At 64.5% G+C, this 57,067-nt stretch carries 51 protein-coding genes (2 of these 51 only partly in view); 35 read left to right on the top strand and 16 right to left on the bottom strand.

Annotated elements, in window-relative coordinates; translation table 11 throughout:
- The 5 genes in view from CDI09_RS01380 to folB are tightly spaced (at most 25 nt apart) and all read left to right on the top strand, a layout consistent with a single transcriptional unit that may run on beyond the window.
- Positions 1-305, top strand: the end of a protein-coding gene (locus CDI09_RS01380; RefSeq protein WP_078524601.1) for a DNA polymerase III subunit gamma/tau. 1,690 nt of this gene lie to the left of the window's left edge; 305 of the gene's 1,995 nt are visible here — the last part of the coding sequence; its start codon lies beyond the left edge, outside the window; the stop codon is at positions 303-305.
- 15 nt (positions 306-320) lie between these two features.
- Positions 321-644, top strand: coding sequence for a YbaB/EbfC family nucleoid-associated protein (locus tag CDI09_RS01375; protein ID WP_078524600.1), 324 nt, complete (start codon positions 321-323; stop codon positions 642-644).
- Positions 645-666: 22 nt separating this feature from the next.
- Entirely contained in the window at positions 667-1,263 is a 597-nt protein-coding gene (gene recR, locus CDI09_RS01370; RefSeq protein WP_078524599.1) for a recombination mediator RecR, read from the top strand.
- The gene (locus tag CDI09_RS01365) at positions 1,260-2,039 is read left to right on the top strand and encodes an SDR family oxidoreductase (protein ID WP_078524598.1); all 780 of its coding nucleotides are present in this window, start codon (positions 1,260-1,262) and stop codon (positions 2,037-2,039) included. The genes recR and CDI09_RS01365 overlap by 4 nt, the downstream gene beginning before the upstream one ends.
- 25 nt (positions 2,040-2,064) lie before the next feature.
- A complete protein-coding gene (folB, locus tag CDI09_RS01360; RefSeq protein ID WP_078524597.1) occupies positions 2,065-2,463 on the top strand; it encodes a dihydroneopterin aldolase in 399 nt (132 codons plus the stop codon).
- Between the two features lie 41 nt (positions 2,464-2,504).
- On the opposite strand, the gene CDI09_RS01355 is transcribed toward folB, so the two are convergent.
- On the bottom strand, positions 2,505-2,840 hold the full coding sequence (locus CDI09_RS01355; protein ID WP_078527714.1) for a TIGR02300 family protein: 336 nt from the start codon (positions 2,838-2,840) through the stop codon (positions 2,505-2,507).
- 180 nt (positions 2,841-3,020) lie between these two features.
- On the opposite strand from CDI09_RS01355, the gene aroA reads away from it, so the two are divergent.
- From aroA to rpsA, 3 genes are all read left to right on the top strand, one after another.
- Positions 3,021-4,373 (top strand): 3-phosphoshikimate 1-carboxyvinyltransferase, encoded by a 1,353-nt coding sequence (gene aroA, locus CDI09_RS01350; protein ID WP_078524596.1) that lies wholly within the window; start codon positions 3,021-3,023, stop codon positions 4,371-4,373.
- The gene (cmk, locus tag CDI09_RS01345; protein ID WP_078524595.1) at positions 4,370-5,011 is read left to right on the top strand and encodes a (d)CMP kinase; all 642 of its coding nucleotides are present in this window, start codon (positions 4,370-4,372) and stop codon (positions 5,009-5,011) included. Before aroA ends, cmk begins: the two co-directional genes overlap by 4 nt.
- 276 nt (positions 5,012-5,287) lie before the next feature.
- Positions 5,288-6,985: a 30S ribosomal protein S1 gene (gene rpsA, locus CDI09_RS01340; RefSeq protein ID WP_078524594.1), complete on the top strand. Its 1,698-nt coding sequence runs from the start codon at positions 5,288-5,290 to the stop codon at positions 6,983-6,985.
- Positions 6,986-7,082: 97 nt separating this feature from the next.
- Here the strand turns inward: rpsA and CDI09_RS01335 are convergent, their stop codons facing one another.
- The gene (locus CDI09_RS01335; RefSeq protein WP_205836669.1) at positions 7,083-9,773 is read right to left on the bottom strand and encodes a M16 family metallopeptidase; all 2,691 of its coding nucleotides are present in this window, start codon (positions 9,771-9,773) and stop codon (positions 7,083-7,085) included.
- 74 nt (positions 9,774-9,847) lie between these two features.
- Between CDI09_RS01335 and CDI09_RS01330 the strand changes: the two genes are divergently transcribed.
- On the top strand, positions 9,848-11,017 hold the full coding sequence (locus CDI09_RS01330; RefSeq protein WP_078524593.1) for a serine hydrolase domain-containing protein: 1,170 nt from the start codon (positions 9,848-9,850) through the stop codon (positions 11,015-11,017).
- A gap of 24 nt (positions 11,018-11,041) precedes the next feature.
- A complete protein-coding gene (locus CDI09_RS01325) occupies positions 11,042-11,560 on the top strand; it encodes a hypothetical protein (protein ID WP_078524592.1) in 519 nt (172 codons plus the stop codon).
- A gap of 111 nt (positions 11,561-11,671) precedes the next feature.
- Here the strand turns inward: CDI09_RS01325 and CDI09_RS01320 are convergent, their stop codons facing one another.
- The 8 genes from CDI09_RS01320 to CDI09_RS01285 form a co-directional block, all read right to left on the bottom strand.
- On the bottom strand, positions 11,672-11,851 hold the full coding sequence (locus CDI09_RS01320; protein ID WP_078524591.1) for a DUF1674 domain-containing protein: 180 nt from the start codon (positions 11,849-11,851) through the stop codon (positions 11,672-11,674).
- A gap of 85 nt (positions 11,852-11,936) precedes the next feature.
- Entirely contained in the window at positions 11,937-12,659 is a 723-nt protein-coding gene (gene ccmI / locus CDI09_RS01315) for a c-type cytochrome biogenesis protein CcmI (protein WP_078524590.1), read from the bottom strand.
- Between the two features lie 7 nt (positions 12,660-12,666).
- Positions 12,667-13,146, bottom strand: coding sequence for a cytochrome c-type biogenesis protein (locus CDI09_RS01310; RefSeq protein WP_078524589.1), 480 nt, complete (start codon positions 13,144-13,146; stop codon positions 12,667-12,669).
- On the bottom strand, positions 13,143-13,715 hold the full coding sequence (locus tag CDI09_RS01305) for a DsbE family thiol:disulfide interchange protein (protein WP_078524588.1): 573 nt from the start codon (positions 13,713-13,715) through the stop codon (positions 13,143-13,145). The genes CDI09_RS01310 and CDI09_RS01305 overlap by 4 nt, the downstream gene beginning before the upstream one ends.
- Positions 13,712-15,691, bottom strand: coding sequence for a heme lyase CcmF/NrfE family subunit (locus tag CDI09_RS01300; RefSeq protein WP_078524587.1), 1,980 nt, complete (start codon positions 15,689-15,691; stop codon positions 13,712-13,714). Before CDI09_RS01300 ends, CDI09_RS01305 begins: the two co-directional genes overlap by 4 nt.
- 19 nt (positions 15,692-15,710) lie before the next feature.
- Positions 15,711-16,235: a cytochrome c maturation protein CcmE gene (gene ccmE / locus CDI09_RS01295; protein ID WP_078524586.1), complete on the bottom strand. Its 525-nt coding sequence runs from the start codon at positions 16,233-16,235 to the stop codon at positions 15,711-15,713.
- Positions 16,232-16,378, bottom strand: a complete 147-nt coding sequence (gene ccmD, locus CDI09_RS01290) for a heme exporter protein CcmD (RefSeq protein WP_078524585.1) — start codon at positions 16,376-16,378, stop codon at positions 16,232-16,234. The genes ccmE and ccmD overlap by 4 nt, the downstream gene beginning before the upstream one ends.
- Positions 16,375-17,178, bottom strand: a complete 804-nt coding sequence (locus CDI09_RS01285; RefSeq protein WP_078527710.1) for a heme ABC transporter permease — start codon at positions 17,176-17,178, stop codon at positions 16,375-16,377. Before CDI09_RS01285 ends, ccmD begins: the two co-directional genes overlap by 4 nt.
- Before the next feature lie 177 nt (positions 17,179-17,355).
- Here CDI09_RS01285 and CDI09_RS01280 point away from each other — a divergent pair, with 177 nt between their 5' ends.
- From CDI09_RS01280 to CDI09_RS01270, 3 genes are all read left to right on the top strand, one after another.
- Positions 17,356-17,649, top strand: coding sequence for a YciI family protein (locus CDI09_RS01280; protein ID WP_078524584.1), 294 nt, complete (start codon positions 17,356-17,358; stop codon positions 17,647-17,649).
- Between the two features lie 9 nt (positions 17,650-17,658).
- A complete protein-coding gene (locus CDI09_RS01275) occupies positions 17,659-18,072 on the top strand; it encodes an EVE domain-containing protein (RefSeq protein ID WP_078524583.1) in 414 nt (137 codons plus the stop codon).
- A gap of 178 nt (positions 18,073-18,250) precedes the next feature.
- The gene (locus CDI09_RS01270; protein WP_078527708.1) at positions 18,251-19,096 is read left to right on the top strand and encodes an EcsC family protein; all 846 of its coding nucleotides are present in this window, start codon (positions 18,251-18,253) and stop codon (positions 19,094-19,096) included.
- 101 nt (positions 19,097-19,197) lie between these two features.
- On the opposite strand, the gene CDI09_RS01265 is transcribed toward CDI09_RS01270, so the two are convergent.
- Positions 19,198-19,398 (bottom strand): hypothetical protein, encoded by a 201-nt coding sequence (locus tag CDI09_RS01265; protein WP_078524582.1) that lies wholly within the window; start codon positions 19,396-19,398, stop codon positions 19,198-19,200.
- Between the two features lie 25 nt (positions 19,399-19,423).
- Positions 19,424-20,398 (bottom strand): 2-hydroxyacid dehydrogenase, encoded by a 975-nt coding sequence (locus tag CDI09_RS01260; RefSeq protein WP_078524581.1) that lies wholly within the window; start codon positions 20,396-20,398, stop codon positions 19,424-19,426.
- Between the two features lie 83 nt (positions 20,399-20,481).
- Here CDI09_RS01260 and aat point away from each other — a divergent pair, with 83 nt between their 5' ends.
- The 4 genes from aat to CDI09_RS01240 all read left to right on the top strand — a co-directional run bounded on the left by aat (position 20,482) and on the right by CDI09_RS01240 (position 22,960).
- Entirely contained in the window at positions 20,482-21,165 is a 684-nt protein-coding gene (gene aat / locus CDI09_RS01255; protein WP_078524580.1) for a leucyl/phenylalanyl-tRNA--protein transferase, read from the top strand.
- A gap of 98 nt (positions 21,166-21,263) precedes the next feature.
- Positions 21,264-21,896, top strand: coding sequence for a DUF4412 domain-containing protein (locus tag CDI09_RS01250; RefSeq protein ID WP_236944662.1), 633 nt, complete (start codon positions 21,264-21,266; stop codon positions 21,894-21,896).
- 34 nt (positions 21,897-21,930) lie between these two features.
- Positions 21,931-22,527 carry a hypothetical protein gene (locus tag CDI09_RS01245; RefSeq protein ID WP_078524579.1) on the top strand — a complete coding sequence of 199 codons (597 nt, stop codon included), beginning with the start codon at positions 21,931-21,933 and terminating at the stop codon, positions 22,525-22,527.
- Positions 22,528-22,654: 127 nt separating this feature from the next.
- On the top strand, positions 22,655-22,960 hold the full coding sequence (locus CDI09_RS01240; RefSeq protein ID WP_078524578.1) for a hypothetical protein: 306 nt from the start codon (positions 22,655-22,657) through the stop codon (positions 22,958-22,960).
- Here the strand turns inward: CDI09_RS01240 and CDI09_RS01235 are convergent.
- Together CDI09_RS01235 and CDI09_RS01230 are read right to left on the bottom strand one after the other, a co-directional pair.
- Positions 22,954-23,463 carry a peroxiredoxin gene (locus tag CDI09_RS01235; RefSeq protein WP_078524577.1) on the bottom strand — a complete coding sequence of 170 codons (510 nt, stop codon included), beginning with the start codon at positions 23,461-23,463 and terminating at the stop codon, positions 22,954-22,956. The genes CDI09_RS01240 and CDI09_RS01235 overlap by 7 nt on opposite strands.
- Before the next feature lie 83 nt (positions 23,464-23,546).
- Positions 23,547-26,594, bottom strand: coding sequence for a bifunctional [glutamine synthetase] adenylyltransferase/[glutamine synthetase]-adenylyl-L-tyrosine phosphorylase (locus tag CDI09_RS01230; RefSeq protein ID WP_078524576.1), 3,048 nt, complete (start codon positions 26,592-26,594; stop codon positions 23,547-23,549).
- Positions 26,595-26,659: 65 nt separating this feature from the next.
- Between CDI09_RS01230 and CDI09_RS01225 the strand changes: the two genes are divergently transcribed.
- Entirely contained in the window at positions 26,660-29,995 is a 3,336-nt protein-coding gene (locus tag CDI09_RS01225; protein ID WP_078524575.1) for an AsmA-like C-terminal region-containing protein, read from the top strand.
- Positions 29,996-30,012: 17 nt separating this feature from the next.
- Here CDI09_RS01225 and CDI09_RS01220 read toward each other — a convergent pair whose 3' ends face one another.
- Positions 30,013-31,314 (bottom strand): MFS transporter, encoded by a 1,302-nt coding sequence (locus CDI09_RS01220; RefSeq protein WP_078524574.1) that lies wholly within the window; start codon positions 31,312-31,314, stop codon positions 30,013-30,015.
- 51 nt (positions 31,315-31,365) lie between these two features.
- Complete coding sequence (gene dctA, locus CDI09_RS01215; RefSeq protein WP_078524573.1) at positions 31,366-32,727, bottom strand: C4-dicarboxylate transporter DctA; 1,362 nt, start codon at positions 32,725-32,727, stop codon at positions 31,366-31,368.
- Between the two features lie 244 nt (positions 32,728-32,971).
- Here dctA and rmuC point away from each other — a divergent pair, with 244 nt between their 5' ends.
- The 17 genes from rmuC to rplC form a co-directional block, all read left to right on the top strand.
- Positions 32,972-34,297: a DNA recombination protein RmuC gene (gene rmuC, locus CDI09_RS01210; RefSeq protein WP_078524572.1), complete on the top strand. Its 1,326-nt coding sequence runs from the start codon at positions 32,972-32,974 to the stop codon at positions 34,295-34,297.
- Between the two features lie 51 nt (positions 34,298-34,348).
- Complete coding sequence (locus tag CDI09_RS01205; RefSeq protein WP_078524571.1) at positions 34,349-35,086, top strand: response regulator transcription factor; 738 nt, start codon at positions 34,349-34,351, stop codon at positions 35,084-35,086.
- A complete protein-coding gene (locus CDI09_RS01200; RefSeq protein ID WP_078524570.1) occupies positions 35,076-36,473 on the top strand; it encodes a sensor histidine kinase in 1,398 nt (465 codons plus the stop codon). The genes CDI09_RS01205 and CDI09_RS01200 overlap by 11 nt, the downstream gene beginning before the upstream one ends.
- Before the next feature lie 159 nt (positions 36,474-36,632).
- Positions 36,633-39,824 (top strand): efflux RND transporter permease subunit, encoded by a 3,192-nt coding sequence (locus CDI09_RS01195; protein ID WP_078524569.1) that lies wholly within the window; start codon positions 36,633-36,635, stop codon positions 39,822-39,824.
- The gene (locus tag CDI09_RS01190) at positions 39,821-41,110 is read left to right on the top strand and encodes an efflux RND transporter periplasmic adaptor subunit (RefSeq protein ID WP_110571151.1); all 1,290 of its coding nucleotides are present in this window, start codon (positions 39,821-39,823) and stop codon (positions 41,108-41,110) included. The genes CDI09_RS01195 and CDI09_RS01190 overlap by 4 nt, the downstream gene beginning before the upstream one ends.
- The gene (locus CDI09_RS01185) at positions 41,107-42,750 is read left to right on the top strand and encodes an efflux transporter outer membrane subunit (protein WP_078524567.1); all 1,644 of its coding nucleotides are present in this window, start codon (positions 41,107-41,109) and stop codon (positions 42,748-42,750) included. Before CDI09_RS01190 ends, CDI09_RS01185 begins: the two co-directional genes overlap by 4 nt.
- Positions 42,751-42,856: 106 nt before the next feature.
- On the top strand, positions 42,857-43,291 hold the full coding sequence (gene rplK / locus CDI09_RS01180) for a 50S ribosomal protein L11 (protein WP_078524566.1): 435 nt from the start codon (positions 42,857-42,859) through the stop codon (positions 43,289-43,291).
- A 5-nt stretch (positions 43,292-43,296) separates the two neighbouring features.
- Positions 43,297-43,992 carry a 50S ribosomal protein L1 gene (gene rplA / locus CDI09_RS01175; protein ID WP_078524565.1) on the top strand — a complete coding sequence of 232 codons (696 nt, stop codon included), beginning with the start codon at positions 43,297-43,299 and terminating at the stop codon, positions 43,990-43,992.
- A gap of 281 nt (positions 43,993-44,273) precedes the next feature.
- Entirely contained in the window at positions 44,274-44,792 is a 519-nt protein-coding gene (gene rplJ / locus CDI09_RS01170) for a 50S ribosomal protein L10 (RefSeq protein ID WP_078524564.1), read from the top strand.
- A gap of 102 nt (positions 44,793-44,894) precedes the next feature.
- Positions 44,895-45,269 (top strand): 50S ribosomal protein L7/L12, encoded by a 375-nt coding sequence (gene rplL / locus CDI09_RS01165; RefSeq protein ID WP_078524563.1) that lies wholly within the window; start codon positions 44,895-44,897, stop codon positions 45,267-45,269.
- A 256-nt stretch (positions 45,270-45,525) separates the two neighbouring features.
- Positions 45,526-49,698 carry a DNA-directed RNA polymerase subunit beta gene (gene rpoB, locus CDI09_RS01160; RefSeq protein ID WP_110571149.1) on the top strand — a complete coding sequence of 1,391 codons (4,173 nt, stop codon included), beginning with the start codon at positions 45,526-45,528 and terminating at the stop codon, positions 49,696-49,698.
- 102 nt (positions 49,699-49,800) lie between these two features.
- Positions 49,801-53,994 (top strand): DNA-directed RNA polymerase subunit beta', encoded by a 4,194-nt coding sequence (rpoC, locus tag CDI09_RS01155; protein WP_110571148.1) that lies wholly within the window; start codon positions 49,801-49,803, stop codon positions 53,992-53,994.
- 415 nt (positions 53,995-54,409) lie between these two features.
- The gene (gene rpsL, locus CDI09_RS01150) at positions 54,410-54,781 is read left to right on the top strand and encodes a 30S ribosomal protein S12 (RefSeq protein WP_003621118.1); all 372 of its coding nucleotides are present in this window, start codon (positions 54,410-54,412) and stop codon (positions 54,779-54,781) included.
- A gap of 15 nt (positions 54,782-54,796) precedes the next feature.
- Positions 54,797-55,273, top strand: a complete 477-nt coding sequence (rpsG, locus tag CDI09_RS01145) for a 30S ribosomal protein S7 (protein WP_007399617.1) — start codon at positions 54,797-54,799, stop codon at positions 55,271-55,273.
- 93 nt (positions 55,274-55,366) lie between these two features.
- Positions 55,367-56,557, top strand: coding sequence for an elongation factor Tu (gene tuf / locus CDI09_RS01140; protein WP_078524560.1), 1,191 nt, complete (start codon positions 55,367-55,369; stop codon positions 56,555-56,557).
- Between the two features lie 105 nt (positions 56,558-56,662).
- A complete protein-coding gene (rpsJ, locus tag CDI09_RS01135; protein ID WP_007282720.1) occupies positions 56,663-56,971 on the top strand; it encodes a 30S ribosomal protein S10 in 309 nt (102 codons plus the stop codon).
- A gap of 10 nt (positions 56,972-56,981) precedes the next feature.
- Positions 56,982-57,067, top strand: partial view of a 50S ribosomal protein L3 gene (gene rplC, locus CDI09_RS01130; protein ID WP_061271393.1) — the beginning only. It continues 598 nt past the right edge of the window; 86 of the gene's 684 nt are visible here — the first part of the coding sequence; it begins with the start codon at positions 56,982-56,984; its stop codon lies off the right edge, out of view.

The raw sequence follows: 57,067 nt of genomic DNA, 5'->3' as shown, positions 1-57,067 counted from the left end.
TGACGGACGACGCCAGTTGGCAGGTCCGCCAGTCCGAGGAGGAAGGCGAGGCCACGATTGCCGAGCAGGGAGCCGAGATCATTCAGCTCCATCGCGCGCAGGCACAGGCCCACCCGCTGGTGCAGGCGGTGCTGGCGGTCTTCCCTACCGCCCGGCTGGGTGCCGTGACCGATCACGCGCTCGATGATTACGGCCTGCCGCCAGAAGAGCTTGCGCTGGAAAGTCTGGCGCCAGACCTCGAATTCGCCCCTCTTGATGCCGATCTGGTAGAAGAGGATGATCTGGATGCAGATGATTTTGCCTGAGGAGAGACACGGAACATGAAAAATCTTGCCGGCCTGATGAAACAGGCCACCCAGATGCAGGCCCGCATGGAAGAAATGCAGGCCAAGCTTGAAGACATGGTCATTGAAGGCAGCGCGGGCGCTGGCATGGTCACGCTGACCATGAACGGCAAGGGCGATATGAAGTCGATCACCATCGACCCCAAGCTGGCCGATCCCGCCGAGATGGAAATGATGCAGGATCTGATTCTCGCCGCCAGCGCCGATGCCCGCAAGAAGCTCGACGCCACCGCCAGCGAGGAAATGAAGAAGGTCACCGGCGGCCTGAACCTGCCGGGCGGGATGAAATTCCCGTTCTGAGCCATGGTGCGGGGGAGCATGCATGAGCGGGCGGGGTGAGATCGACCGGCTGGTGACCCTGCTGGGCCGCCTGCCGGGGCTCGGGCCCCGCTCGGCCCGACGGGCGGCGCTGGCCCTGCTGCGCCAGCCCCATGCCCGTATGCTGCCGCTGGCACAGGCCATGGAGCAGGCGGCGCGTGCCGTGCGCACCTGCTCGACCTGCGGCAACCTTGACACGACCGATCCCTGCGCCATCTGCGCTGACCCCACCCGCGATGTGGGGCTGGTGTGCGTGGTGGAAAATGTGGGCGACCTGTGGGCGCTTGAGCGCGCGGGCGTGCATCGTGGCGTGTATCAGGTGCTGGGCGGCACGCTGTCCGCCCTGTCCGGCATCGGGCCGGATGACCTCAACGTGCAGCCGTTGTTCGACCGCATTGCCGCAGGCGGCGTGCGCGAAGTGATCCTGGCCCTTGGCGCAACGGTGGAAGGGGCCACCACCATGCACTGGCTGCATGAGCGGCTGGCCCGGTTTGACATAAAAATCAGCCGCGTGGGGCAGGGCGTGCCGGTAGGTGGCGCGCTTGATGTGCTTGATGATGGCACGCTGGCTGCCGCCATCATGGCGCGCAGGCCCGCATGAGCATGGCCTGGCCCGTGCCTGCCGCCATGCCGCGCGTGGCGCTGGTCACGGGCGGGGCGGCCCGCCTTGGCCGCGCCATTGCGCTGGAACTGGCGCGCGCGGGCTTTGATATCGCGCTGCATTACAATACGTCCGCGCAGGCTGCGGAACAGGGTGCTGCCGAAATTCGCGCATTAGGCCGCAGGGCCGTGCTGTTGCCCGCCAATCTGGCGCAGGAGGCAATGGTCACGCCGCTCATGGCCGAGGCGACCCGCCAGCTTGGCCCGGTGGGCGTGCTGGTCAACAATGCCAGCGTGTTCATGCGCGATGAATGGGATAGCGCGACAAGGGCGGGGTGGGATGCCCATATGGAGCCCAACACCCGCGCGCCCTTCGTGCTGATGCAGGAATTTGCCCGCCTGCTGCCCGAGGGCGCGCAGGGCATGGTGCTCAACATGCTTGATGAGCGCGTATGGTCGCTCACGCCCCATTTTGTCAGCTATACCGTGTCCAAGGCGGCGTTATGGACATTGACCCAGACCATGGCGCTCGCACTGGCGCCCCGCAGGATTCGCGTCAACGCCATTGGTCCCGGCCCCGTGCTGCCCACGCCCAGGCAGACAGCCGAGCAGTTTGCCCGGCAATGCGCCTCCGTGCCGCTAGGGCAGGTGGCAACGCCCGATGAGATCGCGCGCGCGGCCCTGTCGCTTGTGTGCCTGCCATCGGTCACCGGGCAGATGCTTGCCCTTGATGGCGGCCAGCACATGCAGTGGTCGCCCGCACCGCCCGTGCGCTGAAGCCCCCCGACTGACAGGAACCATCATGTCCGTATTCCCGCCGTGGAATGAACCTGAGAAGCTGCGCTGCCTGTTCGTGCGCAATATGGTGCTTGATGCCCATATTGGCGTGTTTGAACACGAGCAGGGCGTGACCCAGCGCATTCGCGTTAATGTGATGTTTGGCGTGCCCGACAGCGCCTCGCTGGAGGTGGGGGCGGATGATCTGGCCCGCACGGTGTCATATGAACATGTGGTGCTGCTGGTGCGCACGCTGGTGGAGCAGGGGCATGTGGCCCTGGTGGAAACGCTGGCCGAGCGAATCGCGGCTGGCGTGCTGGCGGAAAAACGCGTGCGCATCGTGCGCGTCAGCGTCGAAAAGCTCGACATTTTCGATGATGCCGAATCGGTTGGCGTCGAGATCGAGCGCCGCAACCCCGCCTGATGCAAAAACGGCCCGGAGCGTGGGCTCCGGGCCGGTCGGACTCAGTTATCGTCGTCCTTGTCGGTTTTGACGTCGATGTCAGCCGTGCTGATGTCGTCGTCATCATCGTCATCAAGGCCCGCGTCGTCAGGCAGAACGGTATCTGCATCCTCATCCGCGTCGGTGTCGAGATCGACATCCACGTCATTCTCGTGCGCGGCATCGCCGGTCTTGGGCTTGGATTCGGGTGCAGCTTCCACCGGGCGGCGCACGCGGGGCAGTTCCACGGGCTGTTCAGCACCGCATTTGGGGCAGACGGCCGGATTCTTGTTCAGATCGTAGAAACGGGCGCTGCAGGAGACACAGACACGTTTGGTGCCGAGGTTGGACTGAGCCATCTTGAACCTGTCGATCCTGTTTTTAATGATGAATGGAGCCACCGTATCCGGAAGTGGCAAAAGGCGCAGCCCCATGCCAGTTTGCGCGGCGCATGTCAAACATTGCCTCCGCATCCCGGCACCCCGATCATGCCGATCTGTGATTGACTTTGTCACCCGGAATACGGAATGGGATGCGTTATGAAAACCGATCATGCCCCTTCTTCCGTTCGCGCGCTGACGGTTCATGCCCCGCGCGCGCCCCTGTCCGGTTCGGTCCATGTGCCGGGTGACAAGTCGATCAGCCACCGCTCGCTGATGTTTGCTGCCCTCGCGCGTGGCACGACCCACATCACCGGCCTGCTGGAAGGCGAGGACGTGCTGCGCACCGCCGACGCCATGCGTGCCCTTGGCGCGGACATCACCCGCGAAGGGGCCGGGCAGTGGCGCGTGCAGGGCTGCGGGCTCGACGGGCTGCGTGAACCTGCCGATGTGCTGGACATGGGCAATTCCGGCACGGCGGCGCGCCTGCTGTCAGGCATTCTGGCCAGCCACGGCTTCACCTCGGTCATGACGGGCGACGCCAGCCTGCGCGGCCGCCCGATGAAGCGCGTGACCGATCCGCTCGCCGCCACCGGGGCCACGTTCCTCTCGCGCCAGGGCGGACGGCTGCCGCTGGCCATCGCAGGCAATGCCAACCCGCCGCCGCTGGCCTACCGGCTGCCGGTGGCCTCGGCGCAGGTCAAGTCCGCCGTGCTGCTGGCCGGGCTGAACGCGGTGGGCGAGACAAGGGTGGAAGAACCCGTAGCCACCCGCGACCATACCGAAAACATGCTGCGTCACTTCGGCGCGCAGGTGCAGGTCGAACCTATGGGAGCCGGGGGCCGGGTGATTACGCTTCAGGGCCGTCCCGACCTTGTGGCGCGTGACATCGTGGTGCCGGGCGATCCGTCCTCCGCCGCTTTCGTGCTCGTCGCGGCCCTGCTGGTGCCTGGCTCGACAGTGCGCGTGCAGGGCGTGGGGCTGAACCCGCTGCGCACCGGGCTGTTCACCTCGCTGCGCGAGATGGGGGCCGATCTCGCCATCAGCAACGAGCGTGTCGAAGGCGGCGAACCCGTGGGCGACCTGACCGCCACCGCAGGCGCGCTGCATGGCGTGGACGTGCCCGCCACCCGCGCGCCCTCGATGATTGATGAATATCCGGTTCTGGCCGTGGCTGCCGCCCATGCTGTGGGGCCGTCGCGCTTTCGCGGGCTGGAGGAGCTGCGGGTGAAGGAAAGCGACCGCCTTGCCGCCACCGTGGCGCTGCTTGAAGCCAACGGCATCAGGGTGGATGTGGTGGGCGATGACATGATCGTGCACGGCACGGGCGGGGCCATTCCCGGTGGCGGGCTGGTCGAGACCCGCATGGATCACCGCCTGGCCATGAGCGCCATCGTGATGGGCCTTGCAGCCCGCAAGCCGGTCAGCGTGGATGACACCGCCTTCATCGACACGAGCTTCCCCGGATTCGTGGGGCTGATGAACAGCATCGGGGCGGGGCTTGCGGCATGACGCAGCGCCTGGTCATAGCGGTTGACGGCCCGGCTGCGGCAGGCAAGGGCACGCTGGCCCGCAGCCTGGCCGAGGCGCTGGGCCTGCCCTATCTCGACACCGGCCTGCTTTACCGCGCCACCGGGCGGCGCATGATCGATGCGGGGCATGACCCCGCCACCGCCCCGGCGGAGGAATTTGCCGCCACCGTGGGCATGGAAGACCTGCGCCGCACTGACCTGCGCGTGCCCGAGGTGGACCGTGCCGCAAGCCTTGTTGCCGCCCAGCCCGCCGTGCGCCGGGTACTCGTTGACGTGCAGCGCCGCTTTGCCGGCGCCCACGGCGCGGTGCTCGACGGGCGTGATATCGGCACGGTCATTTTCCCTGATGCGCAGGTCAAGCTCTACATCACGGCTTCGGCCCGCACGCGGGCCGAGCGGCGGTGGGAGCAGATGGCGACCGACCTTAACGCTCCTGACCGCGCAGCACAGATAGCGCAGGTGGAACGCGAGATCGCGGCGCGCGACGCCGCCGATTCCGTCCGCGCCACCGCCCCGCTGCGTCCGGCGGATGACGCGGTGCATATCGAGACCGATCACCTCGATGCCGCCGCCGTACTGGCCGAGGCCCTGCGGATCGTGGCGCTGAAGACGCGCTAGCGCGCTTTTGTGTGCGAACCATTCGCCCCCGGCACGGTTTTTATTGACAGGCGCGGCCCATAGGGTGTCTGTGCTCAACGGTATATGCCCCGCGCGCCTGCGTCGGGGCATGGCTTTTCAACATCTGGCCCGCAGGCGTGCCGCGACCGTGTCGTGGCCCAGAGCGCCGGGCAAGTCGTTCCCATGTTACCGCTCAGGCGGGCAGGCGGGGGCGCAGGATTGTCCACATCCGCCGCCGCGCGGTCATGATGTGGTTACAGGATTTACGAGTAACTCATGGCTTCAGCCACAACACAGCCCGTCGAGAACTTTGCCGATCTCCTCGAGGAAACCCTCGGTCGCGATTCCGCGTTTGACGGTTCCGTCGTCACCGGTCGCGTTGTTCGCCTGACGGATGAATACGCCATCGTCGATGTCGGCCTGAAAAGCGAAGGGCGCGTTTCCCTCAAGGAATTCGGCCCGCCGGGCGTTACCCCCGATGTAAAGCCGGGTGATGTCATCGAACTGTTCGTCGAGCGGTACGAAGATCGTGACGGGTCCATCGTCCTGTCGCGCGAGAAGGCCCGCCGCGAGGAAGCCTGGTCGAACCTTGAAAAGGCGTTCGAAGGCAACCAGCGCGTCAATGGCACCATCTATGGCCGCGTCAAGGGTGGCTTCACCGTCGACCTCGGCGGCGCGATGGCGTTCCTGCCCGGCAGCCAGGTCGATATCCGCCCCGTGCGCGATGTGACCCCCCTGATGGGCGTGCCCCAGCCGTTCCAGATCCTGAAGATGGACCGCGCGCGCGGCAACATCGTCGTTTCGCGTCGCGCCGTTCTCGAAGAGACCCGTGCGGAGCAGCGCAGCGAGCTGATCCAGGGCCTGAAGGAAGGCATGATTCTCGATGGCGTGGTCAAGAACATCACCGATTACGGTGCGTTCGTTGATCTTGGCGGCGTCGATGGCCTGCTGCATGTGACCGACATCGCATGGAAGCGCATCAACCACCCGTCCGAGGCGCTGCAGATCGGCCAGCCGGTCCGCGTGCAGGTCATCCGCTTCAACCCCGACACGCAGCGCATCTCGCTGGGCATGAAGCAGCTTGAGGCTGACCCGTGGGAGAACGTGGCGATCAAGTATCCGCCGGGTGCCCGCTACACCGGTCGCGTCACGAACATCACCGACTACGGTGCGTTCGTCGAGCTCGAGCCGGGCGTCGAAGGCCTGGTGCACGTGTCCGAGATGTCCTGGACGAAGAAGAACGTCCATCCGGGCAAGATCGTCGCCACTTCGCAGGAAGTCGATGTGATGGTTCTGGATGTGGACAGCGCGAAGCGCCGCATCTCGCTGGGCCTGAAGCAGGTGCAGCGCAACCCGTGGGAGCAGTTCGCCGAGGAGCACAAGGTTGGTTCCGTGGTGGAAGGCGAGATCCGCAACATCACCGAGTTCGGCCTGTTCATCGGCCTCTCCGCCGACATCGATGGCATGGTTCACATGTCCGACCTGTCGTGGGACGAGCCGGGCGAAGTCGCCATGAGCCACTACGAGAAGGGCCAGGTCGTGAAGGCCAAGGTTCTGGATGTGGACGTGGAGAAGGAGCGTATCTCGCTGGGCATCAAGCAGCTGCATGAAGACCCCGCTGCTGACACGCTGAGCAAGGTGCAGAAGGGTGCGGTCGTGACCTGCATCGTCACTGCGGTGCAGGCGAACGGCATCGAGGTGAAGGTTGACGATGTTCTGACCGGCTTCATCCGCCGTGCGGAACTGGCGCGTGACAAGGCCGACCAGCGCCCCGAGCGCTTCGCCGTTGGCGAGCGCGTCGATGCGAAGGTCGTGTCGGTTGACCGCGCTGCCCGCAAGCTGGCCCTGACCATCCGCGGCCGTGAGGTCGAGGAAGACAAGCAGGCGATCTCTGACTACGGTTCTTCCGATAGCGGTGCTTCGCTGGGTGACATTCTGGGTGCCGCGATCCGTCGCCGTAACGCCGAGAGCTGATCCCTGCCACAGGCTCCGGCCCGCGCATGCGTGGGCTGGAGCCGGGCATGAAAAAGGGCGGTGCAGAAATGCACCGCCCTTTTTTTATCTCCCGCTTTTACCGTGTTGCGGAGGGGCCTTTGATGATTTCAGCCAGATCATCGGGTCGGATCCACTTGCGGAAGGCATCGCGGATCGTCTCGGCATCCATGGTGTAATAGGCCCGGGCTGCGATATCGTTCTGGTTGAGCGGCAGGCCAAGGTCACTGAAATGCAGGTATGCCGCCGCAATGGTGTCGAGACTGGCTGACTGCAGCGCCAGTCCACGCAGCATGCCCGCGCGTGCCACGGCCAGTTCATCCGCGCTGACGGGCTGGGTCTGCATGGCGATGATGTCCTGTATCGCCGCGCGCCGCGCGGCGTCCACCTTCTGCGGATCAGCACCGAACGAGATGCTGTAGGCGGCGCGCTGGCGCTTCCATGTCAGGTGGCTGCGCACGGTATAGACATAGCCGGTGCGCACCCGCAGGTCGCGATACAGGCGGGAGGAAAAGCCCGAGCCAAGGATTTCGTTGCCCAGATTGAGCGCGAAATGCTCCGGGTTGGTTGCGGTCAGCCCAAGGCTTTCGGGCAGGGAAACCGTGGCCTGCGTGCTTGACGGGTCGGGCACGCGGGTCACGCTGGCCCCGCTGTCGGGGCGCGGCGGCAGGTCGACCACGGGGGTCGGGCCACTGGCCCGCCACGCGCCAAAGGTGTGGGCGATGGCCTTGTAGGCGGCATCGGGCGTTATGTCGCCGGTAATGACGATGGTGGTCAGGTCAGGCCGGTAGGCCGCGGCATAGAAGGCACGGCAGTCCGCCACCCCCAGCTTCATGATGCCTGCAGGCTCGGCCTGCCGTAGTGACGGATCGCCCTTGGGCGAGACGGCGGCCTGCATCGCGCGGCCAAACAGATAATCAGGCGAATGCAGCAGCCCGGACAGCGAGGCCGCCGCATTGGCCTGCACCACCTTAAAGGCGGTCTCGGGCAGGGCGGGGTGCAGTTCATTTTCCGCCAGCAGGGCAAGCCCGCGCTCAAAGTCGGGTGTCAGCACGCTCAGGCTGAAATCGGACCCCGCACTTTCGGTTGCGGCGATGTCATCCAGCGCCTTCTGCAACCCGATCCGGTCATGCGTGGTGCTGCCGTAGCGGAACATCTCATCGGTTATGTCGGCAATGCCTTCCTTGCCCGGTGGCTCCTGCATGTCCTCATTCTGGCGGATGGTGCCATACAGGCTGACCGTGTGGCTGACATTGGCCGGGCGCACGATCAGGCGCAGCCCGTTCGGCAACGTGAAGGCGGCGGGCTGGACAGAAGGTGTGGGGGCAGTCACACCCATCAGGCTGTCATTGGCCCATTGCGGCAGGCTGACGGGGTGATCGGGTGCTGCGGCAAAGGATTCCGAGCCGCCAAAGCCCTTGCCTTCAACCGGATGGCCGCCATCACGCGGGGTGAGGATGGCAGTGATGGATTGCTGCGGGTCAAGCACCTGCCGGGCCAGGCGGTTGACATCCTCCGGGGTCACGGCAGCAAAGGCGGTGGCTTCGTCATCGGGGGATTGCAGGCCCATGATGGCCTGTGCCTCCGACCAGCTTTCCGCAAGGCCGGCAATGCTGTTGGCGGCAAAGCCGAGCTGGGCCAGTTCCTTGCGTTTCGCGGCATCTACCAGATCAGCGGGCACGCCGTTCTCACGCAGGGTTTTCAGGATATCCTGCATGCGGGCCTGCAGGGGGGCCGCATCGCCGCCCTTGGGGAAGGCGGCAATGGCAATGCCGATGCCCGCATCCGCCTTGGTCACGAAATCGAAGCTCGACAGCAGCGCGCGCCCCTGTGGCACGAGTTCGTACAACGCTCCGCGCTGGCTGCACAGCACATCGGCCAGAATGCGGGCGGCGGCATAGTCATGGCTGTTCTGGCCGGGCATGCGGCTGGCGATGGCCACCAGCCCCACCGGGTAATCGGTAGGGAAATGCAGCGTCTGGGCATGGACCGGGCCGGGCTGGACCTGCGGGCGCACGGGCAGCGCGCGGGCGGGAATGGCGCCAAAGGCCGCGCGCACCTGCGCCATGGCGCGGGCGGGGTCAACATCACCGGCAATGACGAGGATGGCGTTGTTGGGTGCATACCAGTCACGATAGAACCGGCGCAGCAGGGCCGTGTCGGTTTTGTCAAAAGACGGGCGGGTACCCAGCGCGTCGTGCTCATAGGGCGTGCCAGCAAACAGGATGGATTGCAGCCGCGCCAGATACACATAGCCGGGGCTTGACAGATCGCGCGAGACTTCCTGCTCGATCGCGCCGCGTTCATGCGCCCAGTCATCGGCGGCCAGCGTCAGGCCCTTCATGCGCAGGGCTTCGATATGCAGCAGCACGTCCAGGTTTTCCACCGGGGCGGTGTAGAAGAACTGCGTTACGTTTTCCGTCGTGTCGGCATTGTAGTTTCCGCCCAGCCGCGTCCCGATGGCGGCTAGCTGGTCGCGGTCCAGCCCCTCGCTCCCGCGGAACATCATGTGCTCAAGCGCATGCGCCGTGCCGGGAAACCCCGCCGGTGCCGCGGCCGAACCCACCAGATAGTTGATCTCGGTGCTCACAACCGGGGCCAGCCGGTCGGGCACGATCACGACCCGCAGCCCGTTGGGCAGCGTGGCCTGCACTGGCATGTCGGGCTGGGGCGCGGGCGTTGCGGCCCGCGCCTGCGGTGGCGTGGCAAGGGCGCTACCGCATAACAGGAGGGAGAGGCATAATGTCTTGGAAAACAGGCGTGCTATCATGGCACAAGGTTACGCCGCTTTGCGGGCGGGGACCAGTTCGCGTGTTGCGTTGCCAGTCATGAAGGAACACGATCATGTCCATAACCCAGCCGGAGACGGCCCGCATGTCCGGGCGGGTGCGCGATGTCATGGAAGGCGCTGTGGCCGCAGGCCGTCTGGTCGGCGCGGTGGTGCTGATCGCCGTTGATGGCGATGTGGTGGTGCGCGAGGCCGTGGGTCTTGCCGACCGCGAAACCAGCCGCCCCATGCAGGTCGAGACCCCCTTTCGCTTCGCTTCGCTGACCAAGCCGGTCATCACCGCCGTGGCGCTGGCCCTGGCGGAGGAAGGACGGCTTGACCTTCATGCCCCGATCACGCGCTACCTGCCCGATTTCTGTCCCGCCCTGCCTGATGGCAGCCCCTGTCAGATCACGTCGCACCAGTTGCTCACCCATACCAGCGGGCTGACATATGGCTTTTCCTTCCCGCAGGATAATAACCCCTATACCCGCGCGGGCGTGTCGGATGGCATTGCCGAGCCGGGGTTTTCGCTGGCCGATAATCTGGCGCGGCTGGCCACAACGCGCCTCATCTTCGCGCCGGGGCAAGGATGGGCCTATTCGCTGGGGCTGGACGTGATGGGTGGCGTGATCCAATCCGTGGCCGGGTGCACGCTGCCCGAGGCGCTGCACCACCATGTGGGCAGCCCGCTGGGCTGGGAACAGACTGGCTTCACCCCGCCCGCGTCCGGCATGCTTGCCACCTGCTATGCTGATAACAGGCCTGCTCCCATCCGCATGGGGGCGGAATACGTGCTGCCCCGCCTGCTGCCCGGTGGCGGGGTAGGGGCCATCCGTTTTGCGCCCGACCGGATCCATAACCCCGCCTCCTATCCCTCAGGCGGGGCGGGCATGGTGGGGAATGCACCGGAATTCCTTGCATTTCTCGAGGCGGTGCGGCTCGGTGGCGAGGGGCTCCTCTCGCCCGCATCGGCCATGCTGTTCGGGCGCAATGCCACGGGTGCGATCGAGATGGGACCGCTCATGCGTGGGCGTGGTTTCGGTTATGGCGGGGCGGTCATAACCGACTCAACCGCCGCGCGCACGCCGCTCAGCGCGGGGAGTTTTACATGGGGGGGCGTGTACGGGCATCAATGGGTGGTGGACCGGGCGCGGGGCATGAGCATTGTCATGCTCAGCAACACCGCGCTGGCGGGCATGGCGGGCAGCTACCCCGATGCGGTCGTGGCCGCCGCCTGCGCATGATGAGAGAGAAGGCTGGGAACTGTCATGTCATTTGGTGAACGCGTCAATCAGTTCGACGCCTGGCTGCTGGACCGGATTTTCCAGCCTGTTGCCGATGCGCTGCCCGAGCGCCTGACGGCGATGGACGTGGGCATGAGCTTTCAGGTCGGCTCGATCGTGCTCTCTGCCGCCTCCATTTCCGCCCTGCTGGTGCTTGATGGCATGACGGTCAACAACCTCATTACCAATGTGCTGGGCTGGTTTTTCGAGGTGATTTTCTATATCGGCATCCACCGCATGCGGGCCATGGTGCGGCCGGGTTACCAGAATCCCTTTCGCATCATGCTTGCGGGCATGCGGCCCATTTCCATTCCGTTTGCGGCCTATGCGCTGTATCAGGCCGTGACGGCGGATGCGGTGTATGAACTCGCGCTGTGGTTCAATTCGCTCTCGCAGCTTGTGTTCGTGGCCGGGATCTACCTGATCTCGTGTAACGTGCCACCGCCGGGGCACCGCGCGCGGCAGACATCCTTCGGACGTGGCCCGCTGCCCAATGAACTCTGAGTAGAAGGTCTTGGTGAAGCTTTTTTCAAAAAGCTTCGAAAGACGCCGCCTTTTTTCAAAAAGGCGGCACCCAAAAACTTCTGTTATTTCTTAAGGAAATGGGTAGCGGGATCAGAAATCCACGCAGCGTCCCTTGACCGTCCAGTCGCCGTAGCGGGTGGGTTCGGGCCCCTTGGGGCCGCCCACTTCATCGGCCTCGGCGGGCTGTTTCAGCAATGCGGCTTCCTTGGCCGCTTCATCCTGCGCGCTATCAGCCACAGGGGCGGGTATGGGGGATTTGTCCTTGCTCATGCCCGCCAGTTTCCGCCCGGTACGGGCAGGCTGGCAAGTGCAAAAGACTGCATCAGGCCACGGTAGCGCGTTATTGATGTTCCGGTTACTGATGTTCCGACTGGGCAATGCGCTGCTGCACGGTCATGCGCCATGGCGCATCTGCCGGTGCCGCATCGAGTGCACGGCGGTACAGGTCTGCTGTCTCGGGCGAGATATGGCCATCATCGGCCATCATCTGCGCTTCCGCGGCCCGTGCGGCTACCTCGGGGTCGAAACGCTGCTCGATGGCGCTGCGCCAGGCCTGGGCTGCGGCGGCGTAATGATCGCGCCCGGCCTCGGCCTGGCCAAGCAGCACGTAACCCTGGAACAGGCTCGGATCACCGGGCGGGATCTGCCTGAGCTGGTCGCGCAGGCGGTCGATCAGCGCGTCGTTGCGGTGATCCGCGTTGTGCATGGCCACAAGGCGCGGGGCCAGCGGCTGGGCGGGCAGGCCGGGATGGCCCACGGTCATGTAAAGCGCAATGGCCGCAACCGGCAGCCCCACGAGGGCGGCTGCAATCGCTCCGGTCGAAGCGCCCTTGCTGGCAATGAAGGCAGGCAGCATGTCGGCCCCGAGCACGCGGCGCTGGATTTCCAGCCGCGCGCTATCATGCTCGGTGGGCGCGATCATGCCTTCGGCCAGATCGCGCTCGAGTTCGGCCAACTGGGCCTGATGCAGCACCAGTGCGCTCTCGCGCTCGTCACGCAGCAGCGTGGTGCGGCGGAACGACAGGAGTGCGGGCACAAGCGCGATCACGCCAAGCAGGCAGATACCAATCCAGATCATATCAATCTCAGCGTGTTTCGGTCAGGTCGGACAGGCGGCGGCGTTCTTCATCCGAAAGTGGCGGCGGCGTGGGCGCGCGTGGCCTGCGGAAGGTCCACCACGCAATGCCGATGCCAATGCACAGTGCGAGCAGCGGCATGACCCACAAAAGCAGCGTGCCGATGGTGAAGGGCGGCTTGAGCCGGATGAAATTGCCGTAGCGGTTGACCATCCAGTCCATGATCTGCTGGTTGCTCTCGCCCTTGGCCACATGCTCGCGCACCACATGGCGCAGGTCGCGGGCGAGATCGGCGCTGCTGTCCTCGATCGATTCGTTCTGGCACACAAGGCAGCGCAACTGCGCGCCAATGGCCTCGGCGCGCTGCTCCTGCGCCGGATCGGGCAGCATTTCCGATGGGTCATCCACCGCCAGCGCCACCAGTGGCGCGAAGATAAGGCAGGCCAGCAGGGCAATCAGGCCACCACGGCGTAGGGGATGTGTGTTCATGGCTTAAGGCTGTCCGCCAGCGGCATGATGGTGTTGGTAATCATGGCCTCGGTAATGGGGGAGGCGGTGTGCCAGCGGATGATCCCGCCCGGCCCGATCAGGAAGGTTTCCGGCACGCCGGACACGCCCCAGTCAATCGCGGCCAGCCCGTCATGATCAGCCGCGATGCGGGCATAGGGGTTGCCCGCGCGCTGCACGAAGCCAAGCGCGTGCTCGGGCTTGTCCTTATACGCAATGCCCCAGATCGGCAGCCTGTCCTTCAAAGCGTTGAGTACCGGCATTTCGGCCACGCAGGGAATGCACCACGAGGCGAAATAGTTCACCAGCACCGGTGCTTTCAGCCCCCGCAGATCGGTGGCCGAGAAACCGGTGCCCGGCGCCTGATCAGGCAGCGCGAAATCGGGCACGGGACGGTTGAGCGCGGGGGCATGGATGTCATGCGGGTCGAACGAGCCTTTGGTCATGCCCGAGAGCATGCGCCAGAAGCCTACGCCAACTCCGCCCGCCACAATCAGCGGGGCCGCCATGAGCAGGCGGCGGCGCGTGGGGGAAGAAGGCTGCCCGCTCATTGCACCACCACCACATCAACGGTTTTGGCCCGTCGGGGCGCGCCCACGCGCACCCGCCGGTCGGACAGGGAGAGCGCCCCGCCAAAGGCCATGATCAGCCCGCCCAGCCACATCCACGGCGCCAGCGGGTTGTAGTGCAGGCGCAGCACGTAGGTCGGGTTGGCGTCATCGCCATGCCTGTCGCCCAGCACGCCATAGATGTCGGCCATGAGGTTGGTATGGATCGCAACTTCGGTCGTGGTCTGGTGCTGGCTGGCAAACGTGCGCTTGGAGGGGTGCAGCGTGGTGACCAGCCTGCCATTGTGGCGCACTTCAATCGTGGCCACCAGCGCGGTGTAGTTCGGGCCCTCGGCAGGCTTCACGTCGGTCAGGGTCCAGCTATCGCCCGCCAGCATCTCGCTCTGGCCCACATGCACCTCGACAATGCGGTGTGCGGCCTGCGACATGCCGGCAATGCCCAGCACCACAATGCCCACGCCCGCATGCGCAATGGCTGCGCCAAACACCGCGCGTGGCAGGCTGCGCGCGCGCTGCCAGCTCTGGCGTAACGGCTGGCGGAACAGGCGCAGGCGCTCGGCAATGTCAGCAACACTCGAGCAGATCACCCACACGGCGGTGGCGGTGGCCAGCACCGGCAGGATGTCGCGCATCTGGAAGGTGGCGATAACAAGCGCCACGCCGGTCACGCAGGCGGCCCACCACAGGCGGCGCAGCACCGGCCACATCTGCGCGCGCTTCCACGGCATCATGGGGCCGAACCCCATGAACACCATGAGCGGAATGGCCAGCGGAATGGTGGTGGCATCAAAGAACGGCTTGCCGACCGAAATGGTCTTGCCGAACAGCAGCGACATGAAGGGCGGGTACATCGTGCCCGTCAGCACCACGGCGCAGATCGAGCACAGCAGGATGTTGTTGAGCACCAGCAGCCCCTCGCGCGAGATGGGGGCAAACAGCCCGCCCGTGGTCAGCTGCGGGGCGCGGATGGCGAACAGCAGCAGCGAGCCGCCAATGACAAGTGCCAGCAGGCCAAGGATGAACACGCCACGCGCGGGGTCATTGGCAAAGGCATGCACCGAGTTGAGAATGCCCGAGCGCACGAGGAACGTGCCCGAAAGCGAGAACGAAAACGTGCCGATGGCCAGCAGCACGGTCCAGATCTTCAGCGCCTCGCGTTTTTCCACCACGATGGCCGAATGCACCAGCGCCGTGCCCGTCAGCCACGGAATGAGCGAGGCGTTTTCCACCGGGTCCCAGAACCAGTAGCCGCCCCAGCCCAGCACGTAATACGACCACCATGACCCCATGGCGATGCCACAGGTCAGGAAGCACCATGCCGCCACGGCCCACGGGCGCACCCAGCGGCCCCAGGCGGCATCCACCCGGCCCTCGATCAGGGCGGCGATGGCAAAGGCGAAGGGCACGGCAAAGCCGACATAACCGGTATAGAGAATGGGCGGATGGAAGGCGAGGCCAGGGTCCTGGAGCAGGGGGTTCATGCCCTGCCCATCCATCGGCGCGGGCCACACGCGGGCAAACGGGTTGGATGTGGTGAGGCAGAACAGCTCGAAGCCTGCCGCAACCCCGCCGAGCACCGCAATCACGCGCGCCTGCAGCGCGGAGGGCAGGTTGCGGCCAAACAGCGCCACCGCACCGCCGCAGATGGACAGGATCATCGCCCACAGCAGCACCGAGCCCTCATGGTTGCCCCAAACGCCGGTGATCTTGTACAGCAGCGGCTTGCTGACCGCACTGTTTGCCGCCACGTTCTGCACCGAAAAGTCATTGGTGATGGCGGCATGAATCAGGCAGGCGAATGAGGTGATGAGCGCGATCATCTGCCCCACGGCCAGCGCAGGCGCCAGCGCCATCAGGCGTGCATCGCGGCGGCTTGCGCCAATCAGGGGCAGGATGGCCTGTCCGGCGGCCATGCAGCATGCCAGCGCCAGCGCAAAATTTCCAAGTTCCGGGTTCATTGTCGGATGTCAGTTTCCGTTAGGGCGTCTGGGTGGCCGGTTTTTTCGGCGCGTCGGCGGCGGTCATGGTGTTCCAGCTCGCGGCGTCGGGGGCCTTGCCAAAGCGGGGGTCCCACTTGCCGCTACGGCGCAGTTCCTCGGCCACTTCCTTGGGCATGTAGGTCTCGTCATGCTTGGCCAGCACCTCGCTGGCGCGGAAGGTGCCATCGGGGTTGACCGTACCCACGGCCACGACGCTCTGCCCCTCGCGGAACAGGTCGGGCAGGATGCCCTCGTAGCGCACGGTCACGGCGGCCTGCCCGTCGGTTACGTCAAAAATGGCGACCGGGGCGTCCTTCACCTTCTCCTGGTGCACGCTGCCCGCCACCACCATGCCCCCCAGGCGGATTGTGCGGTCAGCCGGTGGCGGCTTGCTGTGCACCTGCGAGGGCGCCATGAAGAACACGATATTGGAGGAAAAGGCATTGAGCGTGAGGGCCGCGGCCGAACCCAGCCCGATCATGCACGCCACCACCAGCCACAGGCGTCTGCTTTTGCGGGTCATGAGGGCTGGCGTGTCCGGGGCTGTTCAATGGCGGCAAGGCGCCTGCGGGCCTGACGCAGGCGCAGTGTGGCATTGACCGACAGGATGGCGGCAACACCAAGGGTCAGGCCATAGGCGGCCACGATATAGGGCAGGTGGGTCATGGGGTGGCGCGATCGGGCTGGGGGGCGGCAGCGGCGGACTGGCGGCCCCGGTTGGCGGCAAGGATGGTGCGCACACGGCTTTCCATGACCGAGGCGCGCAGGCGGGCGAGCACGATGGCCGCAAAGCCGAGCGTAAAGCCCAGCGTGGTCAGGCCAAGCGGCCACAGCATGGAGGTGGACATGGTGGGCGCGCCAGTCACCGTAATGCTGTCGGGCTGGTGGAGCGTATTCCACCACTGCACGCTGAACTTGATGATGGGCAGGTCAACCGCGCCCGCAAGGCCAAGGATGGCGGCGGCGCGGTAGCCGCGCTGCGGCTCGTCAAACGCACGGATGAGCGCGATATGGCCCAGATACAGGAAGAACAGCACCAGCACCGAGGTCAGCCGTGCATCCCACACCCACCACGTGCCCCACATCGGCTTGCCCCACAGCGAGCCGGTGGCCAGACATACGGCGGTGATGGAAGCGCCCACCGGCCCGATTTCCACCGCGGCGAGATCGGCAAGCGGGTGGCGCCACACCAGCGAGAGCAGCGAGCACACCGCCAGCCCCATATAACCTGATGATGCCAGCCATGCAGTAGGCACATGCACGTACATGATGCGCACGCTGTCGCCCTGCTGCCAGTCGGCGGGGGAGAAGAACAGCCCCCACACGATTCCGGCAAGCGACAGCACAAGGGCGGGCCATGTCAGCCACGGCTGCAGCTTCGCCCCCATGCGCAGAAAACGGCCAGGGTTGGCGTAACGGTGAAAAAGGTTACCGGTTCGCGCGGTAAGGCTTTGCGTTGCGTTCAAGGTTGATCCATCCGTGCCGGGGGCACCTGTCCCTGCAATGAAAACGGTCAAGAAATTCCGGTCTTCCCCCATGGGTGGGTAGGGGCTGACGTTTTGTTGCTCTACACTATCGCGTTAAAAAAGACACGGCCAGTCCTGTCCCAATCATGAGACAGCAGGCCTTCAGGAGGATAAAACATGCTGTTTGCCATCATCTGCACCGACAAGCCCGGCAGCCTCGAAACCCGCAAGGCGACCCGTGAGCGCCACCTTGCCTACCTTGAGCAGCACAGGCCGCACCTCGTGCACGGCGGACCGCTGCTGGACGCGGAAAACCGCCCCTGCGGCAGCCTGCTGGTGGCGGATATGGCCGACCGCGCGGCCGCCGAGGGATTCGCGGCGGAAGACCCGTATGCCAAGGTGGGCCTGTTCGAGAGCGTGGTGATCCGTCCGTTCCGTTCAGTTTTTCGTGATGGGCTGCGGGTGGAGTAGAAAACGGTCATGGCCTACTGGCTGATCAAGTCCGAGCCGGATGCGTTTTCATGGGCCGAGCAGGTGGAAAACGGTGTTGAACCCTGGACCGGCGTGCGCAACCACCAGGCGAAGAAAAACCTCGCGGCAATGCAGGTGGGTGACAGGGCATTCTTCTATCATTCCAACGTTGGCCGCGAGATCGTGGGCGTGGTCGAAGTGGCGCGTGAGGCCTATCCCGACCCCACGGCGGCGGATGGCAGGTGGGTGTGCGTGGATGTACGCGCCATCGGCCCGATGCCGCGCGCCGTGACGCTGGCCGCAATCAAGGCCGATCCGGCGCTGGCTGACCTGGCCCTGGTGCGGCAGTCGCGCCTTTCCGTCGTGCCGGTATCGGCAGAGCACTGGGCGCATCTGTGCCGCATGGGGGGCTGGAACAGCTAGGCTACGCCCGCGTTTCATGGCTGCGGGCACGGTCATGCCCGTTGCAAGAACGCCATCATGGTGCTGAAACGGTGGCAATTGCCGCATGGGCGTCGCGGCTGGCCATGTGGGGCCGCGCTGCCATGGCGCGGCCCACGGGCTGGCGCGCGGTACGATAGATCAGGCGAAGGGCATTGTAATGAGTGCAGGTTCCGCAAACGAACTGGCACCGCTGACGCTGGACAGCGCGTGTATTACTGAACTCCAGCAGGCGCTGGAACGTGTCGAGACCGGGCGGGGCGTGCTGGTGCGCCTTGCCGACCTCATGGGCGGTGCCGTGGGGCAGGCGGCCATGCTGGGCATGCGCACGCTGGGGCTTGCGCCCACGCTGCAGGCCAAGTTGCAGGCCACGGCGGAGGCGGCCATCCGCCGTGCGTTCGACCTCTCGGTCGTGGGTATGGACCGCCCGCGCGATGTCTCGGCCGAGGCCAGCGCCGGCAGTACGTGGCGCGACCCCGCGCTGAAAGCTGCGGTGACCGTGTCGGGTGCCGTGGGTGGCTTTACCGGCCTGCCAGGGCTGATGGCTGACGTGAGCTTCACCACCATGGCCATCATGCGCGAGATCGCCCGCATTGCGCGCGAGAATGGTGAGGATCTCTCCACCGAAGCCTCGCGCGCGGCCTGTCTTGAAGTCTTTGCGCTGCGCGCCTTCCCCTTTGGCGCGAAGAAAGGCGCGGCGGAGGAAAGCGAGCTTGGCTACTTCTCCGCCCGCGCCATGCTGCGTGGCCGCCCGGTGGTGATGCTGGTCAGCGAGGTTGCCACCCATTACGGGCTGGGCCTGTCACGCAAATTCGCGTTGCAGATGATGCCGGTGGCGGGCGCTCTGTGCGGCGCTTCGCTCAACGCGGCGTTCCTGTCGCATTACCGCGCGGTAGCGCAGGCGCATTTCACCATCCGCAGGCTCGAGCGTGAATACGGGCCGGAAGTGCGCCGCACCGCGGCCGACCTCAAGGCCCATGCCGCAAGCCAGGCGCGGGAAGCCTGAGACAGATGTTTTTCAGGCGCCGCCTTTTTTCAAAAAGGTGGCGCCCTTCTGAAGCTTTTTGAAAAAAGCTTCACCAGAAACGTCTGTTTTCAAAGAGTGTTTCAGGCCGTCTCTGAGCCGGCGTCCCCTTCTTTGGCCCCGGTGGAGCGGAAGGCGTTGCGCAGTTCAATGCACGTCGCCACCAGCATGAAGCCCAGATAGAACTTCAGCAGTGTGCCCAGTATGCCCCCGTAGCGGGGGGCAAGCAGGTCCAGCCCGATGGCGAGCAGCGTGAAGATGACGAAAATACCGGCAATGCCCATATCTGCTTCTCCGTAACGGGGCGGGTCAGCCCTTGACCGGGGTCAGGGCGGCGCGTCCGTTCAGCACGGCCTCCACGTTATCGAGTGCGAGCATGCCCATGTCGCTGCGTGTCTCGGTGGTGGCGCTGCCCACATGCGGGGTCAGGAACACGTTGGGCAGTTCGAGAAAGCGCGGATCGGGGTTGGGTTCGTTGCGGTACACATCCAGCCCGGCTGCTGCAAGCTGGCCGCTTTTCAGCGCCGCGATCAGGGCATCCTCATCGACAAGCGCGCCACGGGCGGCGTTGATGAAAATGGCGCCGCGGGGCAGGCGGCCCAGCAGCTCGGCATTGATCATGCCATCGGTTTCGGGCGAGGCAGGCAGGTGCAGGCTCAGGATATCGCAATGCGGCAGCATGTCGGTCACGGTGCTGAAATAGGTCGCACCTTCCTCCTGTTCGGCAGGCAGGCGGCGGCGGTTGGAATACATCACCTGCATGTCAAACCCCCGCGCGCGCCGGGCCACGGCGCGGCCAATGCGCCCCATGCCCACAATGCCCAGCCGCTTGCCGCTGATGCGCGTGCCCAGCATTTCGTCCATGGCCAGCCCGCGCCCCCAGCCCTGGCGCATCAGCGTGGTGTATTCCGCCGCCCGGCGCGCTGCGGTCAGCATGAGCATCATGGCCATGTCCGCATTGCAGTCGGTCAGCACGTCGGGCGTGTTGGTCACGATGATGCCGCGCGCATGCAGGGCGGCAATGTCGAGATGGTCGGTGCCGACGCTGACGGTCGCCACGATTTTCACGCTGTCGGGCAACTGGGCCACATCATCATGGCGGAGCGGCAGGCCGGTGTAGATAAGGATCGCCTGCGGCTGGAAGGCCCGGGCACCGTCGAGCAGTTCGCGCGTTGTGAGTTTATGCCCGGGTACGTCAGATATGTTAAAACTCTGTTCAATACGCTGCATTACGGGAAGGGTCTGGCGCTGGGTCAGCAGAAGGCGGGGACGGGTGTCGGACATGGGGGCTGGTTTCTCCTGCCATATGGGTGCATGCGGGGGGCGATCATGCCCAGGATTGCGTGCGAAAGGGTTATCCTAAGAACATGACGGGTCAAGAGACGGTTTCCATCACGCCGGACCTTATGTTGCGTGCCTACAGGGCCGGGCTGTTTCCCATGGCGCCCGATGCCCGTTCCGATGATCTGGAATGGTTCTACCCCGAGATGCGGGGCATCCTGCCGCTTGATGATGGTTTTCATGCCTCGCGCAGGCTCATGCGCACGGTGCTGTCGCAGCGTTTCGAGGTCACGGCCGACCACGATTTTCCCGCCGTGATGGATGGCTGCGCGGAACCGGCGCCGGGGCGCGAGAATACGTGGATCAACCCGCGCATCCGCGCCCTGTTCTGCCAGCTTCATGCCATGGGCCATGCCCATAGTGTGGAGGTTCGCCATGAGGGGCGTCTGGTGGGCGGCCTGTATGGCGTGGTCATAGGGCAGGCATTTTTTGGGGAAAGCATGTTCAGCCGCATGCGTGATGCCTCGAAGGTGGCGCTGGTGCATCTGGTGGCGCGGCTGCGCCTGGGCGGCTTCACGCTGCTCGATACGCAGTTTGGCACCGCCCACCTTGCCGGGTTTGGCGGGGTCGAGATCCCGGCCGATGACTACATGCGCCTGCTGGGCCGCGCGGTTGCGGGGCAGGCGGCATGGGTGGGCAACGATGAAGGGGCGCGGCTGCACGCCGCCCTGCTGGCCCTGCGCGGCGGGGTGGATGGGGCAGGCGGTTGACAGGGCCGTGCATGCGGGCTTCCGTCTGCGCAGATGAAAGGGAATATGTGATGAAGCATGCAACGGCCCGCCCGGCGCGGCGCGCGATGATGAGGCGCATGCGGCTGCCGGGCCGGGTGGCGCTCGTGGCGGCGGCGCTGTCCGCCACGGGCCTGTGCGCCGCGCGCGCTCAGGATGCCGCAAGCGTGCATCCGCCGCTCACCCCCACCCGTGACGTGCAGGTGGACTACAACGTGCAGCCCGATGGCGTGCCCGAGCCCAAGCCCATACGCACATGGTTTGCCTATAATGGCGGCCTGATGCGAATCGACAGCCCGCAGGGCATGGGCGAGACGATTCTCAACCGCATGAGCCGCCAGGTCACCATCATCATCAACCCGCAGAAGGTGTACAGCCAGCTTGATGCCCGCTACGGCATCCGCAACCCTTTCCTGCTTGACCTGTCCATGACGTTCGCGCGCAAGGGCACGTCAAGCGTTGCAGGTGTCGCCTGCACGCAGTGGGATGTCACGACCGACCAGGGTAACGCCACGGCCTGCGTGACCGATGATGGCGTGGTGCTGCAGGAGATCGGGGTTGATGGCGACGGGCTGAAAGGGCGGCTGGAGGCGACGAAAGTGGTCTATGGCCCCATACCCGACAGCATGTTCCAGCCGCCGGCGGACTATCGCAAGGTCGAGCCCCCTCCGCCGCCCGGCACGCCCGCGGCCAAGGACAACAAGGGCGGCTGACCGCCCGCCCGTTTTTTTTCAAGGATTGCATGACGTGACACGGATTACCCCAGCCCTGGGCCGGGCCGCCCTGCTGGCCTGCCTGCTGGCGGCGGGCGCAGGCAGCGCGCGGGCGGCCGATGAGCCTTCATCCCCCTATGTCACCCCACAGGCCGATGTGGACGTGACCTACACCATCTACCCCCCGCACGACACGAGCCAGACCATGAGCCAGCGCATGCGGTGGTCGGCCAGCCGCATGATGCAGCGCGTCGACCCCGCCAATGCCACCACCTACATGATTACCGACTACCACGCAGGCACGCTGACGGTGGTGAACGCCGACCAGAAGATCAAGACCATCATTCCCGCCCCGGGGGCCGCCAATGTGCAGATGGGCCAGCGCGCGCAGGGCAGCTGGCTGCGCACGGGTGTCTCGAAAGTGGCGGGCCTGCCCTGCGCCCTGTGGCAGACACAGGACACCGACCAGCGCCCCAGCGAGATCTGTTACACCGATGATGGCGTGATGCTTGAAGTCATCCGCGATGGCAAGGTCATGGTCGAGGCGACATCGGTCAACCGCGCCCCGCAGGATGCCAGCGTGTTCGAGACCCCGTCGGGGCTGAAGGAACTGCGCGCGGCCCATCCGTAACATTCCGGTCCGCTTTATGGCATGAAAAGGGCGGTTCCTGCCCGTAAATCGCCATGTCCACCCTGTCTAAACGGTTGCGGCGGGGCTGCATGCCCCACCGGAACAGGACAGGATCAGGAAACAGGTCATGAAGAACATGGGGCGTATTGCAGCGGGGCTGACCCTTCTTGCCGCGATGGCAGTGGCGGCGCCGCAGGCCCAGGCCCACGGGCGTGGCGCGGGCGATGCGTTTGCAGGCGGGCTGGTGGGGGGCCTCGTGGGGGGTATCGTAGGTGGGGCCATGGTCGATGCCTATGGGCCGCCGCCACCCCCTCCGCCGCCGGTCTATTACCGTCCGCCCCCACCGCCGCCGGTGGCCTATTACGCCCCGCCGCCTCCGCCCCCGCCGGGTGTGGTCTATGGCCCGTATGGTGCGCCGCGCCCGTATTACTGACCTGTAGGGCCAGCCTGTAGCGCCAGGGCCGTAATGGCCTTGCGCACGGCGGCCACATGGTTCGTGACCTTGACCTTGCGCCATGCCTGCACGAGATGGCCGGTGGCATCAACAAGGAAGGTCGCGCGTTCGATGCCCATGTATTTGCGGCCATACATCGATTTTTCCACCCACACGCCATAGGCCTCGGTCACGCGGCCATCCGCGTCGGATGCAAGCGGGAAGGTGAGGGCATGGTCGGCTGCGAATTTCTCGATGGCGGGCATGCCGTCACGCGAGACGCCGATCACGCTCACGCCGTCTTTCTGCAAATCGGCAAGGGCGGCCTCGAATTCGCAGGCCTCCTTCGTGCAGCCCGATGTATTGGCCTTGGGGTAGAAATACAGCACGAAGGGATGACCTGCTTCGCCGTTGAGGCTGACCGTGCGGCCACCGCTTGCGAGCATGTCAAAATCGGGGACGGCGCTGCCGGGTTCGGGAAAAGGGATGGAAGCCTTGCTCATGACCTGCCTTGCTGCTCTGGGTGCGGGGGCCACGTTACGCGCTGGCCCCGGCGGGGTTGAAACGGGTGCGATCATGCAACGCTTCAGGCGGCGGGGGAACCACCGCCATGCCCGCCTTGTGCGCCATCGGGCGCATCCGTGAGCGGAATCAGCCGGTCGAACACGCTTGTGACATCATCGGCCATGCGGTCCATGCGGGCGAGCAGCCCGGCTGCATCGGCGGCGCCGACCTCGCCGGTCAGGATCTCGAGGCTTGCGGGTGCAATGGTGTCGGGCACGTCATGGCCGCAGATGATGCGTATCAGCCCCTGCAATGCCCGCCAGAACAGATCGGCCCGGCGCAGCAGGCGGGCATCGGCCATGCTGATCTCGCCCAGCCGCGCCAGCCGCAGGAGTGCGGTGCGGGTGGACTGGCTGCGGCAGGCGGGCGAGGCGGCAACAAGCTGCAGCCCCTGCGCCACGAATTCCACATCCATCAGCCCGCCCCGGCGGCGCTTGATGTCCCACGGGCTGGAGGCGGGGCGTTCGCGCGCGAGGCGTTCGCGCATGTGGCGCACGTCATGGAGCACCCGCGCGCGGTCCTGCGCCGTGTCGGGCGCGTGGCCGAGTGCGGTGGCAATGGCCGCGCGGAGCGGGCCGGCAAGCGCGGGCGGCCCAGCCACCACGCGCGCGCGGGTGAGCGCCATGCGCTCCCATGTCCAGGCGGATTCGGCATGGTAGCGACGGAAGGCGGAGAGCGAGACCGCCACCGGCCCCTTCGAGCCCGAGGGCCGCAGCCGCATGTCCACCTCATAGAGCGGGCCTTCGCGCCCCGGTGCTGTCAGGGCCGCGACAAAGGCATGCGCCAGCCGCACGTAATAGGTGCCGGCGGAAAGCGCGCGCGCGCGCGGGCCATCGCTGGCGCTGACCACGCTCTCGCCCGCATCCTCGGGGTGGTCGAACACCACCATCAGGTCCAGGTCCGAGCCGGGCATCATCTCGCGCGAGCCGACCTTGCCCAGGGCCACCACCGCCACCGCGCCGCCGGGCACGGTGCCGTGGCGCTGGCGGTGCTCGGCGCTGACCAGGCGCAGCAGGCCACGCATGACCGTCTCGGCCATGGCGGTGCGGGCGCGGGCGGCGCGGTCCTCGCTCATGCGGTGCTCGAGGCGGGCGACCGACAGGCGGAACTCCTCGCCACAGACCAGCCCGCGCAGCACCGGCAGTACCTGCTCGGCCGAGCGTGCCCCCGCCACCTGCCGCCGCGCCAGCACTGTCACCGTGCTGACCGCGCCGGGGCCGCCATCCATGTCGAGCAGCCCGTCCAGCGCGGAGGGGGTCTCGGCCAGGTGATCCGCCAGAAAGGGCGCGCAGTCCAGCACGGTCACGATGCGGTGGATCAGGGCGGGGTTGCGCTCGAGCAGCGACAGGAACTGCACGCCCGCCCACTGCCGCTCCAGCAGCGCATCGAAGCGGCGCAGCACGGCCAGCGGCTGCTGGCGGCGGCCCATCTCGGCCAGCAGGCCGGGCAGCAGGCGGCGCAGCAGCTTGCGCGCCCGATCCGAGCGCAGGGCGCGCAGGCGGTTGCCTTCCCACCGGTTGAGTATGGCCAGCGCGTCATTGATGTCAGCCGGGGGAAAGCCGTGCGCGCGCAGGCGGTCGGCGGCATCGGCATCCTCGGGGGCGATGGTGATGTCCTCGGGGCCGCTTTCGGCAAACTGCTGGTCGAAAATGCGCCGCGAGCGCTGCATGACCGCGAGCATGCTGCTCGCCAGCTCGTCGGGCGGGCCCATGTTCATGAAAATGGCGAAGCGCGCGAATCCGTCCTCCGTGTCGGGCAGGCTGTGGGTCTGGTGGTCGAGGCGCATCTGCAGCCGATGCTCGGCCTGCCGCAGTATGCGGTAATTGCGGGCCAGTATTGCGGATTGCTCACGCGCCAGCAGCCCTGCCCGGCGCAGCCTGCGCAGTGCGCCAAGCGTTGTGGGGTCGCGCAGTTCGGGCCTTCTGCCACCCCATACGAGCTGCAGGGCCTGGGCTACGAATTCCACCTCGCGGATGCCGCCCTGCCCGAGCTTTACATTCTGGCCAAGCAGCCAGCGCGTGGCAGTGTCGGGATCACGGATATCTGCCGCGCGCAGGCTGTCCAGGTTGGCGTGGCCTGCGTTACGGTGGCGGTCGATGCGGGCTTTCATGTCATGCAGATCATCAATTACCGCGAAATCCAGATGGCGGCGCCAGATGAACGGATGAATGGTCTTGAGAAAACGGCGCCCCGCCGTGATGTCGCCCGCCACGGGCCGTGCCTTGGTCATGGCCGCACGTTCCCATGTGCGGCCCATGCTCTCGTAATACTGTATGGCGGCGGGAAACGACACGGCGGCAGGGGTGGCACTCGGGTCGGGGCGCAACCGCAGGTCCATGCGGAAAACGTAACCATTTGCATCCCGCGCTTCCATAAGCGTGACAAGATCGCTAGTCATGCGCACAAAGGTATGTCGCAGTTCCCCATTGCCGGGGTGACGGTCCGGGTCGTACAGAACGATCAGGTCTATGTCCGAGGAGTAGTTCAGTTCCCGCGCGCCCAGCTTCCCCATTGCCAGAACCACGAAGCCGCTGCCCCGGCACGGGGTTTCGGGGTGACGCAGGCGCAGGCGTCCGGTTTCGTGCGCCTGGAGCAGCAGATGCCTGAGTGCCGCGTTCAGCGCATTTTCAGCCAGTTCGCTCAGCGCCAGGGTTACCTGCTCGAGCGACCATGCGCCCCCGATATCGGCCAGCGCTATGGCCAGCGCCGCCTGCCGCTTGGCCTCGCGCAGTTCGGCCATGATGTCGGCGCGTGGTGTTGCGGGCGGCAGGGCGTCGAGTGCGGTAAGGATGCGGCGCACGCAGGTATCCGCCCCTTCATGCACAAGGGTGGCGAAGGCTTCCGTATCGCGCAGCGCCAGATCGGACAGGTAGGGGCTGTTGCCCCCCAGCGCATCGAGCATGGGCATGATGCCTGGCGTGGCCGCGAGATCGGGCAGGCCTGCGCGCGCGCAGGCGTCGGACAGGTTTTCACGCAGGATGCGCGCGGCGCGCGGGTCGGCGGGCCGGGGCCATGCGCATCCCTGCCACGAGGGATGTGGCGCGGGCAGGGACGGGGTTGGCTGATCCATGGAGAAATGTCCGGCAAGAGACTGGGAATGAACGCTTATTGGCGCGGGGGCATAGCGTGGACGGCATGACGCAGGCAGGTCAAGCCTCGCCGCCGCCCGGCCCCGCGCCACAGCGCCCGAGCCGCGTGCGCCGCGCGGTGCTGGCCGCAGGCCGCGTGGTGGTGTGGCTGGTGCTGCTGTGTATTACGCTGCCTGCGGTGCTGCTGCTGGTGCTGACCATGCGCCTTTCGGCGGGCCCGCTTGAGGTCACGCCGGTGGTGCGGCTGTTCATGCCGCTGCCCGTGGCCCATGGGCGCAAACATGAGGATATTATTGGCAGCCTGTCGGCGGCGCATGTGCGGCTGGGCTGGAATGCGATGCATGAGGGGCTGCGCGCGCCTTTCGTGATCTGGGTGGAGGATGTACGCATCGCGCGCCGCGATGGGATCGTGGCCGATACGCTGCGCCGGGGCCGCATCACGCTCGACAGCCCGGCGCTGGCGCATGGCATTGTCCGTATCCTTGAACTGTCGGTCTCGCACGGGCGGCTGCAGCTTGCGCGCAGCCATGAGGGCAAGATCGGCCTCGACCTGGGGCCGGATACACCTTACCCGCCGCATGAAAAGGCACAACCTTCGCCGCTGGACATGAGCGCGCTGCGCCAGGCCGTGGTGTCGGATACGCATGTGCAGTTCACCGATCGCATGACCGGGCGCAACTGGCGGCTGGGGGAAGCGGATGCCCGGCTGAAGGTGGTGAACGATTCCGGGCAGAAAGGGGTGGAAGGTGATGTCCGCCTCGGGCTGGAAGGCAATGGCGAACGGCTGGTGCTGCACGGGCAGGGCACCCATGTCGGCCCCCGCCATGTGGACTGGACCCTGGTGCTCGACCCCATCAGCCCGGCGGCCTTCGCGCCGGGGCAGAAGCAGGTCGCCCCGCTTGACCTGCCGGTAGGCGGGCAGTTGCAGGTTGCGTTCCGCGATGGGGGGCATGACCAGGGCTTTCTCATGCCACGCGACTTTACGCTGCACCTCGATGCGGGCAACGGGCAGGTCACCACGCGCAAGGCCGGGCAGTTCCTGGTGGGCGAGGGGGCGGCCGACCTTGTCGGTTCACTGGGGCCGGGCCCGGCCAACGCGCCGTTTGATGGCCCGCTGAAGGTGGCGCTGCGCAACCTCGAACTGCATCTGCGCGCGCCGGGACATACTGATGATGATGGCAGCGGCCCCACGCTGAACGCCACGGCGGCGCTCAGCGCCGCATCGCTGATGCAGCCTGCCCACGTCCAGCTTGACGTGGGCGCGCACGCGCGGGCGCTGGAGTTTGAAACGCTGGGTGATTTCTGGCCGCCTACCGCCATGAAGGGCGCGCGGAGGTGGGTGACCGAAAACATACCGCATGGCCATGTGCGGCAGTTGCAGGTCAATATGGGCCTGACCAGCCACAAGGGCTGGGGGGGGCTGAATCTCGCCTCGCTTGGCGGCACGATCGATGCCGATGCAATGGAGCTGCACTGGCTCAGCCCCATTCCGCCACTACACGATATGGATGCCCACCTGACCTTTGATGGTCCGGACGAGATCATGATCCATTTCGGCCATGCGTACCAGCTTGTCGATCTCGCGGGGCGGCATGTCGATGCCACCGGCACCGGGCGGATCGAGGTCGGCCCCGGCTCCATGCGCATTACCGGCCTGAACGAGAAAGTGCAGGTAGGCGATATCAACGTGACCCTGCTGGGCAATGCGCGCGATGTGCTGGCGCTGCTGGCCGAGCCCCGGCTCAACGTGCTCTCGCGCCATCCCATGTCGTTCACGCACCCGTCGGGGCGGGCCAATGTGTCGCTGCACATTGCACTGCCGCTTGATGCGCATGTGCGCCTCGACCAGATCGACCTGCGCAGCCATACCGACCTTGCGCAGGTGCATCTGGGCAACGTGGTGGTGGGCCGCCCGCTCGATAATGGCACCTTGGGCATCGACGCCACCACCAAGGGCCTGCTCCTGCAGGGCACGGGCGTGCTGGCCGGTATCCCCTCAAGCGTGATCTACACCATGGACTTCCGCAGCGGGCCGATGGTTCACGCGGTGGAAAGTGCCAGCCTGCAGGGCCATGTCACGCCGGAGGGAGTGAAGCGCGCCGGGTTTGAAATGGGCGAGCATTTCTCGGGCAGTGCCCTGCTTGATGTGGATTACGACCGCTACGTGGGCGGCAAGGCGCAGGTGAATATCGACCTTGATCTTGATCGCGCGGCGCTGGCCATACCCGTGTGGTCCAAGAAGGTGGGGCAGGAGGCCAATGCCTCGGTCGAACTGGACCTCGAACATGGGCAGATCGCAGGGATCGAGAACATGCGTGCGGTCGGCCCCGACCTGCTGATCGATGGCCATGCCGAGACGGCGGGCGGGGTGACGCGCCGGCTGGTGCTGCGCGGCTTCCGTATCGGGCGCTCGGTGGGCAATGCCTCGGTGCTGCTGCCGCAGCGCGAGAGCGACCCCATTGGCGTGAACGTGGCGGCGAAGGTGCTCGACCTCTCCCCGCTGGTCTCGTTCCAGACCGCGCCCGACAACACGGCGGCGAAAAAGGTGGCTGCCCATCAGGGCGATAGTGGTGGCTACCACATGCCTGAAATGGCGACCGGGCGCGTCAACGGCCCGCCGGGCCGCCGGTGGGATCTGAACGTGGATGCCCGCACCCTGTATTATGGCCCTACCGATACGCTGACCAACGTGCACAGCCACCTTGAAACCAATGGCGTGCGCCTGACCCGTGGCGTGCTGACGGTGGAAGGCCCGGTGCCCGCGCAGGCGCACCTGACCCAGCAGGGCAATGCCCGCCTGCTCGACGTGCATGTGGCAAGCCTGGGCGATCTGCTGCATGACATGAAGGTGACCGACGAGATGCAGGGCGGCGTGACCGACATCACCGGCCAGTTCGATGACAGCTCGGCCACTGCGCCCTTCTCGGGCACGGTGCATATGGGGCCGTTCAAGCTGCGCAACGTGCCAAGCGTGGTCAGGCTGGCCAATAACGCCTCGATCTATGGCTGGCTGCGCGCGCCGCACGCGCCGGGCATGCAGATCGAGCAGTTGAACGCGCCGGTGAAGATGGATGAAGGCAACATCCGTATTTCCGACGGGCTGGTGAGCAATGCCTCCCTCGGGGCTACGGTGTCAGGTGACGTGAACCTGGAGAAGAAGACCCTCAACCTTGATGGCACGATCATCCCCGCCTTTGCGGTCAATGCCGCTCCCGGCCACCTGCCGGGCCTGCTGGGCTGGCTGTTCAGCCCGGAGAAGAATGGCGGCGTGGTCTCGGCCACCTATCAGGTAACCGGGCCGATGGGCAACCCGGCGGTGCATGTGAACCCCTACGCCATGCTGCTGCCCGGCTTCCTGCGCAACCTCATGCATGTGCATTGAGGGCATAGGAAAAAACTTCAGTCTTCTGGCGTGATGCGGTCATGGCCGGGCAGCACGAACAGCACGGTCAGCAGCGAGCATGCGATGCAGCCGGTCACGTACCAGTAGAACAGCCCCTCATGCCCGATCTGCTTGAACCACAGCGCCACGTATTCCGCCGTGCCGCCAAACACCGACACGGTCAGCGCATAGGGCAGCGCCACGCCGAGCGCGCGCACGCGGGTGGGGAAGAGTTCGGCCTTCACCACCGCGTTGATCGACGTGTAGCCCGAAATGCCGATCAGCGCCGTCGTGACCAGGCCAAAGGCAGCCAGCGGTGAGCGCACGGTGGAAATGGCCTGCATGAGCGGCACGGTGCCCAGGCAGCCGATCACACCAAAGGACAGCAGCAGCCGCCTGCGGCCCACCCGGTCGGACAGCGCGCCGAAGATGGGCTGGATCAGCGCGAACACGAACAGCGATGCGGTCGAGACCAGCGTGGACTGCTCCTTGGCCAGACCCGCCGTGTTGACCAGATATTTCTGCATGTAGATGGTGAAGGTATAGAACGCCACCGTGCCGCCCAGCGTCAGGCCGCACACGCCCAGTACCTCACGCGGGTGCTGGAGCAGTACGCGCAGGCCGCCATGGGCGTTTTTATCCTTGGTGGTGGCGCTGAACTGCTCGCTCTCGGCCATGCCCCGGCGAAACCACAGGATGGACAGTGCGAGCAGCGCGCCAATGCCAAACGGCACCCGCCAGCCCCACGCGCCAAGCTGGGCGGGGCTGAGCAGCACGAACTGCAGCGCGAGCAGCACCACAAGGGCCAGCAACTGCCCCATCACCAGCGTGACATACTGGAAGCTGGCATAGAACCCGCGCTGGGCCGGGGGCGCGATTTCGGAAAGGTAGGTGGCGCTCGCCCCGTATTCTCCGCCAAGGCTCAGCCCCTGCAGCAGCCGGGCAAGCAGCAGAACGGAGGGCGCCGCCAGCCCGATCTGCTCATAGGTGGGGCACAGGGCAATAGCGAGCGAACCCGCGCACATGGCGATGATCGACACGCTGAGTGCGGCCCGCCTGCCGTGGCGGTCTGCCATCAGCCCCATCAGCCACCCGCCCACCGGGCGCATCAGGAAGCCGATGGCGAACACCGCAGCACTGCGCAGCAGTTCGCTCGTGGGGTTGCCGGGCGGGAAGAACGAATGGGCAAAATACATGGAAAATGCCGCATAGACATACCAGTCGTAATATTCGATCAGATTTCCCGATGAACCCGCAACAATGCTTCGTATTCTCTGCGCGGTGGTCAGTGCGCCGGTCTGGGGCTTGAAAACAGGCATGGTATGAAACCTATGGACGCAAATGGAGAGACGAAAAGAAAGAGCCGGGCGTTAGTGAATGGTCGGTCGGGGCTGCTCATCCGTGGCCATGACGGGCGTATCGGCCTGCGCATCGCTGATCCGCCCCGACAGGGCGGCGGCAAGGCGTTGGGTATCGAGCGCACCTTCCCACCGGGCCAGCACGATGGTCGCCACGGCGTTGCCGATGATGTTGGTGAGCGAGCGGCATTCGGACATGAATCGGTCAATGCCAAGGATCAGCCCCATGCCCGCCACCGGCACGTCAGGCACTACCGCCAGCGTGGCCGCAAGGGTAACGAAACCGGCCCCCGTAACACCTGCTGCCCCCTTGGAGCTGATCATGGCGACAAGCAGCAGGCTGAGCTGCTGGCCCAGCCCCAGGTGCACGTCGGTCGCCTGTGCAATGAACAGGGCCGAGAGCGACATGTAGATGTTGGTGCCATCAAGATTGAAGGAATAGCCCATCGGCACCACAAGCCCGACGACGGAGGGCGCGCAGCCTGCGTTTTCCAGCCGGGTCATGAGGGTGGGCAGGGCGGATTCAGATGAACTCGTGCCCAGCACGATCAGCAGTTCCTCGCGCAGGTAGCGCAGCAGCGGCAGGATGCGGAACCCGTTCCACCGCGCCACCGCGCCCAGAATGACCAGCACGAACAGGGCCGAGGTGGCATAGAACGTGGCCACGAGGAAGGCGAGGTGCAGCACCGCGCCGATGCCAAAGCGCCCGATGGTGAACGCCATGGCGCCGAGCGCCCCGATGGGGGCTGCGTACATGACCAGCCGCACCACGCCAAACACCAGCTGCGTCAGCTGCTTGAGCAGGCTCAGGATGGCGTGGCCCCTGCTGCCCATGCGCGACAGGCTGATGCTGAACAGGATGGCGACCAGCAGCACCTGCAATATGTCGCCTGAAACAAAGGCGCTGATCACCGTATCGGGGATGATGTTGAGCAGGAAATCACTGAAGGAATGCGCCTGCGCCCGCGCCGTGTAGGCGGCCACCGCATGCGCATCGAGCGTTGCGGGGTCGGCATGGATATGCGCGCCCGGCTGCACCACGTTGGCCACGATCATGCCCACCACCAGCGCGAGTGACGAGAAGGCCAGGAAATAGACCATCGCCTTGCCCGCAAGCCGGCCGGCCTGACCGAGGTCGGACAGGCCGGCGACCCCCGTGACCACGGTAAGGAAGATCACCGGCGGGATCACCATCTTGACCAGCCGGATGAAGCCATCCCCCAGCGGTTTGAGCGCCACCGCCGCATGCGGGCAGAAATGCCCCAGCGCAATGCCCGCCACCACCGCGATGATCACCTGCGCGTACAGGCTGGTGAACAGGGATCTGCCGCGCACGGGCTGGCCCCGCGGGCAGGTCGGCGTTGGCTCGGGCATGGTAAGGCGGGTCCTCGGGGTCGTGTCGGTTCTATGGGCCGTAAACCGGCGGGGTGGCGGCATGCCGGGGGCACGCTAGTGGGTTTTGACGCGGCGCGAACCTGAAAATCAGGTGAGATGCCGATCGTTTCGGTTGGTGCATATCATCGGTTTCCAGATATGCCAAAAAAACATGATGACTTTACATCAGCCGCATGACAGGGCACGGACATGGTTTGTTCTTTTGTGTGGGAAATGCTTCATCATGGCTGATCTGTCCGCGTCGCCCGTTATCTGGATTGGTCTGCTGTGTGCTGTCCTGTCGTGTCTGGTGTCGTTTATCGTGCTGCGTCGGCTGTCTTTCATGGGGGGCGGGCAGGATGCGGAGCTGCTCGGGCGGCTATGCGTCATGATGGAGCGCGAGACTGCTGCCCGTATGGCCGAGAACGAGGCCCAGCGCGCCCGGATGGCCGAGATCGAGCGCGCGCTCTCCAACCGCTTCGACCAGCGCCACCAGGAACTGACCGAGACCTTCAACCGCATTGCCCGCATGATGGGCCGCGACCTGTCCGAGATGCGCGTGACCCAGTCAGAATCCCTGCGCGAGATGGCGGAGGAGGGCCGGCGCAACAGCGATGAACTGCGCGCCGCCGTAAACGAGCGCCTGCATGAGGCGGTGGAAAAGCAGATGCAGACCTCCTTCCAGCGCGTGCTCGAGCAGATCGGCGCGATGCAGAAGGCAATGGGCGAGGTCTCGGCCATGACCGCGCAGGTGGGTGACCTCAAGCGGCTGTTCTCCAACGTCAAGACCCGTGGTGGCTGGGGCGAGGCGCAGCTGCGCACCATTCTCGATGACGTCCTGCCCGCAGGCAGCTATGACACCAACCGCCGCCTGCGCGATGACAGCCGCGAGGTGGTCGAGTTTGCCGTGCGCATGCCGGTGCGGGCCACCGTGCCGCCGGTGCTGGCCATTGATTCCAAATTCCCCACCGAGGCCTATGAGCGCCTGTTGCAGGCCGTGGAAGACTGCAATCCCGATGCCGAGCGCGCCGCCCGCCGCGCGCTTGAAACCACGCTGCGCATCGAGGCCCGCAAGATCGCCACCAAATATATCGTGCCGCCCGTTACGGTGGAATTCGCGGTGTTGTACCTGCCCACCGACGGGCTGTATGCCGAGGTGGCGCGAATTCCTGGCCTGCTCGATGAAATCGGGCGCACCTACCGCGTTATCGTGATGGGGCCGGGGCTGATGCCCGCCATGCTGCGCACCATTCACCTTGGCTACGTAACCCTGGCGCTCGAGCGCCGCACCGATGATATCGCCCGCCTGCTCGGCGCCACACGGCAGGAAATGCTGCGCATGGATGGCGTGCTGGAAAAACTGGCCCGCAATGCGTCCGCCATGTCCTCCTCCATTGATGAGGCCCGCAGGCGCACCGGGCTTGTCAGCCGCAGGCTGCGCGAGCTTGATGTTGACACGCAGGATGCGGCCACGCCCGATTCCGTCCCCACGCCGCCCGGCACTGACGCGCAGGGCGACATGACGGCCCGATGGGGGCAGGAGGGCGTGGCGGGGGCTGCGCCTCGCTGAAATTGATTTTAATTGGCCGTGTTTCGTCGTGCGCGGCATAAGGGTCAGGTGATGAGTGTTCCGTCTGAAAACCTGCCGCCCGACCCCATGCCCACCGTGCCACGGCCCGAGGCCACGCCGCGCGTGCTGCTGGTGGAGGATGATGGCAAGATCGCGCAGGAAGTGATCGAGGAACTGGAAAGCCGGCATTTCGTGGTGCAGCACGAGTTTTCGGGCGCCGCGGGGCTGTCCATGGGGCTGAACGCGCATTTCGATGTGATGATCGTTGACCGCATGCTGCCCGAACTCGATGGCCTGACGCTGATCGAGACCCTGCGCGAGCGGCAGGTGCATGTGCCGGTTCTGGTGCTTTCCGCCCTTTCGGCGGTGGATGACCGGGTGAGCGGGCTCAAGGCGGGTGGCGATGACTACCTGACCAAGCCGTTCGCCATGGAGGAACTCGCCGCCCGCCTCGAGGCCCTGCTGCGTCGCCCCGATACATCGCGCCACACCATGCTGCGCGCGGGCCCGCTGGAGATGGACCTCATCACCCGCACCGTGCGGCGCGATGGCGTGCTGATCGATCTGCTGCCGCGTGAGTTCCGGCTGCTCGAATACCTCATGCGCCGCCCCAACCAGGTGCTCACGCGCAACATGCTGCTTGAGGATGTGTGGAACTACCGCTTCATTCCCCAGACCAACCTCGTGGACGTGCATATCGGCAAGCTGCGCCGCAAGATTGATGAAACGGGCCGCCCGCCCCTGATCCAGAGCATTCGCGGCGCGGGGTTCATGCTGCGTGTTTCGTAACGAGCTGTTCCGCACCGCCACCTTCCGCCTCACGCTGGCGGTCGTGGCGGCGATGATCGGCTCGGCGGCATTGCAGTTCTTTTTTGGCTACAGCCAGGCCAGCGTGTTCGAGGCCAAGCGCTCCGACCTGCTCTTGCTGCGCGAGGCAGGGATCCTGCAGCGCGAAACCCCAGTAGCGCTGGAGCAGCAGGTGCGCGACCGCGCCACCGATGACCTGCGCATCATCATGAACGCCACCACCCTGTTCGATGCCGGGCAGCATTATATCGTGGGCGACCTGCACAGCTGGCCCACGGGGCTTGTGGCCGACGGGCGCGTGCATGTCATCGCTCCCGAGGCCACGGGGGGCAGTTCCGCCACCGTGCTGCGCATGGTGGCCGTAAGCGTGCCCGGCGGGCGCTATCTGGTGCTGGGGCGCAGCCGGCAGATGCGCACCGAGCTGCGGCTGATGATGCGGCATTCCATGCTGGTCTCGATCGTGCCGACCGTGCTGTTCGCGCTTATTACTGGCATCATCCTCAGCCACCGGGCGCTCTCGCGCGTCAAGGACATGCATGAGGCGATCGACCGCATCATGGAGGGCGACCTGCACGAGCGCCTGCCTGCAGGAAGGCAGAATGACGACCTCCAGCGCCTTGCGGGCAGCGTCAACCGCATGCTCGACCGCCTCGAGCAGCTGCTTGATGAAATACGCGACGTGGGCAACGACATCGCTCACGACCTGCGCACGCCGCTCGCCCGCGTGCGTGCGCGCCTTGACCGCGCGCTCAATGCCGGTCACTCGGCGGAGGCGCTGCGCAATGTCATCGCCCGCACCATTGATGACCTTGACCAGTCTTTTGCCATCATTACCGCGCTGCTGCGCATAGGCGAGATCGAGAACGGGCGCAGGCGGGCCGGATTTGGCACGGTGGACCTCGATGCGCTGGTGGCCGATATCGTCGATCTGTATGAACCCATAGCCGAAACCAAGGGTATCATCCTGGCCTGCGCCGCCCGTGAGGTGCCGATCAAGGTACAGGGCGACCGCGATCTTTTGATCGAGGTGCTGGCCAACCTTGTGGACAACGCCATCAAGTTCACCCCCGGCGGCGGCCGGGTTGAAATTCATACCGCCATGAACGGGGAGTGCGCCCTGCTGCAGGTGATCGATACGGGCATTGGCATTCCCGCAGCCGAGCGCAAGGCGGTAACGGGGCGCTTCTACCGCTCGGACAAGAGCCGCCACATTCCCGGGTCAGGCCTGGGGCTGAGCCTGGTATCAGCCATCGTGGCGCTGCATCACGCGCGGCTCGACATCACGCCCACGCGTGTGCATGAGCGGATGCCGGGTGTCACCATGAACATAATTTTTCCGCCTTTTTGTGTGGTGCAGGCCGGAAACTAAATTGAAATTTCATTTGCCACCTGACGCACCCCCATTAACACCGAATGGACAGACGGGGAGACGAGAGATGCAAGAACACCACCTGTCCCGGCCCGGAGCGCCCTTTGCGCGCTTCATGCGGCCGGGCCTGCCGCAAGGGCAGGGGGCAACAGGCCGCGCATGAACGGTATTGTCGTTACCGCGCTCAAGCGGCCCTATACTTTTGTCGTCCTGTCCATTCTCATCGTCGTGTTCGGTGTCCGTGGCCTGCTCCGCACGCCAACCGATGTCTTCCCCAGCATCAACATCCCCGTGGTGGCGATCTGCTGGACCTATACCGGCCTCATGCCCGAAGACATGTCCGGCCGCGTGGTCTATTATTACGAGCGCGCGCTGACCGCCACGGTCAACAATATCGAACATATCGAGAGCCAGTCCTATTACGGGCGTGGCATCGTCAAGGTGTTCTTCCAGCCCGGCACCGACACCGCCGTGGCGCAGACGCAGATCACCGCCGTCTCCCAGACCGTCATCAAACAGATGCCCGCCGGCATGACCCCGCCGCTGGTGCTGACCTACAATGCCTCGTCCGTGCCGGTGCTGACCCTGCAGGTCTCGTCGGATTCCATGACAGCGTCGCAGATTTACGACATGTCCTCCAACCTGATCCGGCCCGCGCTGGTCTCGGTCGCGGGGGCGGCCATCCCCAACCCCTATGGTGGCCAGCCGGGCAACATCATGGTCGACCTCGACCAGAGCAAGCTGCTGGCGCACGGGCTTTCGGCCACCGATATCGGCAATGCGCTGAGCAAGCAGAACATCGTGCTGCCAGCAGGCGACCAGCAGATCGGTGCGTTTGACTGGATGGTGCAGACCAACGCCTCGCCCGAGGAGATTGACACCTTCAACAACATGCCCATCAAGCAGGAGGGGAATTCCGTCGTCTACCTGCGCGATGTGGCCTGGGTGCATGCGGGCGGACCGCCACAGACCAACATGGTGCTGGTCAAGGGCCACCAGGCGGTGCTGATCGTGATCATGAAAAGCGGCGATGCCTCGACGCTTTCGGTGGTGAGCGGGATCAAGGCGCTGCTGCCCTCCATTGTGCGCACGCTGCCGCCAGGCGTCGATATTACCGTGCTGGGCGATGCCTCGACCTTCGTGAAGGAGGCAGTGCGTGACGTGGTGCAGGAAATGGGCACCGCCGCCCTGCTGACAAGCCTTGTCGTGCTGCTGTTCCTCGGCTCGTGGCGATCGACCGTGATTATCGCCACTTCCATTCCGCTGGCCATGCTGTGCTCGGTCGTGGGGCTTGGGGCAGCGGGCCAGACCATTAACGTCATGACGCTCGGCGGCCTTGCGCTGGCGGTGGGTATTCTTGTCGATGATGCGACGGTGATGATCGAAAACATCGACGCGCATCTGGAAATGGAGAAGGATCTGGAAACGGCCATCATTGACGCCGCCAACCAGATCGTCATTCCCACCTTTGTCTCGACATTGTGCATCTGTATCGTGTGGATGCCGCTGTTCCAGCTCACGGGCGTTGCGGGCTGGCTGTTCATGCCCATGGCGGAAGCCATCATCTTCGCCATGATCGCGTCGTTCATCCTCTCGCGCACGCTGGTGCCCACCATGGCCAAATACATGCTCGCAGCGCAGGTCGCAGCCCACGCCAAGGCGAAGGCGGAGGGCGGCCACCATGAGCCGACCAACATCTTCGGCCGCTTCCAGCAGGGTTTCGAGCGGCGTTTCGTCACCTTCCGTAACCGCTACAAGGCGCTGCTCGAGCACCTGCTGCTCATCCGCGGGCGCTTTGTGCCGATCTTTGGCATCTCGGCGTTCGCCTCGCTGGGACTGCTGCTGTTTGCTGGGCAGGATTTCTTCCCCGAGATCAATTCCAACGCGCTGGCCATTCACATGCGCGCGCCCATGGGCACCAAGATCGCGGAGGCAGGCAAGATCGCCATGCTGGTCAATGGCGAGATCGAGCGCCTGCTGCCCGGCCAAGTCGAGGGTATTGTCAACAACTGCGGCCTGCCGTTCAGCCCGCTCAACCAGGCCTTCATCCCCACGCCCACCGTCGGCGCGCAGGACTGCGACCTGACCGTGACGCTGAAGGACGAGGAAGCGCCGGTGGCGAAGTTCCGCACCATCCTGCGCAAGGGGCTGGCCGAGAAATTCCCCGGCACCGACATCACCTTCATGCCTGCCGACCTGACCGCCAAGATCCTGAATTTCGGGCTGCCCGCGCCGCTCGACGTGCAGGTGTCGGGGCGCAACCTGTATGACAACTTCGATTTTGCCGAGAAACTGGCCGAGAAGCTGCGCCACGTCACCGGCATTGCCGACGTGTCGGTGCAGGAGCCGCTCAACACGCCCACGCTGCGCGTCAATGCTCGCCGCACCTACGCGCTGGGCACGGGGCTGACGGAAGCGGATGTGGCCAACAACGCGCTCGCCGTGCTGTCGGGCAGCGGGCAGGTGGCGCCGACCTACTGGCTCGACCCCAAGACCGGAGTTTCGCATCTGGTCGATATCCAGACGCCGCTGCAGTTCCTGCAGACCATGAACGACCTCGAGACCATTCCCATCGACAAGGGCGACGGCAACCCGTCTGACAAGGCGCCCCAGATCCTTGGCGGCCTGAGCGAGATCGTGCAGACCGGCACGCCGGGCGAGGTGTCGCACTACAACATCATGCCCGTGTTCAACATCTATGCCTCGAACGAGGGGCTTGACCTTGGCGCGGTCTCGCGTGAGGTCGCGCGCGTGGTGGATGAAACCCGCAAGGAACTGCCGCAGGGCTCGAGCCTGACCATCTATGGTCAGGCCTCGACCATGAACGGGGCCTATACCCAGTTGATCGGCGGCCTCGCGATGTCGATCCTGCTGGTGTACCTGATTATTGTCGTCAACTTCCAGTCGTGGCTTGATCCGTTCATCATCATCACCGCGCTGCCGGGCGCACTTGGCGGCATCGCGTGGGCGCTGTTCCTCACGCACACGGCGCTGTCGGTTCCGGCGCTGACGGGGGCGATCATGTGCATGGGCACGGCCACGGCCAACTCCATCCTTGTCGTGTCGTTTGCGCGGGAGCGGATGGACCTGCATGGCGATGCGGTGAAAGCTGCGATCGAAGCGGGCTACGAGCGTATCCGCCCGGTGCTGATGACGGCGTCCGCCATGATCATCGGCATGCTGCCCATGTCGCTGAGCAATTCACAGAATGCGCCGCTCGGGCGCGCGGTGATGGGGGGGCTGCTGGTGGCCACCTGCGCCACGCTTTTGTTCGTGCCGTGCGTTTTTGCGCTGATCCATTCCAGAAAGTCCAAGAAAGCCGCCGCTGCTGGCGAAGGAGAGCACGCATGACCGCCTCAGGGGAAAACCAGACGCCGCGCATGTCCAGGCGTGGGCGGCTGTACGTGACCCTTGGCGGGGTTGTGCTGGCCGCCATCGTTGCAGGGGGTATTCTCGAGCGCCGCATCCATGTCTCGAACCTCAAGGATGCGGCGCAGGATGCCGCCATCCCGCGTGTGCAGGTCATCACGGCTGAAAAAGGCCCCACCACCCGCACGCTCGACCTGCCGGGCAACATCTCGGCATGGTACCAGGCGCCGATCTACGCGCAGGTCTCGGGCTATGTGCAGATGTGGTACAAGGACATTGGCGCCAAGGTGAAGGCGGGCGAGATCCTGGCTACCATCGACACGCCGGGCCTTGATGCGCAGTACGCGGCTTCAAAAGCCAATTTTGACGTGGCGATGGCGCGCTACCGTCTGGCGCAGATCACGGCCCGGCGCTGGCGTGCGCTGCAGGGCACGCAGGCCGTCTCGCAGCAGGAGGTGGACGTGCAGGCCGCCGATGCCGAGGCCCGCCAGGCCGAGGTCGAGGCCGCCCGCCACGAGGTCTCGCGCTATGCGGCGCTGATCGGGTTCAAGCAGCTTGTCGCTCCCTTTGATGGCGTCGTGACCTCCCGCCTGGCCGATGTGGGTGACTATGTGAACGCGGGCGGCGGCGATGTCTCCTCACGCGGCACGGCCACCGAACTGTTCAGCGTGGCCGATGTGCACCGCATGCGCGTGTTCGTGTCGGTGCCGCAGGATTATGCCGATATCATCAGCCCCAAGCTTGAGGGTGATGTGTCGGTGCCGCAATATCCGGGCCGGGTGTTCAAGGCCAAGTTCCTCGCCACCGCCAAGGCGTTCAACGCGGGCACCCGCACCGTGACCACCGAACTGGTGGTCGATAACGACAAGCGCGAACTGTGGCCTGATTCTTACGCCAATGTACACTTTGTCGCACCCGGCGACCCCGATATCCTGATAGTGCCTGAAGGCGCGCTCGTATTTCGTGCGCAGGGCATGCAGGTGGCGATCGTGGACAAGGACGACCGCATCCGCCTGCATAATGTAACGGTGGGGACGAACCTGGGTACCAAAGTGCAGATCCTGGCGGGCGTCGGCCCGCAGGACCGGATTGTGAACAACCCCTCGGCGGGGCTGCTGGAAGGCCAGAAGGTCTATCTGGTCGGATCGACGCCCGGCTATAACGATGCCGGCGCCACCGCCACCTCGGCCGCCGTGGGCAAGGGAGATGACGTGCGGGCCATGCCAGCAGGAGACAGCAATGCAAGTGACGCGGGAGTGCGTCAATGAGTGCAGCGCCGCGTAGCCGGTCACGCCATATCCTGTCCCGTCGTATGATTTCGCGTCGTATGCTGTCCCTGGCCGGATGCGCCGCCCTTGCGGGCAGCCTGGCCGGGTGCGTGGACCTGGCGCCCAAATATCGCCACCAGCATTATCTGCTGCCCGATAACTGGAAGGGCGACAGCCTGATGCAGTACGGCACGCCGCAGGATGGCGCGCCGCGCGGGGACTGGTGGACTGTCTTCAACGACTCCACCCTCGATGACCTCGAGGACCGCGCCAGCCGCATGAACCCCAACCTGCAGGCCGATGCGGAAACCTTCACCCAGGCGCGTGACATCGCCGCCGAGGCGCAGTCCAACCTGTACCCGCAGATATCGGGCAGCAGCGGGGCCTCGAACAACCAGGCCTCATCGCACAGGCTATGGCGTGGCGCGGGTTCGACGGGGCCGATCTACATGTCATCCGAGCAGTACAGCGCCACGGCGCGGTGGGAGCCGGATTTCTGGTCGGCCATCCGCAACCGCAGGCGGGTGCAGCAGCGCATGGCGCAGGCGGCGGCGGCGGATTTCGCGGTGGCCCGGCTGAGCATCCAGTCCGAGCTGGCCAATGACTACATGCAGCTGCGTGGCATGGACGCACAGCACGCCGTCTATCTCGACTCGATTCATTATTATCAGACCGCCGTGCAGATCACGAAGATGCGGCAGGCGGGCGCGATTGCGGCGGGCATCGACGTGGCGCGCGCCCAGACCCAGCTTGCCTCCACCCAGGCGGCGGATACCGACCTGCAGGCCCATCGCGCGGTGATGGAGCATGCCATCGCCATCCTGTGCAACGTGGCGCCTTCCAGCTTTCATATCACGCCACGGGAGCAGATCAGCTTCCCCAAGGTGAAGATTCCGGCAGGCCTGCCCTCGACCCTGCTCGAGCGGCGGCCCGACATTGCCAGCGCCGAGCGGCACATGGCGGCGGCCAACCGGGCCATCGGCATTTCACGCGCGGCGTTCTATCCGCATGTGACCTTCAGCGCCATGGCCGGTTTCATGGATAACGGCTTCACACTCGATAAGATCGCCAACGGCATGTACAATTATGCCGCGCAGGCGGTGCTGCCGCTGTTCCAGGGTGGGTTGCGGCGTGCGGAACTGCAACGCAACTGGTCGCAGTACCGTCAGTCGGAAGACCAGTACCGCGCCACCGTGCTCGATGCCTTCAAGGACGTGGAAGACGGGCTGAGCATGACGCATGACCTCAATATCGAGGCCAGCCAGCAGGCCGAGGCCGTGCAGGCCTCCATGCGCACGCAGAACATGACCATGCAGCTCTATACCGGCGGTCTGACCAACTACCTTGACGTAGTGGTGGCGCAGGTGGCGGCCCTCCAGGCCCGCATTGCCGAGGTGCAGGTCGAGACCCGCTACATGCAGGCGCAGGTGGAACTCATCCGCTCGCTTGGTGGTGGCTGGAGCACGGCAGAGCTGCCCAACAACAAGCAGATCCGCCCGTTTGACGTAATGCAGTACAGCCACCTGCGCATGCCCAAGGCTGTCAGTGGTGTCAGCGTCGATAACGGCCCCGAGTCCTTTGACCTGTCCGGCAGCGGATTTCATGACAAAGACTTGACAGGCACCCCAAAACAGCGGTAGGTGCGCGCCTCTTATCGGAACGCGGGAGGTCGCCCTCCCTGCCCATGCGGGGTAGCGGGCGGCCATCAGAACCGCGGTCCGGGTGAAACAGTCAGGAGCCCCGGATATGGCCAAAAAAATCGTTGGCTACATCAAGCTGCAAATCCCCGCCGGCAAGGCGAATCCGTCACCGCCGGTTGGTCCGGCACTCGGTCAGCGCGGCCTGAACATCATGCAGTTCTGCAAGGAGTTCAACGCCAAGACGCAGGGCCTCGAGCCCGGTATGCCGATTCCCGTCGTCATTACCGCCTATGCCGACCGTACGTTCAGCTTCATCACCAAGACCCCGCCGAACACCTACTTCCTCATGAAGGCTGCCAAGATTTCCAAGGGTAGCTCGACCGTAGGCAAGGCCGCGAGCGTTGGTAAGGTGACCATTGCGCAGCTGCGCGAGATTGCCGAGACGAAGCAGAAAGACATGAACGCCAACGACATCGAAGGCGCCGTGCGCATGCTGGCAGGTTCTGCCCGCTCCATGGGCCTCGACGTGGTGGAGGGCTGATTACAATGGCAAAGAACAAGCGTCTGACCGCAGCCCGCGCCGCAGTCGATTCCACCAAGCAGTATGGCCTTGATGAGGCGATCAACCTGGTCAAGAACAACGCCAAGGCGAAGTTCGACGAGACGGTCGAGATCTCCATGAACCTCGGCATTGACCCGCGTCATGCCGACCAGATGGTCCGTGGCCTGCTGTCCCTGCCCAACGGCACGGGCAAGACCCTGCGCGTTGGCGTGTTCGCCCGCGGCCCCAAGGCCGAGGAAGCGAAGGCCGCCGGTGCCGACGTGGTCGGTGCGGAAGACCTCGCCGAGAAGGTGCAGGCTGGCGAGATCAACTTCGACCGCTGCATCGCGACGCCGGACATGATGGCGCTCGTGGGCCGTCTGGGCAAGATCCTCGGCCCGCGTGGCCTGATGCCCAACCCCAAGCTGGGCACCGTGACCATGGACGTGAAGGGCGCGGTTTCCGCTGCCAAGTCCGGCCAGGTTGAATACCGCGCTGAAAAGGCCGGTATCGTGCATGCAGGCGTTGGCAAGGCTTCGTTTGACGAATCCAAGCTCGCCGAGAACATCCGCGCTTTCGTGGATGCCGTGCAGAAGGCCCGCCCCACGGGTGCCAAGGGCACGTACGTGAAGAAGATCGCCCTGTCCTCCACCATGGGGCCGGGTGTTACGGTTGACGTCGCCGCTTTCACGGCGGGCTGATTAACCACGAGATGACCCTTTCCCGCCAAGGGAGAGGGGACAGGGGCTGGCGGTCTTGCCGCCAGTTTCCGAACCTGTCCATGACCGGATGTGGCGCAAGCCTTGATGGCCCCGAAAGGGCGGCAACCGGGAGACGGGGATTACCGGATCGGGGCGAAAGCCCACACTGGTTGTTCCGTTAAAAAGGACAGGCGAACCGGGATCGCGTCGGCTTGTTGGCGCATCCCCAGGGTAAACCCTACCTGCTGGCCCAGGCTGGCAGGTGATGATGGAGACGGGATTTGGACCGTACGGAGAAGCGGGAGTTTGTTGCCTCCCTCGCAGCCGTGTTCGCTGAAACGTCCATGGTCATTGTCACCCGTAATGACGGGCTGAGCGTGGCTGATGTGACGGACCTTCGGCGTCGCGTGCGTGCGGCTGGAGCTACACACAAGGTCGCGAAGAACCGGCTGGCCTCTCTCGCCCTGGCAGGGACCCAGTTCGAAGGCATCAAGCCGCTGCTTAAGGGGCCGACCGCGCTGTCGTGGGCGGATGAACCGGTAGCCGTGGCGAAGGTGCTCGTCGAGTTCGCCAAAACCAATGACAAGCTTGTTCTGCTCGGCGGATCGCTTGGTGCCCAGACGCTCAACGTCGAAAGCATCAAGGCTCTGGCCGAACTGCCGTCGCTTGACGTTCTGCGCGCGCAGCTGGTGGGGCTTATCTCCACCCCCGCTACGCGGATCGCAGGCGTGCTGCAGGCGCCGGCCGGACAGCTTGCACGGGTTTTTGGTGCCTATGCCAAGACGGGCGAAGCCGCCTGAGACCCCATGGCCCGGCCCGCCGGGCTATCAACAAAACGGCATTTTCCCTAAAAACGGGATTGTGTCGTGCCAACCAGTGTATAAATTAGGAAGACCAATATCATGGCCGATCTGAACAAGATTGTTGAAGACCTGTCCGCCCTGACCGTTCTGGAAGCGGCTGAGCTGTCCAAGCTGCTCGAAGAGAAGTGGGGCGTTTCCGCCGCTGCTCCGGCTGCTGTTGCTGTTGCCGCTCCGGGCGCTGGCGCTGCTCCGGCAGAAGAGAAGACCGAGTTTGACGTTGTCCTGACCAAGGCTGGCGACAAGAAGATCAACGTGATTAAGGAAATCCGTGCGATCACCGGTCTGGGCCTGAAGGAAGCCAAGGACCTGGTCGAGGGCGCGCCCAAGACCATCAAGGAAGGCGCCAGCAAGGATGAAGCCGAGAAGATCAAGAAGACCCTTGAAGACAACGGCGCTTCGGTCGAAATCAAATAAGTTGGCCAATCGGGATGCGTCGTTTATGACGCACTCAGGCTGATTGTTCAGGTGAGGGTGGAAACCGTCTGGTTTCCGCCCCCTTGGGCGTTACAGGCACCCTGGCCGCGAGGCTTCGGGTGCCTTTGGCGGTAGTGAAAGGTTGGTCGGGCGCAGGCCCGGCCGACCTGCCAAGGATTTTCAAGGGCCGCGCAGTCCGCGTGACATGACCATGTCACGACCGTGCGGGCCTGTGTGGATGGGGGCTGGATAGGCGATGAACGCGATTACGAAATCGTTCACGGGACGCAAACGCATCCGCAAGAGCTTCGGGCACATACCCGAAGTGGCTCCGATGCCCAATCTGATTGACGTGCAGCGGGCAAGCTACGAAACGTTCCTTCAGATGAATGTGGCGCCCGACAGCCGGACGCCGACGGGCCTGCAGGAAGTGTTCCGTTCCGTCTTTCCGATCAATGACTTCGCGGGGCGCGGGCGTCTGGAGTTCGTAAGCTACGAACTCGAGGAGCCGAAATACGACGTTGAGGAATGCATCCAGCGCGGGCTGACCTTTGCCGCCCCGCTGAAGGTGATCCTGCGCCTGATCGTGTGGGATGTGGATGAGGATACCGGATCGCGCTCGATCCGCGATATCAAGGAACAGCCGGTCTATATGGGCGACATGCCGCTCATGACCGATAACGGCACCTTCATCATCAACGGCACCGAGCGCGTCATCGTCAGCCAGATGCATCGCAGCCCCGGTGTGTTCTTTGACCATGACAAGGGCAAGACCCACTCCTCGGGCAAGTTCCTGTTTGCCGCGCGTGTCATTCCCTATCGTGGCTCGTGGCTTGATTTCGAGTTCGACAGCAAGGACCTGATCTACGTCCGTATCGACCGCAAGCGCAAGCTGCCGGTCACGACGCTGCTGTACGCCCTCGAAGGCGCTGCCTCCGAGGCCGCCCGCGCCGCCAAGGCCGCCGAGGGCGGGGATGTGGAGTCGATGGAAATCCAGGGCATGGACCCTGATGAGATCCTGTCCTACTTCTACGGCAAGGTTGAGTTCACCAAGACCGAGAAGGGCTGGGCGCGCCGTTTCGATGCCGAAGCCTTCCGTGGCCAGAAGCTGCTCGAACCGCTGATCGACGCCCAGACCGGCGAGGAAGTGGCGCCGGCCGATGCCAAGCTGACCGCGCGCATGGTCCGCAAGATCGCCGAGACCACCAAGGAGGTGCTTGTCGGCCCCGCAGGGCTGATCGGCCGCTTCATTGCAAGCGATATCGTCAACGAGCACACCGGTGAGATCTATGCCGAGGCTGGCGACGAGCTGACCGAGCAGAAGCTTGAGGAACTCGAGAGCGAAGGCCTGACCACGCTGACCACGCTGGCGGTGGACGCGGCCAATGGCCCGTGGATCCGCAATACGCTGGCGGTGGACAAGAACGCCTCACGCGAGGAAGCGCTGACCGACATCTACCGTGTCATGCGCCCCGGCGAGCCGCCCACGCCCGAGACGGCGGAAGCGATGTTCTCCGGCCTGTTCTTCGACCCCGACCGCTACGACCTGTCCGCCGTGGGCCGCGTGAAGATGAACATGCGCCTTGGCGTGGACGTGCCCGACACGGTGCGCGTGCTGCGCAAGGAAGACACTCTGCGCACCGTCAAGATCATGTGCGAGCTGAAAGACGGCCGCGGCGCGATCGACGATATCGACAACCTCGGCAACCGTCGTGTCCGCTCCGTGGGCGAACTGATGGAGAACCAGTACCGCGTCGGCCTGCTGCGCATGGAGCGCGCCATCCGCGAGCGTATGGGCTCGGTCGATATCGATACGGTCATGCCGCATGACCTGATCAACGCCAAGCCGGCTGCCGCCGCCGTGCGCGAGTTCTTCGGCTCCTCGCAGCTCAGCCAGTTCATGGACCAGACCAACCCGCTCTCGGAAGTGACGCACAAGCGCCGGCTCTCGGCGCTTGGCCCGGGTGGTCTGACACGTGAGCGCGCGGGCTTTGAAGTCCGTGACGTGCACCCGACGCATTATGGCCGCATCTGTCCGATCGAGACGCCGGAAGGCCCGAACATCGGTCTGATCAACTCGCTGGCCACCTATGCCAAGGTGAACAAGTACGGCTTTATCGAAACCCCGTACCGCATGGTCGAGGACGGCGTGCTTCAGGATGGCTGGAAATATCTTTCCGCCATGGAAGAAGAGAAGCTGATCGTCGCCCAGGCCGATGCGAAGCAGGACGCGCAGGGTCATCTGACCGATGACCTGGTCTCCGTGCGCCGTGGCGGCGACTTCCGCCAGGTGCCCCCGACCGAGGTGACCGCCTGCGACGTGTCACCCAAGCAGCTTGTCTCTGTAGCCGCGGCACTCATTCCGTTCCTTGAGAACGATGACGCCAACCGCGCCCTGATGGGTTCGAACATGCAGCGTCAGGCGGTGCCACTGGTGCGCTCTGATGCGCCGCTGGTCGGCACGGGCATGGAAGCGGCTGTGGCGCACGATTCCGGCGCCGCCATCGTGGCCCGCCGCCATGGCGTGGTGGACCAGATCGACGGTGCGCGTATCGTGGTGCGCGCCACCGATGATGCCGGTGCGACGCAGGGCGTGGATATCTACCGCCTGCGCAAATACATGCGCTCCAACCAGTCCACCTGCATCAACCAGCGTCCGCTGGTGCGCGTGGGTGACCAGGTGCGTGCGGGCGAGATCATCGCCGATGGTCCCTCCACCGAGCTGGGTGAACTGGCGCTGGGCCGCAACGTGCTGGTCGCGTTCATGCCTTGGAACGGTTACAACTTCGAAGATTCGATCCTGATTTCCGAGCGGATCGCGCGTGATGATGTGTTTACCTCGATCCATATCGAGGAATTCGAGGTCATGGCCCGCGACACCAAGCTGGGCCAGGAAGAGATCACGCGCGACATTCCCAATGTTGGCGAGGAAGCCCTGCGCAACCTCGATGAGGCGGGCATCGTCTATGTCGGCGCGGAAGTGAACCCCGGCGATATCCTGATCGGCAAGGTCACGCCCAAGGGCGAAAGCCCGATGACGCCGGAAGAAAAGCTGCTGCGCGCCATTTTCGGCGAAAAGGCGTCCGACGTCCGCGACACCTCGCTCAAGCTGCCGCCCGGCACGACCGGCACCATCGTTGACGTGCGCGTCTTCTCCCGCCGTGGCGTGGACAAGGACGAGCGCGCAATGGCCATCGAGCGCGCCGAGATCGAACGCCTCGCCAAGGACCGTGATGACGAGCGCGCCATTCAGGAGCGTTCCTTCTACAACCGTCTGCGCGAGCACCTGATCGGCCAGACTGCGGGTGCAGGCTTCAAGGGCATCCGTTCGGGCACCGAGATCACGGACGAGGTTCTCTCCGAGCATCCGCGCGGTGCATGGCGCAACATCACTGTCGTGTCCGATGAGGTCATGGCGGAACTCGAGACGCTGCGCCGTGAGTTTGACGCGGCGGTGGCCAAGATCCAGGCCCGCTTCGACAACAAGGTCGAGAAGCTGCAGCGTGGTGATGAACTGCCGCCGGGCGTGATGAAGATGGTCAAGGTCTTTGTCGCGGTAAAGCGCAAGCTGCAGCCGGGTGACAAGATGGCTGGCCGTCATGGCAACAAGGGTGTCGTCTCGCGCGTTGTGCCGGTGGAAGACATGCCGTTCCTTGAAGATGGCACATCGGTCGATATCGTGCTCAACCCGCTCGGCGTGCCTTCGCGCATGAACGTGGGGCAGATCCTCGAGACGCATCTGGGCTGGGCGTGCGCCAATATTGGCCGCCAGATCGGTCAGCTGGCCAATGACTACCAGCGCACGGGCGAGAAGCGGCAGGAACTGCTTGATGAACTGAAGTCGGTCTATGGCGACGCGGTTTATGACGAGCAGATCGGTGACATGACCGATGGCCAGCTGCTCGAACTGTGCGGCAACCTGCGCAAGGGCGTGCCGATCGCGACCCCGGTGTTCGATGGCGCGTCCATCCCCGACATCGAGGCGATGCTGACCCGGGCGGGCGTGGACAAGTCCGGCCAGTCGCAGCTGATCGACGGGCGCACGGGCGAGCCGTTCGAGCGCAAGACCACGGTCGGCTACATCTACATGCTCAAGCTGCATCATCTTGTTGATGACAAGATCCATGCCCGTTCCATCGGTCCGTATTCGCTGGTGACCCAGCAGCCGCTGGGCGGTAAGGCGCAGTTCGGTGGGCAGCGCTTTGGTGAGATGGAAGTGTGGGCGCTCGAGGCATACGGCGCCGCCTACACGCTGCAGGAAATGCTGACGGTCAAATCGGATGACGTGTCCGGTCGTACCAAGGTCTATGAGGCCATCGTGCGCGAGCAGGATGATTTCGAGGCCGGTATTCCGGAAAGCTTCAACGTGCTGATCAAGGAACTGAAGTCCCTTGGCCTGAATGTTGACCTGGAACAGAGCGGTAACTGATCCGGTCGGCATGTTGCACGTCGGTCCATCTATTTTTCTTTCAGGAGTGGAGGCAGGTGCGGCGCCTGCTTCCGCTTCATTCCCTCAGGGGGTTTGCGGCGCATGAATGAACTCATGAAGATCCTTGGTCAGGGCGGCCAGGCCATGACCTTTGACCAGATCAAGATCCAGCTGGCCTCGGCCGAGCAGATCCGTTCGTGGTCCTATGGCGAGATCAAGAAGCCCGAGACCATCAACTACCGGACCTTCAAGCCGGAGCGTGATGGCCTGTTCTGCGCGCGGATTTTTGGTCCGATCAAGGACTACGAATGCTTGTGCGGCAAGTACAAGCGGATGAAATTCCGCGGCATCATCTGCGAAAAGTGTGGCGTTGAAGTTACGCTGGCCAAGGTGCGCCGCGAGCGCATGGGCCATATCGAGCTGGCCAGCCCGGTTGCACATATCTGGTTCCTGAAATCCCTGCCCAGCCGTATCGGCCTGATGGTCGACATGACGCTGAAGGATCTTGAAAAGATCCTGTATTTCGAGAGCTATGTCGTGCTCGAGCCCGGCACCTCGCCGCTCAAGCAGTACAGCCTGCTGACGGAAGACCAGTATCTCGATGTCATGGACGAGCATGGCGACGAGGGCATCGAGGTCGGCATTGGCGCGGAAGCGATCAAGAAGATCCTCGAGCGCATCGACTGCAAGGTCGAGAAGGAAGAACTGCGTCTTGAGCTGAAGGAAACCACATCCGAAGCCAAGCGCAAGAAGCTGGTCAAGCGCCTGAAGCTCGTCGAGGCCTTTGCCGATAGTGAATCGCGCCCGGAATGGATGATCCTGGACCTCGTGCCGGTCATTCCGCCCGAGCTGCGCCCGCTGGTGCCGCTTGATGGTGGCCGTTTCGCCACGTCAGACCTGAACGACCTGTACCGTCGCGTCATCAACCGTAACAACCGCCTCAAGCGGCTGATCGAACTGCGCGCGCCCGATATCATCGTGCGTAACGAAAAGCGCATGCTGCAGGAATCGGTCGATGCGCTGTTCGATAACGGTCGCCGTGGCCGCGCCATCACCGGCGCCAACAAGCGTCCGCTCAAGTCGCTGTCCGACATGCTCAAGGGCAAGCAGGGCCGTTTCCGCCAGAACCTGCTCGGCAAGCGCGTCGACTATTCGGGCCGTTCGGTCATCGTGGTGGGGCCGGAGCTGAAGCTGCACCAGTGCGGCCTGCCCAAGAAGATGGCGCTCGAGCTGTTCAAGCCGTTCATCTACTCCAAGCTGGAAAAATACGGTCACGCCACCACCATCAAGGCCGCCAAGCGGATGGTGGAAAAGGAACGTCCCGAAGTGTGGGATATCCTTGAAGAAGTGATCCGCGAGCATCCGGTCATGCTCAACCGTGCGCCCACGCTGCACCGTCTGGGCATCCAGGCGTTCGAGCCGGTGCTGATCGAAGGCAAGGCCATCCAGCTTCACCCGCTGGTCTGCACCGCGTTCAACGCCGACTTCGATGGCGATCAGATGGCCGTGCACGTGCCGCTGAGCCTTGAGGCGCAGCTTGAAGCCCGCGTGCTGATGATGTCGACCAACAACATCCTCAGCCCGGCCAACGGCAAGCCCATCATCGTGCCGTCGCAGGATATTGTGCTGGGGCTGTATTACCTCAGCCTCGAGACGCCCGAATTCCGCGCGACGCCCGACAAGAACAGCTACGATGACAAGGGGCAGGTGACCGTAACCGGCGCGCCGTCCTTCTCCAGCGTTGGCGAAGTGGAATACGCGCTGAGCACGGGCGCGGTGAAGCTGCACGACAAGATCCGCGCGCGTATCGAGAGCTTCGATGCCGAGGGCAAGAGCGTGCGTGAGACCGTCGTCACCACGCCGGGCCGCATGCTTGTTGCCCAGATCCTGCCGCGCAACCAGGCGCTGCCGTTCTCGCTGATCAACCGCCAGTTGACCAAGAAGATCGTGTCGGACGTGATCGATGCGGTTTACCGTCACTGCGGCCAGAAGGAATGCGTGATCTTCTGTGACCGCCTGATGGGCCTTGGTTTCCGCCACGCCGCGCGTTCGGGCATTTCCTTCGGCAAGGACGACATGATCGTTCCCGTCGAGAAGAAGGAACTCGTGGACCGTACGGCCGCCGAGGTGAAGGAGTTCGAGCAGCAGTATCAGGACGGTCTGATCACCGCTGGCGAGCGCTACAACAAGGTGGTCGATGCCTGGTCGCGCTGCACCGATGAAGTGCAGGCCGCGATGATGAAGGAGATCTCCAAGCAGGAGATCGGCAAACCTACCAACTCGGTGTGGATGATGAGCCACTCCGGTGCCCGTGGGTCGCCGGCGCAGATGAAGCAGCTCGCCGGTATGCGCGGGCTGATGGCCAAGCCGTCGGGTGAGATCATCGAACAGCCGATCATCGCCAACTTCAAGGAAGGCCTGTCGGTTCTCGATTACTTCACCTCCAGCCATGGTGCGCGTAAAGGCCTGGCCGATACCGCGCTCAAGACCGCGAACTCGGGTTACCTGACCCGCCGCCTCGTTGACGTGGCGCAGGACAGCATCATCGTTGAGGAAGATTGCGGCACCGAGCGCGGCCTGACCGTGCGTGCGGTCATGGATGGCGGCGAAGTCGTGGCCTCCCTGTCCGAGCGGATGCTCGGCCGCACGCTGGCCGCCGACGTGCTGGACCCGGCAACCGGCAAGGTGCTCTTCCCGCGCAATACGCTGATCGAGGAAGCCGAGGCCGAGCAGATCGAGAAGGCGGGTGTCGAAAGCCTGCTGATCCGCTCCGTGCTGACCTGTGACAGCCGCGTGGGCGTGTGTGGGCACTGCTATGGCCGTGACCTTGCACGCGGGACGCCGGTCAACATCGGTGAGGCCGTGGGCGTTATCGCCGCCCAGTCCATCGGTGAGCCGGGCACGCAGCTGACCATGCGCACCTTCCATATCGGTGGCGCGGCGCAGCGTGGCGCGGAGCAGTCGATGGTCGAGGCCTCGCGTGATGGCAAGGTGACGATCCGCAACAAGAACGTGGTGCACAACAGTCAGAACGTGCCCATCGTCATGTCGCGTAACTGCGAGATCCTGCTGACGGATGACCGCGGAACCGAACGCGCCCGTTACCGCGTGCCCTATGGTGCGCGCCTGCTGGTCGAGGATGGCGCCGAGGTGGCCCGTGGCCAGAAGATGGCCGAGTGGGATCCGTACACCCTGCCGATCATCACCGAGCAGCCTGGCAAGGTGGAATATCTCGACCTGATCGACTCCATCACCCTGGTGGAGCGGATGGATGAGGTGACCGGCCTGACCTCGAAAGTGGTCGTGGACTACAAGCAGGCTTCCAAGGGGATCGACCTGCGTCCGCGCCTGCAGCTCAAGGATGCCAACGGCGATGTGGTGAAGCTGGCCAACGGCAACGACGCCCGCTACTTCCTGTCGCCTGACTCGCTGCTCTCGGTCGAGAACGGCGCGCAGGTCAACGCAGGTGACGTGCTGGCGCGTATCCCGCGTGAAGGCTCCAAGACGCGTGACATTACCGGTGGTCTGCCGCGCGTGGCGGAACTGTTCGAGGCCCGTCGGCCGAAGGATCACGCCATCATCTCGGAAACCGAGGGGCGCGTGGAATTCGGCAAGGATTACAAGTCCAAGCGCCGCGTCATCGTCAAGAACGACGAGACGGGCGAGGAGACGGATTACCTCATCCCCAAGGGCAAGCACGTGTCCGTTCAGGAAGGCGACTTTGTCCAGGTTGGCGATCCGCTCGTCGACGGGCCGCGCGTGCCGCATGACATCCTGAAGGTTCTGGGTGTCGAGGCGCTGTCGGACTATCTCGTCAACGAGATCCAGGACGTGTACCGACTGCAGGGCGTGAAGATCAATGACAAGCACATCGAAGTCATTGTTCGTCAGATGCTGCAGAAGGTGGAAATCCTTGAGCCGGGCGATACGACCTACCTGATCGGTGAGACGGTGGACCGTATTGAATACGAGGAAGAGAACGCCAAGCGCCTGAACCTCGGTGAACACCCTGCCGTTGCCATGCCGGTGCTGCAGGGCATCACCAAGGCCTCGCTGCAGACGCAGTCCTTCATCTCTGCGGCCTCCTTCCAGGAGACCACCCGTGTCCTCACCGAGGCCGCTACGGCGGGCAAGAAGGATACGCTCAACGGTCTCAAGGAGAACGTTATCGTCGGCCGCCTGATCCCCGCAGGGACGGGCAGCGTGATGAACAAGCTCCGTGCGGTTGCCGCAGGCGAGGACAAGCAGCGCCTCGCCAAGGCCCGCGCTGCCGTGCCGCCCAAGGCGGCCGAGTAACCATACGAGAGAAATGCCGGATGGCGGGGAACCGTTATCCGGCATGATTCGGTGCTGCACTATTGTCACCATCCGATTCAGGCGGTATCAGCAGCCTGACGGAGCGGTGCTCCGAGTCCGGCGGAACAGAGTCGTTTCGTCAGACTGCTAGCGAATCCTGCGCAAGGCTTGACTTTTGGTCAGTTTGCCCGTAGGTAACGCGCCCTCGGCTAGCCCTGTCTGAAAGACGTCGTTGGCCGTCGAATGCAGCATGCAGACATGCGGTGCCGCAGTCCGGGAATCGGGCTGCCCAGGCCGGATGTAAATATGATGCCCGAACGAATGGTTGTCATTCGTTGGGGTTTTGTTGTGAACGACAGTCGGCAACCAGATATGGGGTTGGCCGGCCGAATTTTGTAAGGATCGGGAAAGGCGTATGCCGACCATCAACCAGTTGATCGCGAAAGGTCGCGAACCCGCAGCCAAACGCAATAAGGTTCCTGCCCTGCAGGGCTGTCCGCAGAAGCGTGGCGTTTGCACTCGTGTTTACACAACCACACCGAAGAAGCCGAACTCGGCTCTGCGTAAGGTGGCAAAAGTACGCCTGACCAACGGTTATGAGGTTGTGAGCTATATTCCGGGTGAGGGGCATAACCTCCAGGAACATAGCGTTGTCCTGATCCGTGGTGGTCGCGTTAAGGATCTTCCTGGCGTGCGTTATCACATCCTGCGCGGCGTTCTGGACACCCAGGGTATCGCCAAGCGTCGTCAGCGTCGCTCGCTCTATGGCGCGAAGCGTCCTAAGTAAAAGGAATAACGAGGCATGAGTCGCCGTCATCGCGCAGTCAAGCGCGAGATTCTTCCCGATCCGAAATTTGGTGATGTCGTCATTACGCGTTTCATGAACGCCCTGATGTACGACGGCAAGAAGTCCACCGCTGAAGGGATCGTCTATGGCGCCCTTGAGGTGCTGCGCCGCCGTGGCGGTGCCGCGGCCGACCCTGTGGTCATGTTCCACAGCGCGCTGGACAACGTCAAGCCGGCTGTCGAGGTGCGTTCCCGCCGTGTTGGTGGCGCCACCTACCAGGTTCCGGTCGAAGTCCGGGCCGAGCGTCGTCAGGCGCTGGCCATCCGCTGGCTGATCGACGCCTCGCGCAAGCGCGGCGAGAACACCATGCAGGATCGCCTGTCGAACGAACTTCTTGACGCCGTCAACAATCGTGGCGCCGCGGTCAAGAAGCGCGAAGACACGCACCGCATGGCCGAAGCCAACAAGGCATTCAGTCATTACCGCTGGTAAAGGCGGTCAGGCCGGTCTATTCACCGGCCCGGCTTCCGAAACGGAACTTTCCAACCCGACTCTCGGCACGAGGCCGAGTTAACGGAGAAAACGATGGCAAAGGCTAAATTTGAGCGGAATAAGCCGCACTGCAACATCGGCACGATTGGTCACGTCGATCACGGCAAGACCTCGCTGACCGCTGCTATCACCAAGACGCTGGCGAAGGCCGGTGGCGCGGAATTCAAGGCGTACGACATGATCGACGCTGCGCCGGAAGAGCGCGCCCGTGGCATCACCATCTCGACCGCCCACGTCGAGTACGAGACCGCCAAGCGTCACTACGCACACGTCGACTGCCCCGGCCATGCTGACTATGTGAAGAACATGATCACCGGTGCCGCGCAGATGGACGGCGCGATCCTGGTCGTGTCGGCTGCTGACGGCCCGATGCCCCAGACCCGCGAGCACATCCTGCTTGCCCGTCAGGTTGGCGTGCCGGCCCTGGTCGTCTTCCTGAACAAGGTTGACCAGGTTGATGATCCGGAGCTGCTCGAGCTGGTGGAAATGGAAGTGCGCGAGCTGCTTTCCGCTTACCAGTTCCCCGGCGACGATATCCCCATCATCAAGGGTTCCGCCCTGGTGACGCTGGAAGACGGCGATGCGGAAGTTGGTGAAAACCGCGTCATGGACCTGATGAACGCTGTGGATGAGTACATCCCGCAGCCGGAGCGTCCGATCGACCGTCCGTTCCTGATGCCGATCGAAGACGTGTTCTCCATCTCGGGCCGTGGCACCGTGGTGACGGGCCGTGTCGAGCGTGGCGCCGTGAACGTTGGCGACGAAATCGAGATCGTTGGCCTGCGCCCGACGCAGAAGACGACCGTGACCGGCGTGGAAATGTTCCGCAAGCTGCTTGATCGTGGTGAAGCAGGTGACAACATCGGCGCGCTGCTGCGTGGCACGAAGCGTGAAGACGTTGAGCGTGGCCAGGTGCTGGCAAAGCCGGGTTCGATCACCCCGCACACCAAGTTCAAGGCTGAAGCCTACATCCTGACGAAGGAAGAGGGTGGCCGTCACACGCCGTTCTTCACCAACTATCGTCCGCAGTTCTATTTCCGCACGACCGACGTCACCGGCGTCGTTCACCTGCCGGAAGGCACGGAAATGGTCATGCCTGGCGATAACGTCGCCATGGATGTCGAGCTGATCGCTCCGATCGCCATGGATGAAGGCCTGCGCTTCGCTATCCGCGAAGGCGGCCGCACCGTTGGTGCAGGTGTTGTTGCTTCCATCACCGCGTGATTGGACAGTAACTGAACTGTGGCATCCCGGTCGGAGCAATCCGGCCGGGTTTCCATTGCGGATCGGGTTCCCCCGAATCAGGTAAAGTTGGACTGAAACAGAAAGATGGACAACCAGAACATCCGCATTCGCCTGAAGGCGTACGATCATCGGGTGCTAGACAACAGCACGAAGGAGATCGTCAATACGGCGAAGCGTACGGGTGCGCGGGTTCGGGGTCCTATCCCGCTGCCGACGCATATTGAACGGTTTACCGTAAACCGCTCCCCCCACGTGGATAAGAAAAGCCGCGAGCAGTTCGAAATTCGGACCCATCGCCGGCTGCTCGACATTGTCGAGCCGACCCCGCAGACCGTGGACGCTCTCATGAAACTCGACCTCGCCGCTGGCGTAGATGTCGAGATTAAACTCTAAGGTCCAGACGATGCGCACCGGATTGATCGCAAAAAAGCTGGGTATGACCCGGCTGTTCAAGGAAGACGGCACACATGTGCCGGTGACTGTCCTGCA

This window comes from Komagataeibacter nataicola, assembly GCF_003207795.1.
Classification (GTDB): Bacteria; Pseudomonadota; Alphaproteobacteria; order Acetobacterales; family Acetobacteraceae; genus Komagataeibacter; species Komagataeibacter nataicola.
Note: the sequence above shows the minus strand (reverse complement) of the source record. Positions and strands in the feature narration are given on the sequence as shown.

What these genes read in the sequence shown, in the direction of transcription:
- ccmE (WP_078524586.1), bottom strand. Translation starts at nt 16,235, where the DNA reads ATGACCCGCAAAAGCAGACGCCTGTGGCTGGTGGTGGCGTGCATGATC.
- CDI09_RS01225 (WP_078524575.1), top strand. Translation starts at nt 26,660, where the DNA reads ATGACGCAGGCAGGTCAAGCCTCGCCGCCGCCCGGCCCCGCGCCACAG.
- tuf (WP_078524560.1), top strand. Translation starts at nt 55,367, where the DNA reads ATGGCAAAGGCTAAATTTGAGCGGAATAAGCCGCACTGCAACATCGGC.
- CDI09_RS01330 (WP_078524593.1), top strand. Translation starts at nt 9,848, where the DNA reads ATGTCCATAACCCAGCCGGAGACGGCCCGCATGTCCGGGCGGGTGCGC.
- rpsA (WP_078524594.1), top strand. Translation starts at nt 5,288, where the DNA reads ATGGCTTCAGCCACAACACAGCCCGTCGAGAACTTTGCCGATCTCCTC.
- CDI09_RS01270 (WP_078527708.1), top strand. Translation starts at nt 18,251, where the DNA reads ATGAGTGCAGGTTCCGCAAACGAACTGGCACCGCTGACGCTGGACAGC.
- aat (WP_078524580.1), top strand. Translation starts at nt 20,482, where the DNA reads ATGACGGGTCAAGAGACGGTTTCCATCACGCCGGACCTTATGTTGCGT.
- CDI09_RS01325 (WP_078524592.1), top strand. Translation starts at nt 11,042, where the DNA reads ATGTCATTTGGTGAACGCGTCAATCAGTTCGACGCCTGGCTGCTGGAC.
- CDI09_RS01300 (WP_078524587.1), bottom strand. Translation starts at nt 15,691, where the DNA reads ATGAACCCGGAACTTGGAAATTTTGCGCTGGCGCTGGCATGCTGCATG.
- dctA (WP_078524573.1), bottom strand. Translation starts at nt 32,727, where the DNA reads ATGCCCGAGCCAACGCCGACCTGCCCGCGGGGCCAGCCCGTGCGCGGC.
- CDI09_RS01240 (WP_078524578.1), top strand. Translation starts at nt 22,655, where the DNA reads ATGAAGAACATGGGGCGTATTGCAGCGGGGCTGACCCTTCTTGCCGCG.
- folB (WP_078524597.1), top strand. Translation starts at nt 2,065, where the DNA reads ATGTCCGTATTCCCGCCGTGGAATGAACCTGAGAAGCTGCGCTGCCTG.
- cmk (WP_078524595.1), top strand. Translation starts at nt 4,370, where the DNA reads ATGACGCAGCGCCTGGTCATAGCGGTTGACGGCCCGGCTGCGGCAGGC.
- recR (WP_078524599.1), top strand. Translation starts at nt 667, where the DNA reads ATGAGCGGGCGGGGTGAGATCGACCGGCTGGTGACCCTGCTGGGCCGC.
- CDI09_RS01195 (WP_078524569.1), top strand. Translation starts at nt 36,633, where the DNA reads ATGAACGGTATTGTCGTTACCGCGCTCAAGCGGCCCTATACTTTTGTC.
- CDI09_RS01320 (WP_078524591.1), bottom strand. Translation starts at nt 11,851, where the DNA reads ATGAGCAAGGACAAATCCCCCATACCCGCCCCTGTGGCTGATAGCGCG.
- rpsG (WP_007399617.1), top strand. Translation starts at nt 54,797, where the DNA reads ATGAGTCGCCGTCATCGCGCAGTCAAGCGCGAGATTCTTCCCGATCCG.
- CDI09_RS01265 (WP_078524582.1), bottom strand. Translation starts at nt 19,398, where the DNA reads ATGGGCATTGCCGGTATTTTCGTCATCTTCACGCTGCTCGCCATCGGG.
- CDI09_RS01280 (WP_078524584.1), top strand. Translation starts at nt 17,356, where the DNA reads ATGCTGTTTGCCATCATCTGCACCGACAAGCCCGGCAGCCTCGAAACC.
- CDI09_RS01310 (WP_078524589.1), bottom strand. Translation starts at nt 13,146, where the DNA reads ATGAACACACATCCCCTACGCCGTGGTGGCCTGATTGCCCTGCTGGCC.
- CDI09_RS01220 (WP_078524574.1), bottom strand. Translation starts at nt 31,314, where the DNA reads ATGCCTGTTTTCAAGCCCCAGACCGGCGCACTGACCACCGCGCAGAGA.
- CDI09_RS01235 (WP_078524577.1), bottom strand. Translation starts at nt 23,463, where the DNA reads ATGAGCAAGGCTTCCATCCCTTTTCCCGAACCCGGCAGCGCCGTCCCC.
- CDI09_RS01355 (WP_078527714.1), bottom strand. Translation starts at nt 2,840, where the DNA reads ATGGCTCAGTCCAACCTCGGCACCAAACGTGTCTGTGTCTCCTGCAGC.
- CDI09_RS01250 (WP_236944662.1), top strand. Translation starts at nt 21,264, where the DNA reads ATGCGGCTGCCGGGCCGGGTGGCGCTCGTGGCGGCGGCGCTGTCCGCC.
- aroA (WP_078524596.1), top strand. Translation starts at nt 3,021, where the DNA reads ATGAAAACCGATCATGCCCCTTCTTCCGTTCGCGCGCTGACGGTTCAT.
- rplL (WP_078524563.1), top strand. Translation starts at nt 44,895, where the DNA reads ATGGCCGATCTGAACAAGATTGTTGAAGACCTGTCCGCCCTGACCGTT.
- CDI09_RS01185 (WP_078524567.1), top strand. Translation starts at nt 41,107, where the DNA reads ATGAGTGCAGCGCCGCGTAGCCGGTCACGCCATATCCTGTCCCGTCGT.
- rpsL (WP_003621118.1), top strand. Translation starts at nt 54,410, where the DNA reads ATGCCGACCATCAACCAGTTGATCGCGAAAGGTCGCGAACCCGCAGCC.
- ccmI (WP_078524590.1), bottom strand. Translation starts at nt 12,659, where the DNA reads ATGATCTGGATTGGTATCTGCCTGCTTGGCGTGATCGCGCTTGTGCCC.
- ccmD (WP_078524585.1), bottom strand. Translation starts at nt 16,378, where the DNA reads ATGACCCACCTGCCCTATATCGTGGCCGCCTATGGCCTGACCCTTGGT.
- CDI09_RS01190 (WP_110571151.1), top strand. Translation starts at nt 39,821, where the DNA reads ATGACCGCCTCAGGGGAAAACCAGACGCCGCGCATGTCCAGGCGTGGG.
- rpoC (WP_110571148.1), top strand. Translation starts at nt 49,801, where the DNA reads ATGAATGAACTCATGAAGATCCTTGGTCAGGGCGGCCAGGCCATGACC.
- CDI09_RS01260 (WP_078524581.1), bottom strand. Translation starts at nt 20,398, where the DNA reads ATGTCCGACACCCGTCCCCGCCTTCTGCTGACCCAGCGCCAGACCCTT.
- rpsJ (WP_007282720.1), top strand. Translation starts at nt 56,663, where the DNA reads ATGGACAACCAGAACATCCGCATTCGCCTGAAGGCGTACGATCATCGG.
- CDI09_RS01230 (WP_078524576.1), bottom strand. Translation starts at nt 26,594, where the DNA reads ATGGATCAGCCAACCCCGTCCCTGCCCGCGCCACATCCCTCGTGGCAG.
- rpoB (WP_110571149.1), top strand. Translation starts at nt 45,526, where the DNA reads ATGAACGCGATTACGAAATCGTTCACGGGACGCAAACGCATCCGCAAG.
- CDI09_RS01305 (WP_078524588.1), bottom strand. Translation starts at nt 13,715, where the DNA reads ATGAGCGGGCAGCCTTCTTCCCCCACGCGCCGCCGCCTGCTCATGGCG.
- rmuC (WP_078524572.1), top strand. Translation starts at nt 32,972, where the DNA reads ATGGCTGATCTGTCCGCGTCGCCCGTTATCTGGATTGGTCTGCTGTGT.
- CDI09_RS01205 (WP_078524571.1), top strand. Translation starts at nt 34,349, where the DNA reads ATGAGTGTTCCGTCTGAAAACCTGCCGCCCGACCCCATGCCCACCGTG.
- rplA (WP_078524565.1), top strand. Translation starts at nt 43,297, where the DNA reads ATGGCAAAGAACAAGCGTCTGACCGCAGCCCGCGCCGCAGTCGATTCC.
- rplK (WP_078524566.1), top strand. Translation starts at nt 42,857, where the DNA reads ATGGCCAAAAAAATCGTTGGCTACATCAAGCTGCAAATCCCCGCCGGC.
- CDI09_RS01275 (WP_078524583.1), top strand. Translation starts at nt 17,659, where the DNA reads ATGGCCTACTGGCTGATCAAGTCCGAGCCGGATGCGTTTTCATGGGCC.
- CDI09_RS01375 (WP_078524600.1), top strand. Translation starts at nt 321, where the DNA reads ATGAAAAATCTTGCCGGCCTGATGAAACAGGCCACCCAGATGCAGGCC.
- CDI09_RS01335 (WP_205836669.1), bottom strand. Translation starts at nt 9,773, where the DNA reads ATGATAGCACGCCTGTTTTCCAAGACATTATGCCTCTCCCTCCTGTTA.
- CDI09_RS01365 (WP_078524598.1), top strand. Translation starts at nt 1,260, where the DNA reads ATGAGCATGGCCTGGCCCGTGCCTGCCGCCATGCCGCGCGTGGCGCTG.